Genomic DNA, 57,671 nt, shown 5'->3' with positions numbered 1-57,671 from the left:
GGGCCTGACGGCATGGCAGCCCCGGGCCGCGCCCCGTCCACCGCCGAGAAGGCGGTCCGCTATCTGCTCCTGCTCGGCGTCCTGCTGCTCACCATCGGGCCCTTCCTGTGGCAGCTGTCCACCTCGCTCAAGGGCCCCGCCGAGGACGTCTACTCCCGCACTCCGGGCTTCCTGCCCGACGCCCCGACCCTCGCCAACTACGCCAAGGTCGCCGACACGATCCCGGTGTGGACCTACGCCGCCAACTCCCTGGTCGTGGCCGGCATCGCGGTCCTCGGGAACGCCGTCGGCGCCACCCTGGCCGGCTACGCGCTCGCTCGCCTTCGCTTCCGCGGCGCCCGGCTCGCGCTCGGCCTCTTCCTCGCCACCCTCGTACTGCCCGGCGAGGTCACCCTCGTCTCCCAGTACGTGACCGTGCGCAGCCTCGGCCTCACCGACACCCTCCTCGGGGTCGCCCTGCCCGGCGCCATCGCCATGCTCAACGTGCTCCTCATGTACACGGCCTTCCGGTCCGTGCCGCCCGAGCTCGACTCCGCCGCGCTCGTGGACGGCGCCAACGCCTGGCAGCGCCTCGTGCACGTGAGTCTGCCGAACGTACGGGGCATGCTGAGCGTCGTGGTGATCTTCACCTTCATCGGCGCCTGGGACGACTTCCTGTGGCCGCTCATCGTGCTCAACGACCCCGGCCGCTACACCCTCACGGTCGGCCTGCAGTACCTCGACGGCACCTTCACCGCCAACCCCCGGCTGATCGCCGCCGGCACCATGATCGCCTTCCTGCCGATCGTGGCCGTGTTCGCGGCGCTCCAGCGCTTCTTCTTCAAGGGGGTCGAGGAGGGAGCGCTCAAGGGCTGACCGGGGCTGACCGACCTGACCGCTGCCCGTCTCACGAAGGACACCGCACCGCACATGACGCACCCTCCTTCCGCCGCCCCGCGTTTCGGCGTCAACTACACGCCCAGCGAGGGCTGGTTCCACCACTGGCTCGACTTCGACCTCGACGCCGTACGCGCCGACCTGGACTCGATCGCCACCCTCGGCCTCGACCACGTCCGGGTCTTCCCGCTGTGGCCGCTCTTCCAGCCCAATCGCACCCTGATCCGGCCGCGCGCCGTCGAGCAGCTCGCCGCGCTCGTCGACGCCGCCGCCGAACGCGGCCTCGACGTCGCCGTCGACGGCCTCCAGGGCCATCTGTCCAGCTTCGACTTCCTGCCCGCCTGGACCCAGACCTGGCACCGGCGCAACCTCTTCACCGACCCGGACGTCCTCGACGGCCAGGCCGCCTATCTGCGCACCCTCGCCGCCGCCCTCGCCGACCGGCCGAACTTCCTCGGCATGACCCTCGGCAACGAGATCGACCAGTTCTCCGGCGCCCCCCACCCCGACCCCGACCGGATCACCCCCGACCAGGCCGCGCACTGGCTGCGCCGCATGCTCGCCGCCTGCGAGGACGGCGCGCCCGGCCGGTTCCATCTGCACGCCGCCTACGACGCCGCCTGGTACCTCGACGACCACCCCTTCACCCCCGGTCACGCCGCCCGCATCGGCGCGGCCACCGCCGTCCACTCCTGGGTGTTCAACGGCACCGCCCAGCGCTACGGCCCCGACTCCGTCGCCGTCGGCCGGCACGCCGCCTACCTCGTCGAACTCTCCAAGGCCTGGGCCGACGACCCGCACCGCCCGGTCTGGCTCCAGGAGGTCGGCGCGCCCGCCCCGCACATCCCCGCCGACCGGGCGGCCGAATTCACCCGGACGACCGTCGCCGCCGCGCTCGACTGCCCCGATCTGTGGGGTATCACGTGGTGGTGCTCCCACGACGTCGACCGCGCGCTCGCCGACTTCCCCGAACTGGAATACAGCCTGGGCCTGTTGACCAACGACCGGAAGGTCAAGCCGGCCGGCCGGGCTCTCGCGGACGCCGTCGCCGCGGCCCGTACGGCAGGGGTCAGGCCCGCGCCGAGGAGCACCGCGCTCGTCGTCGACCTCCCGGAGGAGGTCACCGCGCGCTCGTCCTGCGGCCCCGGCGGCGCGCACTACGAGGCGTTCATGCGGCTCGCCGCGGACGGGGCCCGCCCGGCCGTCGTCCTCGCGGCCCGCGCCGCCGACCCCGCGCACCTGGCCGCCCGCGGCATCACCGAGCTGGTCACGCCGGACGACCTCGGCGGCGCCCGGCGCCGCTGACCCCGCCTCGTAACCCCGACCCGGATTCGTACCCCCGCCCCTGCCCTTGGAGCGCTCCGCATGCATGACGACCGCAGCCTCGTCGAGTCCCGGCTCAAGCGGGTCCTCGAAGAACGCATCCGCCCCGCCGTCCACCCCGTCTCCGTGCCCCTCACCGCGGGCATCTGGACCGCCCCCGGCGAACCCGTCCCGGTCGCCGAGGGCCTCGCCGCGCCCCGTACCCCCATCGCCGCCGGCGAGGTGTGGGGCGCGCCCTGGTCCACCAGTTGGCTCACCGTGACCGGCACCGTCCCCGAGGAGTGGGCCGGCCGGACCGTCGAGGCGCTGATCGACCTCGGCTTCGACGCCAACATGCCCGGCTTCCAGTGCGAAGGCCTGGTCTACCGCCCGGACGGCAGCCCGGTGAAGGGCCTCCACCCGCGCAACCAGTGGGTGCGGATCGCCGCTCCGGCGGCCGGCGGCGAGGAGGTGCTGCTGCACGTCGAGGCCGCGGCCAACCCGGTTATCCTCGACTACCACCCCTTCCTGCCCACCGAGCTCGGCGAGAAGGAGACGGCCGGCGACCGGCCGCAGTACCGGCTCGCCCGGCTCGATCTCGCCGTCTTCGACGAGACCGTCTGGGAACTCGTCATCGACCTGGAGGTGCTCGGCGAGCTGATGGCCGAGCTGCCCGTCGAGGGCGCCCGCCGCTGGGACGTCCTGCGCGCCGTCGAACGCGCCCTGGACGCCCTCGACCTCCAGGACGTGGGCGGCACCGCCGCCGCGGCCCGCGCCGAACTGGCCGGCGTCCTCGCCTCGCCCGCCGAGCCCTCCGCCCACCGCATCAGCGCCGTCGGGCACGCCCACATCGACTCCGCCTGGCTCTGGCCGCTGCGCGAGACGGTCCGGAAGGTGGCCCGTACCACCGCCAACATGACCGCGCTCCTGGAGGACCAGCCCGACTTCGTCTACACCATGTCCCAGGCCCAGCAGTACGCCTGGATCAAGGAGCACCGGCCCGAGGTGTACGCCCGGGTGAAGAAGGCCGTCGCCGAGGGCCGCTTCGTCCCGGCCGGCGGCATGTGGGTCGAGTCCGACACCAACATGCCCTCCTCGGAGGCGATGGCCCGTCAGTTCGTGCACGGCAAGCGCTTCTTCCTCGACGAGTTCGGCGTCGAGAACCACGAGGCCTGGCTCCCCGACACCTTCGGCTTCGCCGGCGGACTCCCGCAGATCATCCGGCAGGCCGGCTCGAAGTGGCTGCTCACCCAGAAGATCTCCTGGAGTCAGGTCAACTCCTTCCCGCACCACACCTTCTGGTGGGAGGGCATCGACGGCACCCGGATCTTCACCCACTTCCCGCCCATCGACACCTACAACTGCTCCATGCAGGGCAAGGAGATCGCCCACGCCGTCCGCAACTTCAAGGACAAGGGCCGCGCCCGGCACTCCCTCGCCCCCACCGGCTGGGGCGACGGAGGCGGCGGCACGACCCGCGAGATGATCGCCAAGGCGGCCCGGATGCGCGATCTGGAGGGCTCCGCGACCGTACGCTGGGAGCGGCCCGCCGAGTTCTTCGCCAAGGCCCAGGCGGAGTACCCCGAACCACCGGTGTGGGTAGGAGAGTTGTACCTCGAACTGCACCGCGCCACGCTCACCAGCCAGGCCCGTACGAAGCAGGGCAACCGGGCGAGCGAGAACCTGCTGCGCGAGGCCGAGCTGTGGGCCGCCACCGCCGCCGTACGGACCGGATTGCCGTATCCGTACGCGGAGTTGGACCGCATCTGGAAGACGGTCCTGCTCCACCAGTTCCACGACATCCTGCCCGGCTCTTCCATCGCCTGGGTGCACCGCGAGGCGGAGGCCACGTACGCCCGCGTCGCCGAGGAGCTCACCGCGATCGTCGACCGCGCCCAGCGCGCCCTGGCGGGGGAGGGGGACGCGGAGGTCGTCTTCAACTCCGCCCCGCACCCGCGCGGCGGCATCCCGGCGGGCGGCGCCCGGCCCCTCTCGGCCCTGCCCGCCGCACCCGGCCGCTGCACCGCCGCGCCGCACGCCGACGGCGGCTTCGTCCTCGACAACGGGCTGCTCCGCGTCACCGTCGACGCCCGCGGTCTCGTCGTCTCGCTCGTCGACCTCGACACCGGACGCGAGACCGTCGCCCCCGGCGCCGCCGCCAACCTGCTCCAGCTCCACCCCGACTTCCCCAACATGTGGGACGCCTGGGACGTCGACCGCTTCTACCGCAACACCGTCACCGACCTGACGGACGTCGACGGACTCGCCCTGGCCGAGGACGCGTCGGGCGCCGTGGCCGTCCGCGTCACCCGCTCCTTCGGCTCCTCCACCGCCGTCCAGACGCTCACCCTCCGGGCGGGAGAGAAGCGCCTCGACCTCGACACCGAGGTCGACTGGCACGAGACGGAGAAGTTCCTCAAGGCGGCCTTCCCGCTCGACGTGCACACCGACCGCTACGCCGCCGAGACCCAGTTCGGGCACCTCCACCGGCCCACCCACACCAACACCAGTTGGGAGGCGGCCAAGTTCGAGGCCTGCAACCACCGCTTCGTGCACTTCGAGGAGCCGGGCTGGGGCGTCGCCCTCGTCACCGCCTCCACCTACGGACACGACGTCACCCGTGCCGTCCGGCCGGAGGATCGCGGCACGACCACCACGGTCCGCGCCTCCCTGCTGCGCGCACCCCGCTTCCCCGACCCCCACACCGACCAGGGCGTGCACCGCTTCCGGCACGCCCTCGTGCCCGGCGCGCGGATCGGCGACGCCGTCCGCGAAGGCCACCGGATCAACCAGCCCGAGCGGCAGGTGCGGGGCGGCGTGCCGGCCGAGGTGGCTCCGCTGGTGAGCGTGGCCGACGAGGCCGTGGTCGTCAGCGCGGTCAAGCTGGCCGACGACGGCAGCGGCGATGTCGTGGTCCGCGTCTACGAGTCGCGCGGCGCCCGCGCCCGCACCCGCCTCACCACCGGGTTCCCGCTCGCCGGCGCCCGGGCCTGCGACCTGCTCGAACGCCCTTGGCCCGGCGGGGAGGGCGAGGCGGAGACCGACGGCGACGACGTCCTGATCAGCCTGCGCCCCTTCCAGCTGCTCACCCTCCGGCTCGCCAGGGCGTGAGCCGATCGTGACCGAGACGGGCGCCCCCGGCCCTGGGCAGCGGCCGGAGGCGCCCCTACTCTTGCCCTACTGGTGAGTAGGACAAGGGGGCGGGGAGATGACCGTGCTGCCGGACGGGCTCGCGGAGGCGATACGCGACACCGCGCGGGACATCGCCGAGGTGATACGGGCCGCCCCCGACACCTCCGCACCCGTGCCCCGCTCCACCTGGAGCATCGGCGAGGCCGCCGCCCACCTCGCCCAGGCCAACGAGCTGATGGCCGACCTCGCGGCCGGCCGCCCCCGCCCGTACGGCGACGGCACACCGCAGAGCCTCGCCGCCGCCAACGAAGAAGCCCTCGCCGCCTTCCCGGAGCGCGCCGCCGGCCCCCTCGCCGACCTCGTCCACGACCAGGCGCTCGCCTTCCTCGACGCCGTCGAACAGGGCGACCCCGCCGAACTCCTCGACACCCCGCTCGGCCCGCTCGACCGCCCGACCCTCGGCTCCTACCTGCTCACCCACATGCTCGGCCACGGCTACGACCTGGCCCGCGCCCTCGGCCGCCCGCACATGGTGGACCGCACCCGGGTCGAGCTGACCCTCCCCTTCATGCTCGCCGCGATGCCCCGGGTCACCGCCCCGGACGCCGTCGCCGGACTCACCGCCCGCTACCGGGTACGCCTCTGGGGCGGCGCCCGGTTCGGCGTGGCCGTCGCCGACGGCCGGGTGACCACCGGCCCCGACACCGCCGCCCGCCCCGACTGCACGGTCCTCACCGAACCGGTCGCCTTCCTCCTGATGGCCCTCGGCCGCATCGACCCCCGCCCCGTGATGGCCACCGGCCGCGCCCTCGCCTGGGGCCGCAAGCCCTGGCTCGGCCCCCGCTTCCCGAGCCTCTTCGTGGCACCCTAGGACGTCTTCTCCACGCGCGCCTGGTGCACCCGCAGGTTCAGCGTCGCCAGGTCCATCAGCGGCGTCGGCACGCCGAGCCGGCGGGCCCGGGCCACCAGGTCGCCGAAGAGGTGCTCCACCTCGGTGGGCGCGCCGGAGGCCAGGTCCCGGTAGAGCGAGGGCACCAGCGGCGAGCCCGTCGCCGTCACCACGTCCAGGTTCTCCTGCCGCTCCGCGTCCGGCACCGGATGCCCGGCGGCCGCCGCCACCGCGCACGCCTCGTCCAGGAGCGCCGTCGCCAGTTCCGTACCGCCCGGCACCGCGTTGATCTCGCCGACCGTGCCGCGCATCAGGCTGGTCAGCGCACCGATCGTGGTGATGAAGACCCACTTGTGCCACATCGCCGTCACCGCGTTCTCCGGCACCCGCGCGTCGATGCCCGCGCCGGCCAGCACCGCGCGGACCGCCTCCACCCGGGGCGTCACCGTGCCGTCCTGTTCACCGAGGAGCAGCTGCGCGAGCGGCGCGAGCCGCAGGATGTCGCCGGTGTCCTGGTCCAGCGTGGTGACCATCTTCGTCACCGCGCCCAGCACCCGGTCCGCCCCGAACCGCTCGTTCAGGGCCTCCAGATGGGCCAGCCCGTTGAGCTGCGGCACGATCACCGTGTCCGGGCCGACGGCCGGCCCGAGATCCTCCGCCGCGCGTGCCAGCCCGGCGGCCTTCACCGAGAGCAGCACCAGGTCGTACGCGACGGGCGCGGCCGCCAGCTCGTCGGCGGTGACGAGGACCGGGTCGATCCGCCACTCCTCCTCCCGCCCCACCACCCGCAGGCCCCGCTCGCGCAGCGCCGCGGCCCGCGCGGGCCGCACCAGGAAGGTGACGTCCTGTCCGGCCCGGGCGAGCATCGCCCCGAAACAGCCACCGGTGGCACCGGCGCCGACGACCAGAATCTTCATGGTGGTTCAGCCTCTCTTGGATACGGAGGTACGAGGGAGGAGCGGGGTCAGCAGCCGGTGCGGGCGGGCCAGCGCCGCCGTCACCGGATCGGCGTCCGGCCCGGCCGGCGCGGCGCCCGGGCCCGGGGCGACGACCAGGTCGCCGACCGGCACCTCGGCGCCGCAGCCCGTACAGCACCCGTCCTCGCCGACGCGCGTGTCGTCGCCGGCATGCAGATAGACGCGGCGCGGACCACCGCCCTGGGACGGGTAGAAACGGTCGCCCCAGTCGCTCAGGGCGCGCACCGCCGGCCACAGCGCGCGGCCCTTGTCGGTGAGCACGTACACCTCGCGCCGGCCGCCGTCGGGCCGCCGCTGGAGCACCCCGGCCGCGGTGAGCGTGGCGAGCCGGTCGGTGAGCACGGCCCGCGGCACCGCGAGGTGCGCGGCGAACTCGCCGAAACGGCGCACACCGAGGAACGCGTCGCGCAGGATCAGCAGCGTCCAGCGCTCGCCCACGACCTCCATGGCGCGGGACAGGGCGCAGCTCTGCCCGCGGTAGTCACGCGGAAGTGTCATGCTCACACCCTAGCCCAAAGAGTTCGGTCACCGAACTGAAGTGCGCGGGCCGGGCCGTTCCACCGCCCGCCGGTTAGGCTCTGCGCACGATGAACAGGCGCAAGGACACACCGGAGCCCAAGGCCGACAAGGCGGGCGTACGCCGGCACAACCTCAGCCTCGTGCTGCGCACCGTGCACGAGAGCGGCGAGACCACGCGCGCGGCCGTCGCCGCCCGGGTCGGCCTCACCCGCGCCGCGGTGTCCTCGCTCGTCGAACAGCTCCTGGAACGCGGCCTGCTCGTCGAGTCCGGCAAGACCTTCAGCGGCCAGGCCGGCCGCCCCGGCACCGTCCTCAAACCGGCCGCCACCGGCCCCGCCGGGCTCGGCGTCGAGCTCAACGTCGACTACGTCAGCGTCTGCGTCGCCGACCTCGGCGGCGCCGGCCGGGTCCGCCGCACCGTCCCGCTCGACAACCGTGCCCTCGCCCCCGTCGAGGTGCTGCGCCGGGCCGCCGGCGTCGCCGCCGACGTGCTCGCCGAGGCCGCCGCCCGGGACCTGCGGCCCACCGGCGTCCGGCTCGCCCTGCCCGGCCTGGTCTCCGGCGGCACCGTCCAACAGGCCCCCAACCTCGGCTGGAACCGGGTCGACGCGGACGCCCTGTTCACCCGCGCCCTCGCCGCCGCCCGCCCGCCCGGCGCCCCCGTGCTGCCGGTCGCCTCCGACAACGAGGCCAATGTCGCGGCCCTCGCCGAGCTGTGGTTCGGCGACCTCGGGGCCGTACGCACCTTCCTGCACGTCACCGGCGAGATCGGGGTCGGCGGCGCGATCGTCCTCGACGGCGAACTACTGCGCGGCGCCCACGGCTTCGCCGGCGAGATCGGCCACCTCACCGTGCTGCCCGACGGCCCGCGCTGCCGCTGCGGCTCGCACGGCTGCCTGGAGCGGTACGCCGGCCAGGCGGCCCTGCTGCGCGCCGCCGGGGTCCGCGGCGTCGACACCCTGGTACGGCGCGCCGAGGACGCCGAACCCCGCGCCCTCGCCGCCCTGGAGGAGGCCGGCCGGATGCTCGGCGTCGCCGTCTCCGGCGCCGTCAACCTCCTCGACCCGCAGGCCGTCGTCCTCGGCGGCATCTACCCGCGCCTGATGCCCTGGCTGGCCCCCGCCGCCGAGGCCGAACTCGCCCGCCGCGTCGTCTCCGGCCTCTGGACCCCCGCCAAGGGCCGCCTCCGCGCCGCCACCACCACCGCCGACGCCGCCCGCGGCGCCGCCGCCCTCGTCATCCAGGACATCCTGGCCGACCCCCTGGCGTACGACGGCTGAACGGCCGTCCCGGCGCAGACTCTCATCCCGCTCTCACGCGGGCCTTATCCCGCCATCACCAGGCGCCCCTAGCTTCGCGCCCATGTTCTTCACCTACCTCCGGCGCGAACTGCGCCGCCGCAGAAAGGCGGCGCTCGTCGTCGCCTCCGGGCTCGCGCTGGGCATCGCGCTGGTCATCGTCGTCAACTCCGTGTCCTCCGGCATGAAGCAGGCCCAGGGCAAGGTCCTGGAATCGCTCTACGGCCTCGGCACGGACCTCACGGTCACCAAGGCGCAGGAGCAGCCCGAGGCGGGCGGGCAGGCGCAGCGGCCGCGGTTCGAGTTCCAGGGGCGGGACGAGGGGGAGGAGCAGAGCAGCGACCGGCTGATGGTGCAGGGGTTCCAGACGCTGCCGGACACCACGGTCGGCACCGTCGCGAAGCAGGACGGCGTGGCCAAGGCGGTCGGCGGCCTGAGCCTGGTCGACCTGAAGATCAACGGCGAGTTCAAGCGCGGCGCCATCCAGCGCGGCCAGGGCGGCCAGAAGACCGAGGGCGTCGGCCCCGGCGGCGCGGGCGGTTCCGGCTCCGGCGACACCGTGGTCGGCGGCGGCGCCGCCTTCGACGTCAACTCCTTCACCCTCTACGGCACCGACGTCACCACCCCCGACCTCGGCCCCCTCACCACCTCCACCGTCACCTCGGGCCGCGGCTTCAAGACCACCGAGACGGACGCCGCCGTCGCCGTCCTCGACAGCGCCTACGCCCAAAAAGAGGGCCTCACCGTCGGCAAGACCCTCACCGTCAAGGGCGTGAAGCTCACTGTCATCGGCATCGCGACGGCCGACAGCGGCCAGGCCGCCGCCCAGGTCTATCTGCCGCTCCAGCGCGCCCAGACCCTCGCCGACGCCAAGGGCAAGATCACCACCGTCTACGTCCAGGCCACCGACTCCAAGGAGATCGACGCGGTCAAGACCGCCATCCAGAAGAACGTCACCGGCACCACCGTCACCACCTCCGCCGACCTCGCGCAGACCGTCTCCGGCTCCCTCGACACCGCCGCCGGCCTCGCCACGACCGTCGGCCGCTGGCTCTCCTACGCGGTGCTCGTCGCCGCCGTCCTGGTCGCCGGACTGCTCACCTCCGCGGCCGTCAGCCGCCGGGTCCGCGAGTTCGGCACCCTCAAGGCGCTCGGCTGGAAGAGCGGCCGGGTCACCCGGCAGGTCGTCGGCGAGGCCCTGGTCAACGGCCTCATCGGCGGCGCCCTCGGCATCGCCGTCGGCCTCGGCGGCGCCTGGCTCGTCACGACCGTCAGCCCCACCCTCACCGCCCAGCTCGGCGGCGGCACGGGCGGCGGCGGCCTCGGCGGACCCGGCGGCGGCCGGATGCTCATGGGCGGCGGACCCGGTGCGGCCGCCGGCGGCGCCGGACGGTCCCTCGACATCGCCCTGACCGCCCCGGTCAGCCTGACCACCGTCGGCCTCGCCGTGCTGCTCGCCCTCGGCGGCGGGCTCGTCGCGGGCGGCTTCGGCGCCTGGCGCGCCGCCCGCCTCCGTCCGGCGGACGCGCTGCGCCGCGTCGAGTAGTCCGCGCCCCGCGCCCCCACCCCCGTACCGCGCACAGGAGAACACCATGTACGAACTCACCGGCGTCACCAAGCAGTACCGGCGCGGCCAGGAGAGGGTGGACGCCCTCGCCGGCGTCGACCTGACCGTCCGGGAGGGCGACCGCCTCGTCATCCAGGGCCCCACCGGCGGCGGCAAGTCCACCCTCCTCCAGATGCTCGGCGGCCTCGACCGCCCCACCTCGGGCAGCGTCCTGCTCGACGGCACCGACCTGGCGACGGTCTCCGAGCGCCGGCTCACCGACCTGCGCAGCCGGCTCATCGGCTTCGTCTTCCAGAGCTTCAACCTGATCCCCACGCTCACCGCGCAGGAGAACGTGGAGACCGCGCTCGTCCCGCTCGGCGTCCGCACCGCCGAACGCCGCCGGCGCGCCGCCGAGGCCCTGGACTCCGTCGGCCTCGGCGAGCGCGCCGGGCACCTGCCCTCCGAACTGTCCGGCGGCCAGCAGCAGCGCGTGGCCATCGCCCGGGCCCTGGTGAAGCAGCCGAAAGTGCTGCTCGCCGACGAACCGACCGGCAACCTCGACGAGTCGATGCGCGACGAGATCGTCGACCTGCTCGAAGGGCTCTGGAAGGAACACGGGCTGACCTTCGTGATGGTCACCCACGACAGCGCCGTCGCCCGCCGCGCCCCGCGCCTGGCGACGCTCCGCAAGGGCCGGATCACCCTCAAGGAGAACCACCGGGCGGCGGAGGCGGTCCGAGCCCGGACCGCATAGGCCTCAGACGCGTACGCCGTGGGCGCGCAGATACGTCAGCGGGTCGACGTCCGAGCCGAAGGACGCCCCGGTCCGCACCTCGAAGTGGAGGTGCGGACCGGTCACCCGGCCCGTGGCGCCGGAGCGGGCGATCCGCCGTCCCGCCGACACGCTGTCGCCCACCGACACCTCGATACGGGAGAGATGGGCGTACTGCGTGTAGCGGCCGTCGGCGTGCCGGATCACCACCTCGTAGCCGTAGCTCCGGCCGTAGCCCGCGCGCACCACCCGGCCGGGACCGACCGCGCGCACCGCCGTGCCCGTGGGCACCGCGAAGTCCTGGCCGGTGTGATAGCCCCTCGACCAGGAGCCGCGCTCGCCGTAGGAGGCGGTGAAGCGGTACGAGGAGACCGGCGTCGTCCAGCCACGGGGCGCCGCGGTCCCCGTCCCCGTCCCCGTCCCCGTTCCCGTCCCGGAACCGCCGCCGGTCCGGAGCTCGTACTTCTCCCGGTGGCTGGTCCAGTACCAGTGACCGCCGCTCCTGAACCAGTAGACGCGGTCCCGGGCGTCCCAGCCCTGACGGCCCCGGAAGACCGGCTCGCCGTGGGGACGGCCCGACTGCGTCTTCGGCTGGGCGCCGGTGCGCTGGGCGTACACGTCCCGGTGGCTGGTCCAGCGCCACTCGCCGGCGGCGTTGCGGAACCAGTACCGGGAGCCGTCCCAACCCGCGTGGGAGGGAGCGGGTTCGGCCGCGGCCGGAGTCGCGCCGGTGCCCGCGAGGACCGCCGCGCCCAGCGTCGCCAGCACCGCGCACCGCACCCCGCGCAGGGCGGCCGGGCCACCGCCGCGCCCCGCGCGGGCGGCGGCCCGGGCCGCCGCGCAGGCCGCGCAGTCGCAGTCCTCGGCCGGCTCGTCGGTGAAGCCGGGCGCGCGCAGCTCCAGGGCGTCGGCCACGCGCCGGTCCGTTCGCACGGCCTCGTTCCTCAGTTCTGCCACGTCTGCCACCTCTGTCACTCCTGTCACTCCTGTCCCCGCTCGGGCCCGCCGCCCTGCCGCGTGTAGAAGGCCACGGTCAAGTCCTTGACCAGGGCCTGGCGTTCGAAGTCGTCCAGCTCGACGAGCCCCCGGGTGGTCAGCCGGGTCACCGTGTCGTCCACGGCATCGATCACGCTGGTCAGCACGGTGTCCCGGTGCTTGGCGTCGAGCGCCGCGACCTGCCGGCGGTGCATCGCCGCGGCCACCTCCGGCGCGTACTCGATCCGGGTCGGCTGCGCCGAGAACACCGCGATCCCGACCGGCCGGCACTCCGCCGCGAGCAGCCGGGTCAGCCGGGCGCCCACCGCCTCCGCGTCCCGCAGGGTGGGCCCGTCGCCGCGGAAGGCGTCGGCGGGCAGCTGCGAGAGGACCCGCGCGGTCGCCGCCTCCACCTGCTCGCGCAGATAGCCGAGATGGTCGTCCACGGCGAGCAGGGCCCGCGCCGTGTCCCGTACCGACCACACCACCAGGACCACGACCCGCAGCGCCGCGCCCTCCGCGTCCACGACGGCGATCGGCTCGCTGCGCCAGTGCCGCAGCCGTACGTCGACCCGGCGGCGCAGCACGAACGGGCTGATCCAGACCAGGCCGGTGCGCCGTACGCTGCCCCGGTAGCGGCCGAACAGCGCCAGCACCCAGGCGGTGCCGGTGCGGCCGCGGGTGAGCCCGCCGAGCGCGAGCACGGTGACGACGGCGCAGCCGGCCAGGGCCGCCCACTCCCAGGGCAGCAGAGCCGCGGCGCGCGGTGGCCGGGCCCGCCACAGCAGCGTGGCCGCCGCGCCGAGTGAGGTCAGCGCGACGAGCACGGCGCACCATCCGGGGAGGGCGGCGCCGGCGCGTTCGGCGAGGTCGGGTTCGTCCGGCGGCGGCCGCAGCGGCGTCGGTTCGGGCACGGGGGCGGGCACGGCGGCGGGCACGGCCGCCGGTTTCGCGGCGCCCCGGAACAGGTCGTTCATCGGTATGCCGTCCGGATGCCGGCGCACCACCCGCACGGGCAGGGGCCGCTTCTGTGGCTCGGTCATGGGGCCCTTCCGGCCGCCTCCTCGGGGAGGTGACGAGGTGTCGGATGATCTTCAGAAACCATCGTCACAGCGGTCGCTGTCCGGAATGCCGCGGCGAAAGTCCTGAATCGGGCGGACTTTGGTCCCGGTCGTCCCGCTCGTCGAGGGCGTTGTCAGTGGCAGCCCGTAGCGTTCTGGGCATGACGACGAAGACCTATCTGGAGCTGTCGCAGGACGGCGGCGGCGCGCACAAGTTCTATGAAGTGACGGTCGACGGCACCGTGGTGTCGGTCCGTTACGGACGGATCGGCGCGGCCGGCCAGACGCAGACCTCGACCTTCGCCACGCCCCAGAAGGCGCAGGCCGCCGCGGCGAAGAAGATAGGGGAGAAGGTGCGCAAGGGGTATGCGCCTGCCGTGCAGGGGCAGCGGGCGCCGCGCTCGGTGACCCGCCGCGCCGTGTCCTCCGCGCCGTCCACGGCCCGCGCGGTCGCGCCCGTCCTGTGGCGCTTCCGCACCGGCTCCGCCGCCTTCGGCATCCATGTCGACGACGAGCGCCTGTGGGTGGGCAACCAGGCGGGCGAGGTCTTCACCCTCGGCCACACCGGCGAGGTCCTGGCCCGCTACAGCCTGCCCGACGGCGTGAAGTGCCTGGTCGCCGACGACTTCTGGATCTACGCGGGCTGCGACGACGGCCGGGTCTACGACCTGTCGTCCAAACTGCCCTTCGCCGCCTACGACATCGCCGCCGACGTCGACATCTTCTGGCTGGACATCCACGAGGGCGTGCTCAACGTGGCCGACCGCTCGGGCCGGCTGACCGTCATCGACCACGAGGACGAGTACCAGTGGGCGCAGGGCGGGCGCGGCGAGCACGCCTGGATGGTGCGCGCCGACGGTGACGCGGTCTACTACGGCGACAGCCGCGGCGTCGCGGCCCACGCCCCCGAGGGCGGGCGCGAGCTGTGGCACACGCCCCTGGAGGGCGGGGTGCTCTTCGGCTGGCAGGAGGACACCTCGGTGTACGCGGGCACCGGCCGCCGCAAGGTGCACCGTCTGGCGAAGCGGGACGGCCGGACGGAGGCGGTCTACAGCTGCGACAGCGTGGTGTATTCGTGCGCCACGTCGCCCGGCGGGCGGTTCGTCTTCGCCGGTGACAGCGCCTCGTCTGTCTACTGCTTCGCGGAGGACGGCACCCGGCTGTGGAAGCTGGGCACCGGCGGCGGTTCGGCGCTCTCGATGCAGTACCGCGACGAGCGGCTGTATCTGGTGACCACGGACGGCTCGCTGCTCTGCGTGGACGCGAGCGAGGCGGCCATCGCCGCCGCCCAGGAGGGCGACGTCCCGGTCGCCCAGGACGTGAAGCTCGCCGCCGCCCTGCCCACCTACGCGCCGGCCACCACGGTCGCCGCCGTCGACGCGGTGAGCAGCGCCCCGGCCGGCTCGATCGTCGTGGAGTGCGTCCAGGAGGGCGGCCGGACCCGGGTCCGGGTGCTGACCGAGGGCTACGACCGCGGGTGGAACGTGCAGTTCCCGCGCGCCATCCGCGAGCCCGGCGCCCGTTACGTGGTCGACGCGCTGCACTCCGCGTCCGGTGGCTTCTACCGGGTGCGCGGCGACATCCGGCGGCTGCTGTGAGCGGCGCCTTCGCCGCGGCCACCGGGGACGGGCCGCCGCTGCCGGAGTCCGACGCGGAGCAGCGCTCCCGCGAGGTGCGGGCGGCGTTCGAAGGGCTGCTGCAGATCCGGCGGATGACCGACCGCCGGGGCGGCGACCCGGCTGCCCGGCCCGCCGCGTGGGAGCTGCACCAGCCCGTACGGGCGGTGGCGCTGGCCCTGGAGGCGGCGAGGCAGCCGCCGTCGGCGGTCGACGCGACGGGCGCCCGCGTGGCGACCGGCTACCGGGTCACGCCGGGCGAGCGCCCCGGCACCGCCGTCGTGGAGTGGCTGGGCCCGCCGGGATCCGGCGCGGCCCAGGGGGAGGAGGCGGCCCTGACCGCCTGCGCGGCCGCCCTCGACCGCCTCGGCTGGGACGCCCTCCTCTACCGGGGCCCGCGCCGCCACCGCCACCTGGAGGTGGAGCCGGCGGACCGGCACCCGGGATCGTAGGGAGTGGTGCGTCAGGCGATCGAGGCCGAGACGATCGCGGCCACGGCGAGGTTGCAGGAGGCCGTCACCCACACCGCCGGGTGCGGCTCCGGGTCGACCAGGGTCGCGCCGAGCTTGCCGGGGGTGACCAGGTCGACGACGAGGAAGGCGACGCCCATCAGGACGAGCCCGAGCAGACCGAACACGGCCGTGGAGACCAGGCCCTTGGCGAAGTCGTCGTAGGTGGTCCAGATGGCGGTGAAGACGATGCCGCCTATGCCGAGCAGTGCGGAGCTGAGCAGGATCGACGCGTTGCGGTTGCGGTCCTCCCAGATCTGCCGGCCGAGCTTGCCGGGGGTCAGGATGTCGACCAGGACGATGCCGAGGATCAGCAGGACGACGCCGAGGGCGCCGTAGGCGGCGGTCCGGCCGAGGCCGTTGACGATGTCGCTCATGGAAAGCCGGGCTCCGGAGGGAAGTGATCGTGAACGATCGCGGTCAAGGACCGGCAAAATGTAGCGCAGGCCCACCCGGCGGGGGCCGGGTGGGCCTGTTCCCTCAGGGATTCCGGGGCCGGCGCGTGCCCTGCGGAAGGTCTCTAGAGGCCCGGCGGAAGGAGCTTGGCCCGCGACCGCACCATGAAGGCCGTCACGATCTCGATCACGCCGACGGCGACCAGCCAGATGCCGGCGAGCAGGATCAGGACCTCCGCCGAGTCCAGCGGCGAGACGATCAGAACCACCCCGGCCAGCGCGCTGATGACGCCCAGGAAGATCTGCCAGCCGCGGGCCGGCATCGTCGGATCGGACGCCGCCGCCACAGTCTGCGTGATGCCGTGGAACAGCCAGCCGATCCCGATCCACAGGGCGAGCAGCAGCACCGACTGCATCGCTCCCCGGAAGCAGAACAGACCGAGCAGGATCGACAGGGCGCCGCTGATGAAGGCCATCACCCGCAGCGCCGTCCGCAGATGGGTGCCGAAGGCGGCGACCAGGTGCAGCACACCGCTGATCAGCAGATACAGACCGAACAGCACACCGGCGACGCGCAGCGACTGCCCCGGCCACACCAGGACGAGCACGCCGACGACGAGGGCGACGAGGCCGGAGATCAGCAGCGCCTGCCAGGCCATGCCGGCCAGCAGGCCGAGCGGCCCGGGCGGCACGTCCTCCGGCGACGACCGTCCGTACGGCGATTCTTCGTGTGTCTGTGTCATGGCGGAACTCCCTTTCCTTCCCGCCCGCTTCTTCGCGCTTCCTGGCGCTTCGTCCCGCGCCCGCTCAGAGCGGGGTCGCGTACGAGCCCAGGAACAGCGCCTCCGTGAGCGCCATGTGCTCGATCTCGGCCGGATCCACGCTCTCGTTGGGCGCGTGGATGAGGCAGCCGGGTTCCTCCACCCCGATCAGGGCGATCTCCGCCGCCGGGAACTGCGAGGCCAGGACGTTGCACAGCGGGATCGAACCGCCCTGCCCCGACTCGACCATCTCCTTCCCGTACGCCGCGCGGAAGGCGGTGGCCAGCGCCCGGTAGGCGGGCCCGTCGGTGCGCGCCCGGAACGGCTGCCCGGCGCTCTCCGGCTCCACCTCCACCCGCGCGCCCCACGGCGCCGCGGCAAGCAGATGGTCGGTGAGCGCCGCCCGCGCCTGTTCGGCGTCCATGCCCGGCGGGACGCGCAGGCTGACCCGGGCCCGTACCTTCGCCTGCACGGCCGCCGAGGAACCCACCACCGGCGGGCAGTCGATGCCGAGCACCGTCACCGCGGGCCGCGCCCACAGCTCGTCGGCCACCGCACCCGAACCGAGCAGCGACACCCCGTCGAGGGCGCCCACATCGGCCCGAAACCGGTCGGCCGGATAGGCGACGCCGTCCCAGGACCCGTCCGCCGGCAGGCCCTTGATCGTGGTGTTGCCGGCCTCGTCGCGCAGGCTGTCGAGGATGCGTACGAGCGCGGCCAGCGCGTCCGGGGCCGGGCCGCCGAACATGCCCGAGTGCATCTCGCCCTTGAGCGTCGTGACGGTCACGACCACGTTGGCGAGACCGCGCAGCGAGGTCGTGGCCGTCGGCAGACCCAGCGCGAAGTTGCCCGTGTCGCACACCAGCAGGCAGTCCGCGTCGAAGAGTTCGGGCTGTCGCGGCACCAGCTGTTCCAGGCCGCCCGTGCCCTGCTCCTCCGAACCCTCGGCCACGAACTTGAGGTTGACCGGGAAGCCCTTGCCGTCCTCGCCGCCGAGCGCCCGCAGCGCCGTCAGATGCATGGCGATGTTGCCCTTGCAGTCCGCGGTGCCCCGCCCGTACCAGCGTCCGTCCCGCTCCGTGAGCTCGAACGGCGGTGTGCGCCAGGCGGCGTCGTCGAGCGGCGGCTGCACGTCGTAGTGGCAGTAGAGCAGCACCGTCGGCGCGCCCTCCGGGCCGGGCGCGTGCCCGACCACCGCGTCCGTGCCGTCCGGGGTGGTCATCCGGCGCATGTCGCGCAGCCCGGCCTCCGAGAACGCCCGCACCAGGTAGTCCGCCGTCGCGGCGCACTCCTCGGGCGGGAACTGCCGGGGGTCGGCGACCGAACGCAGCGCGACCAGGCGCGTCAGGTCCTCCTTGGCCCGCGGCATCAGCGCCCGCACCCTGGCGCGCAGCGCCTCGGTCTCGGCGGCATCGGAGCTCATGCGTCGTCCCCACTCTCGTCGGGCCGGCCCGACGACGGGCCGTCACAGCGCTCTCACTCAAGCACCGGAGGGCGAACACGGCAAAAGATGACCTGTATGGACGAGTAGGGCATCCGGCCCACCGGCGGTACGGGGCGGATCGGCGCACAGTGGAGGGCGAGAGTGCAGGGCGCGCGCACCCGCCGCACCCGTGTCCCACCGGGAGACGACATGACCGCTTTCAACCGACGCGACCTCGGGCTGCTCGTGCTGCGGGTCGGCACCGGTGCCGTCCTCGCCGCGCACGGCACCCAGAAGCTGCTCGGCTGGTTCGGCGGCGGCGGGATCGAGGGCACCACCAAGGCCATGGAGGCGATGGGCTTCCATCCCGGCCGGGAGAGCGCCGTCGCCGCCGGGCTCGGCGAGGCCGGCGGCGGCCTCATGCTCGCCCTCGGCCTGGCCACCCCGGCGGCCGGCGCCGCCGCGGCGGGCGCCATGGCCGGTGCCGTCGCCGTGCACTACCCGGCCGGCTTCTTCGCCATGGGCGGCGGGTACGAGTACCCCGCCTTCCTCGGCTTCACCGCGGCCGCCCTCGGCGTCACCGGCGCCGGCCGGCTCTCCCTCGACCACGCCACCGGCCACGTCCTGGACCGCCCGTGGGTGGTCGTCACCGCCTTCCTCGGCACCGCGATCGCCGCCGCGGCCGTCGTCAACCGCCGGGCCGACGCCCTCGCCGCCCCCGTGCCGGACGAGGCCGCGTCCGGTGAGGCCGCTCCGGCCGCCGCGGGCTCGGCGGCCGAGGAACCCGAACCCGAGCACGGCACCGCCCGCGAGACGGAGAACTGACCCATGAAGGCCATGGCCATGCCCGAGTACGGCGGCGTCGACGCGCTCACCCTGATGGAGCTGCCCGACCCCAAGGTCGCCCCCGGCGAGGTCCTGGTCCAGGTCCGCGCCGCCGGCGTCAACCCGGTCGACTGGAAACTCGCCGCCGGCGGCCTCGACCCGATCATGGTCGGCCACTTCCCGATGATCCCCGGCTGGGACGTCGCCGGAGTCGTCGCGCGCAACGGGCTCGACGCCACGGAGTTCGCCCCCGGCGACGAGGTCATCGGCTACATCCGCAAGGACAGCGCCGAGCACGGCGCCTACGCCGAACAGGTCGCCGTCCCCGTCCGCATGCTCGCCCGCAAGCCCCGCGCCCTGAGCTGGGCCCAGGCCGGCGGTCTGCCGCTCGCCGGCCTCACCGCCCTCCAGGCCGCCGACCGGGTCGGCTGCGCCGCCGGCGACACCGTCCTCGTACACGCCGCCGCCGGCGGAGTGGGCTCGCTCGCCGTGCAGATCCTGACCGCCCGCGGCGCCCGCGTCATCGGCACCGCGAGCCCCGCCAACCACCGCTTCCTGCTCGACCTGGGCGCCGAACCCGTCGCGTACGGCCCCGGACTCGCCGACCGGGTCCGCGAGGCGGCCCCCGACGGCATCGACGCCGCCCTCGACTTCGTCGGCGGCGAGTCCGTCGACGTCTCCGCCGCACTCCTGCGCGACCCCGCCCGGCTCGCCTCCATCACCGACCACCGGGCCGCCGAACTCGGCGGACACTACGTCTGGGTACGGCCCGACGGCGCCGGACTCGCCACCCTGGCCGACCTCGCCGACGAGGGCCGGCTCACCGTCTTCGTGGAGAAGGAACTGCCCCTGCGCGAGGCCGCGGAGGCCTGGCGGCTCAGCAGCGAGGGCCACACCCGGGGCAAACTGGTCCTGACGGTCTGAGGACGCCATGGACATGGACTCCGAGGCCCGTCTCCCGGGAAGATCCGGAGCCGGTCCGGTGCTACGGGGAGAGAGCAGGGGGAGAACCGCGCATGCGGGCACGTGACGGAAGGGACCGGTGGCGGTCATGAAGATCGATCTCACGGACACCAACGCCAGCAGCATCAACAAGGCGATCCTGGAGGCCCGGCGCGCCGTCGGCACCCCGGCCGTCGGCATGGTCCTCACCCTCGTCATCGTCACCGACGAGGAACACGCCTACGACTCCGTGAAGGCCGCCAACGAGGCCTCCCGCGAACACCCCTCGCGCACCCTGGCCGTCATCAAGCGGCGCACCCGCGGCCCGCGCACGCGCAACGAGCCCCGGCTCGACGCCGAGATCCGCGTCGGCACCGACGCCGGGGCCGGCGAGACGGTGCTCCTCCGGATGCACGGCGAGGTCGCCCGACGCGCCGACTCCGTCGTCCTGCCCCTGCTCCTGCCGGACGCGCCGGTCGTCGTCTGGTGGCCGGTCGACGCCCCCGAGGTCCCCTCCCGCGACCCGCTCGGCGTCCTCGCGCAGCGCCGCATCACCGACACCTACGCCGTCGAGGACCCGCTGGCCGCGCTCGCCGCCCGCGCCGCCTCGTACGCCCCGGGCGACACCGACCTCGCCTGGACCCGGCTCACCCCCTGGCGTTCCCTCCTCGCCGCCGCCCTCGACCAGGCCCGTACGACGGTGACCTCGGCCGCCGTGGAGAGCGAGGCGGAGAACCCCAGCGCCGAACTCCTCGCCCGCTGGTTCGGCGACCGCCTGAACGTCCCGGTCGAGCGCGTCGTCACCGACGGCCCCGTGGTCACCGCCGTCCGCCTGGGCACCCCCGACGGCGAGATCGTCATCGACCGCCCCGACGGCCCGGTCGCCCACCTCGCGATCCCCGGCCAGCCCGACCGCGTCATGGCCCTCAAGGTCCGCACCACCGCCGAACTCATCGCCGAGGAACTCCGCCGCCTGGACCCCGACGAGGCCTACGCCTCGGCCCTCCGCCACGGCGAGTGACCGCCGGGCCGGGCCCGCGCACGTACGCCGCGCGCGGGGCCCGGGCCCTCCTGGCGTCACGCCTTGCGGAAGACCATCACGAAGTCGGCCATCTCCCGGACCCGGGGACGCCAGGGTTCCGGCAGGGCCCGGAGGCGGGTGCAGGCGTCGGTGACCAGGGGCATGCCGGGGGACAGGTCGACGCCGTACACCCGGTGGCCGCGCGTGGCCAGTTCGGCCGCCACGATCCCCGGGCCCACCCCGATGTCGAGCACCGGCGCGGCCGGGTCGAGCAGCGGGGCCAGCTGTCCGGCGAAGCCCGCCGCCCGGGCGGTGCCGCCGCGCGAGGCGTCGTACGTCGGCGCGATGGCGTCGAAGGCGGCCGTCCCGCCCCCCGCCGGAGCCCCGGCCGGGGCCGCACCGTTCACGCCCGCCCACCCGTCGCCGCCTCCGCCGCCACCGTCGGCACCGGCGTGAAACTGACCGGCAGCGTCGCCATCCCGCGCAGGATCCCCTCGCGCCGCGTCAGGTCGTGGCGCGCACGGAGATGCTGTGACGCACCTGAGCATCGCATGACCCGCGGCCCCCACGCCCCCCCGCGCCGCGGTGGCTACCCCGGGAGCAGCCGCACCCGCCCGGCCGGCAGCTTCGCCCACCAGTGGCCGTACCGCCGCGCGTACAGCTCCGGATCGCGCCCGGCGAGCAGCGCGCGCAGCGACCGCGCCTCCTCGGCCAGCTCCTCCCACGCCCGCGCGGGCAGCTCCTCGAAGGCCGTCGCCTCGATCCCGCCCTCGGCCGGCCGCCACACCCCCGCCACCCGCCCGTCGACCAGCAGCGTCGGCAGCACGTCGCCGTTCACCCGGATCACCGTCCGCCGCAGCTCCGGCGGCACCAGCCGGCTCCGGTCCGCGTACGCCAGGAGCACGCTGTCCCACATCCCGAGCAGCCGCGCCGGCGCCGGCGTCGCCCCGTCCGGCCGCACCGCCCCCACCAGGTCGAACAACTCCTCCCCGGCGGGACCTTCGAGCCGCTCCACCGCATCACCCAGCTCGCCGAGCGCCCGCCGCACCGGCGCCCGCTTGACCATGCCGAACTGCGCCACGTCCGCCACCGACGCCGGACCGAAGCCCTCCAGATAGCGCACGACCAGCCGGCGCAGCGCCTCCGGCGCCCCCTCCGGGCCCTCCGGCAGCGGACCGCTCCCGGCCGCCACGTACGAGGGCCGGTCGTTGAACGACCAGGGGCCGCCGGTCGGATGGTGATGCAGCGGCGCGTACCCCTTCAGCCCCCACCACGCCCCGTCCCGTGCCGCCGCCCCGACCCGCTCCTCCACCCAGGCCTTCATCTCCGCGCTGCCCCGCGGCACGCTCGCGAACTCGACAAGCCCCGGCACCAGCGCCCGCACCTCCGCCGGCGGCAACCCCGTCCGGCTGCCCAGCTTGGCGGCGTACAGCGTCGGCTGCAGCGCCTCCCGGAAGACCGGATAGTCCTCGGCGTGCACCGCGTGCAGCGTGATCCGCATCAGGGTCGCCTTCACCACCGCACGCTCCGCGAACGCCGCGTCGAGCTCCGCCGGATCGAACCCCACGAGCCGGTTCCACAAGGCCACATACGGCGACCCCGGCAGCTGCGCCTGCAGTGCCACCACCCGCCGCACCCCCTCCGCCACATCCAACCGGGCGCGTTCCAGGAGCAGTTGGCGATGCAGGGTGGACCGGTTGAGTTCCCGCGCGGTGATCTTCACGACGCCCATTCTCCCCGGTGCGCCGCCCGGCCGGATGAAAGAGTGGCGAGGTCGGCACAGGCACGAGGCGGGGGGGTACGGAATGGAGCTCGACGAGTTCGTCAAGGAGGAGCTGGCCCGGCACGACTGGGCGGCGCTGGGCTGCGGCTGCGGCGACAACGCCGAGCACATCCCGCTGCTCTTCGAGACGATACTGACGGCCGAGACGGAGCAGGAGCTGCGGGGGTACTCCATCGACGGGCACGTAGTATGGGACGGCGACGTGTTCGCGTGCACCCCGCCGGCCGTCGGTGTCGTCATGGCCGCGCTCTCCGGCGAGCCGTCGGCCCTCGCGAGGGACAGGCTCGTGTACGCCTTGTGGAGAATCGCCACGGCCGAATTCGCCCCGGCGGAGATCATCGAGCAGGTCCGGACCGCCGTCACCGAAGGGCTCTGGCCGCTCGTACGGATCGGGCTCACGGGGCGTCCACCCGTCGCCGAGACCGTCGCCGAGGTGTTCGAGTGCCTCGACGTCGACGGAGAACGCGCCGCCCACTACCGCCGGCTGCTCGCCGAACGCGCCGCTTCCAGGGGCCGGCGCTGGAAGTCCCCCACTCCTGCCCGTACCCGCACCTGACCTGGCCGACGCGCCGCGTCCCGCCAACCCTTCGCCACCATGTTTCCGCAGTTCGTACGCTCGCTCCGCGCGTCATCCCGTCGCACGCGCACCACACCCAGGGGGATCCGCCACCATGACCAAGGTTCTCGTCGCCGCCACACCCGTCTCCGGGCACCACGGCCCGCTGCTCCGCATCGCGAGCCACCTCGCCGCCGCCGGACACGAGGTGGTCTTCCTCGGCGGCGCCCGCTTCGCCGAGCAAGTGCGGGCCGCCGGACCGGAGTTCCGCGCCCTGCCGGAGGAAGCCGACTACGACGACCGGGACTTCTCCGCCCGATTCCCCGAGCGGGCCCACGTGCCCGCCGGCCCGGCGCAGACCATGTGGGACGTCATGCACGTCTTCGGCGACCCGACACCCCATCAGCACCGTGCCCTGCAAGAGATCCTGGCCGACTTCCCGGCCACCGCCGTCCTCTACGACAACCTCTTCTTCGGCGGCGTCGCGCTCTCCCTGGCAGACGCGCCGGACCGCCGCCCCACCACGTACAGCGTCGGCATCTCCCCGCTCGGCGTGGAGAGCCGGGACACCGCGCCCCACGTGCTCGGACTGCTGCCGCCCGTCGACGACGCCCAGCGCGCCGAGTACGCGGCCGTCGCCGCCCGCATGGCCGAGCAGCGCGCCCCGCTCCTCACCCATCTGCGGGCCTGCTTCGACGCGGCCGGGGCGCCGCTGCCCGAGGGGCCGCTCGGGCGGACGCTGACCGACTCGGCCGACGTCTTCCTGCAGCTGACCGTGCCCGGCTTCGAGTATCCGCGCAGCGACCAGCCCGCCGGCGTCCGCTTCGTCGGCGCGATCCCGATCCCCGCTGCCGACGGGCAGCGCCGGCCCGCCTGGTGGCCCGAGCTCGAACGGGCCCGCGCGGCGGGCAGGCGGATCGTCGTCACCACCCAGGGCACCCTCGCCAACACCGAGTTGAACCGGCTCGTCGTCCCCACCGTGCGCGCCCTCGCCGACCGCCCGGACGTCCTCGTCGTGGCCGCCACCGGCCGCCCCGACGCGGCCGAGCAGTGCGCCGCCGCTCTCGCGCCCGCACCCGTGCCCGGCAACGCGATCGTCGCCGGCTTCGTCCCCTTCGCCGAACTCCTCCCGCTCGCCGACCTGTTGGTAACCAACGGCGGCTACGGCGGCACCCAGGCCGCCCTCGCCCACGGCGTCCCGCTGGTCGTCGCCGGCGACACCGAGGACAAGCCGGAGGTCGCCGCCCGCGTCGAATGGACCGGCACCGGCGTCAACCTGCGCACCGCCGACCCCTCCGACCCCGTCCTGCGCGAGGCCGTCGACACCGTCCTCGACACGCCGACCTACCGGGAGCGGGCCACCGCCCTCGCCAAGGAGTACGCGGCCCACGACGCCCTCGCCCTCATCGACGAGCTGGTCAGCGCCCCCGACCGGAGCCGAGGACCCCGCGGCCGGACCCTTCCGGCCAAGCTGCCCGGGGGAGTTGGCCGAGATCGTACGGTCGGCCCCCGGGCGGCTTGCTCCCGCCCGCCGCACCGGACAGGATCACCCGGAACACCATGTCGAACGGGGGAGCAATGAAGCCTCGCCTGGTCTTCGTCCACGGCATCGGCGGGCCCCGCGACGCCGCCGCCGAGCTGGACGAATGGCTGCGCGCGGTCGCCGCGGGCGCCCGCGCCGCCGGCCACTCCGCGCAGGTCTCGGGCCTCACCGGCGGCTGGGCGGCGGACGCCCGGTTCGCGTACTACGGCGACCTGTTCCGTACCGCCGGAGCGCAGGGCGGCGGCGCCCCAGCCCCCGCCCCCGCGCCGGCCGCCGGTCCGGCGGACTCCCCGGACGACGAGCTGCTCGCCGCCCTGCTCCTCGAAGCCGTCGACGAACGCCTCGCCGAGCCGGCCGCGCTCGCCCCCGCCGAGACCGCCGCGCTGCGCGCCGCCCGCACCCGGCTCGCCCCGCCCGCCGGAGCCCAGGGCGCCGGGGCGCCCGCCCGGCGCGTCGTCAACGCCGTCACCAGCCTGCTCGCCGTCCCCGGACTGCGCGCCCTCGGCGGCTGGCTCAGCGCCCGCGCCACCGCGGGCATGCTCGGCCAGGTCGCCCGCTACCTCAACCGCGCCGAGTCCGATGGCACCACCACCCTCGACCAGCGGATCCGCGCCCGCGTCGCCGACTGCCTCGACCCGCACGGCCCGAACGTCGTCGTCGCCCACTCCCTCGGCACCGTCGTCGCCCTGGAGACCCTGCACGAACAGGCCCTGGACCAGCAGGCTCCGGGCGAACACCCCGTGGACGTACCGCTGTTCCTCACCCTCGGCTCACCGCTCGGCATCCGCACCGCCGTCGGCCCGCGGGTCCGCCCGCACCTCGGCACCCCCGACAACGTCGGCCGCTGGCTCAACTTCTGGGACCGCGACGACCTCGTCGCCGCCCGCCCCCGCCTGGAGGACTTCGTCAAGCCGAACGCCGCCGCCGTCGCCCCCACCAGCCACCGGGTCGACTCCGACGGCGCCTGGGTGCACCCCGCCGCCAAGTACCTGGCACAGCCCGCCGTCGCCGGCCCGCTCGTCGAGGCGCTCACGACGCTCGCGGAGCGATGACCGGACCGCGCCATGTGCTGGTGATCGGGGCCCAGTGCCCCGGCCTCGGCCTGCTCGACGGCCTTGAGACGGCCGCCCGCTCCCTGCACGACACCCTCGTCAGCCCGTGGGCGGGCGCCTGCGCCGAGACCCCGGAGCACGGGACGACCCTGCTGTACGGCCCCGGGCTCACCCGCGAGACCGTCGAGAAGGAGGTACGGCGGGCGGGGCGCGCCGCCGCCGAGGCGGGCGCCGTCCTCGTCCTCGCCCTCCTCGGCCACGGCATGGCCGCCGGCACCCGGCTCCACTACATGGCCGAGGACTCACGCGACGAGGACCCGCTGAGCGCCGTCGACGTCGGCTCGCTGCTCGGCGACCTCCTCGACACCACCGGACTCGACGGACTCGTCGCCCTCGTCGACACCTGTCACGCCGGCAACGCCGTGCCCGACCTGGACTCCCTCGTCGGCGGCATCCGCCGCGGCGACACCCGCCTCTCCCTCCTCATGGCCGCCGGCGCCGACGAGGAGGCGTACGGGCTGCGTTTCAGCAGCACCGTCGTCAAGGTGCTGAGGGAGGGGATCGCCGAGGCCGGGGAGATCCTGACCGCCGAGGACGTCGTGCTCGCCGTCCGCAAGGACGGCGGCGCGCTCGGCCAGCGGGCCCAGTGGACCGGCTACGACGGCGCGGAGCTCGTCACCACCCGGCTGTGGCTCGCCCGCAACGCCCGCCATGCCGTCCACGCCCGTCACGCAGGCCACGGCGGCTCCCTGCTCGGCCCGCTCGCCCGCGCCGAACTCGCCCTCGCGTTGGGGCCGTTGAAGCCGGACGTCGGCGGCGATACGGGGGAGGGGTGCGGCGCTCCCGTCGACCTGGTCGACACGGTGCGCCACCCGCGCGACCTCGCGGCCCTGCGGGACCGGCTCCCGGAACTTCCCGGGGCCGCACGCCAATGGGCCACCGGCGTCCTCGACGCCCTGCGGAACGCCGGCCGCACCCTCGCCCTCCTGGAGGCCTGGCCCGGCAGCGACCTCACCACCGCGCTCCTGCGCCGTACCCTCGCCGCCGTCAGGACCGGCCCCGGCCCCGGCGACGGCGCCGGGCCCGGGCCCGCCGAGCCGCTGCCGGACTCCACCGGCACCGAACTGCTCCGCGACGCCGTCGAGCACCTCCTGCTGCGCGCCCCGCGCGCCGGCCGGAGCCGCACCGCACCCCTCGCCGCGTTCCTCGCCGGGCTCGCCCGCGACACCGGCGTCGACCCGCAGGACGCGGCCCTGCGCGCCTGGGCCAAGGACACCAGCGCCGTCATCGACCTCAACGACGCCTTCGCCCGGCTCGCCGACACCACCGCCGAGCTGCGCCTCCGGCTCGTCGTCAGCCTCCACTCCGCCATCGGCGACGAATGGCCGGAAACCCTGGAGACGTGGCTCCTCGACGGCGGCACCGTCCGCCACCGCGAGGAGTTCCCCTGCGCCGCCCAGGACCGCACCGGCACCGAACGCGCCCTCTTCCGAGCCCTGCGCTGGGCCACCCGGCAGGCCAAGCTCCTCGAAGCGCCGCTGCGCCGCGTCGAGATCGCCGCCCCCGCCCCGCTGCTCGCCACCTGGCGCCCCGAGGAGGCCGAGATCGGCCGCCGCCTCGGCACCCTCTACGACGTCGTCCTGCGCTGGAGCGACCGGATCCAGCCACCCGACCACCTGTTCTGGATCAACGACCACGCCCGCGGCATCCTCAAGACCCTCGACGAGAGCCCCGACGGGCGCCGCGTCGACTGGCTCGGCGAGGGCGACACCCGCCGCGCCCCCGACCTGCGCGCCCGCCTCATGGACGCGCCGCCCACCCGCGCCGTCGCCCTCGCCCACCGCCCCGCCCAGCTCAGCGGCCTGATGGAGACCCTGCTCGCGTCCTCGCCCATCCTCCTGTGGCCCGACGAGGACCCCGAGGCGCCGCCGGCACCCCCTGCCGTACGCCGCTCCGTCGACGCCCACTGGCACCAGCTGCCCGGCGCGTTCAGCCACGCCTACCGCGCGAAGTGGAGCGCCCGCACGAACGGGACGGAAGCACCGCCGCCCGCACCCGACGGACCCGGCGGCCTGCACCACCTCGCCGGTCTGCGCACCGTCTGGGACGGCACCGAATGGCTCGACTTCTGCGACTGGTTCGAGCAGTACGCCTACCGCAGTGACCCGCACGACACGTACGCCCCGCACGCCCCGCACGACGATCGCGACTGGGGTCGGACCGCGGCGGCCCCGCCGGGGCCGCGGCACCCGACCGACCGGGAGGAACACGCATGACCTGGCAGCCCTTCTACGCGGGCCACGGCACCCCGCCCGCCCGCGCCGAGGACCGGGTCGCCCTGCCGCCCGCCCCGCCCTGGCGCGAGTTCCCGCGCCGCTCCCTGCACCGGCAGTTCGTGCCGCCGGCCGGTCTCGTCGAGGCCGTCAACGCCGCGCTGGCGCTGCGCCGCCCGCTGCTCGTCACCGGACCCGCCGGCTCCGGCAAGTCCACCGTCATCGAACAGGTCGCCGCCGAGCTCGACCTCGGCACCGTGCTGCGCTGGCACATCACCTCCCGCAGCGCCCTGACCGACGCCCTCTACCGCTACGACGCCCTCGGCCGCATCCACGCCCAGCGCCTCCAGGCCCCCGACGGCGCGACCTCCGGCGGCGACGACATCGCCCCCTTCCTGCGCATGGGCCCTCTCGGCACCGCCCTGCTCCCCGCCGAACGCCCCCGCGCCCTCCTCATCGACGAGATCGACAAGAGCGACCTCGACCTGCCCAGCGACCTCCTCGACGTCCTGGAGCGCGGCGAGTTCGAGATCCCCGAACTCGCCCGCTACGGCACCGACGTCGTCGCCGTGCGCGAGTGGCAGGGCGACACCCACCACGAGGTCCGGCGCGGCCGGGTCCAGTGCACCGAGTTCCCCTTCATCGTCATGACCAGCAACGGCGAACGCGACTTCCCCGCCGCCTTCCTGCGCCGCTGCGTCCGCTACACCATGCCCCTGCCCACCCCCGAGACCCTGCTGCGCATCGTCGAGGCCCACATGGGCACCGAGCAGGCCGGCACCGCCGAGGCCGGCCGGCTCGTCAGCGCCTTCCTGGAACGGCTCGGCGCCGGCGAGAGCCTCGCCGTCGACCAACTCCTCAACGCCGTCCACCTCCTGGCCGGCACCGCCGCCCCCGACGAGGCCCGCCGCCAGGCCGTCGAGGACCTCATCCTGCGCGAGCTCTCCCATGCCTGATCCCCTGCCACGGCTGCTCGCCGCCCTGCGCACCGCCGCCCCCGAACTGGACGGCACCGCGCTCGCGGAAGCGCTGTGGCTGGCCGCCCAACGGGCCGCCGCCGAGGACGCGGGCGCCGGCCCCCGGCCCGTACGCGATCCCTCCACCGACGACGAAGACGGCGACGGCGACAGGGGTACGGGCCGGGCCGGGCGGCAGCGCCCCGTACCGCCCGCCACCGACCCCGACCGCACCCACGGCCGTCCCGGCGGCACCACCCCGTCGCCCCGTACCGCCCCCGACGACGCCCGGCCCGACGGGACCACCGCCCGCCCCTTGCACGAGCGGCTCCCCGGCAGCGCCACCGCCGTCCACGGCCAGGCCGTCGCCGCACCCCACTCCGGCGGCCTGCCCCGCGCCCTGGAACTCACCCGCTCCCTGCGCCCCTGGAAGCGGCGCTGGCCCGAAGGCCGCGGCAGCGCCCTCGACATCGACGCCACCGTCGACGGCTACGCCCGCAGCGGCGAACTGATCCCGGTCCTGAAGGCCGCGCCCGAGCGCTGGTTCGACCTCGTCCTCGTCGTCGACCGCTCGCCCGGCATGCGGGTCTGGACCGAGACCGTCGCCGAGTTCACCGCCGTCCTCGACCGCCTCGGCGCCTTCCGCACCCTCCAGGTCACCGACCTCACCTTCGACGAGAGCGGCGCGCCTCGCGCCCCCGGCCCGCTGCGCGCCGCCGACGGCCGGCGCGTGGTCATGGTCGTCTCCGACTGCATGGCCGAGGCCTGGCGCCGCCCCGAGGTCTGGCACCTCCTGCGGGACTGGGCCGGGGCCCATCCCACCGCCCTGCTCAACCCGCTCCCCACCAAACTCTGGCGACGCGGCGGCCTCAACCTCCCCACCACCCGCTTCACCCCCGCCGCCCCCGGCAGCCACCGCAGCCGCGTCCCCGTCGAACCACCCGCCCTCGCCCTCGCGCCCGGCGGCGCCGACGACGGCGAGGGCGCGGGCGAGTGGCTGCCCGTCCCCGTCCTCTCCCTCACCCCGCACTCCCTCGGCCGCTGGTCCCACACCCTCATGCGCGCCGACCCGGACGGCTGCACCGCCGTCCTCGTCCCCCCGACCGGCCGCCCCACCGCCCTCGGCCCCGCCCGGCCCCCGGCGACCCCGCTCCCGCCCGCCGAACGCACCCGCCGCTTCCTCCGCACCGCCTCCCCGCGCGCCGCCCGACTCGCCGTCCTCTGTTCCTCGTTCGACCGGTTCAGCCTGCGCCTGCTGCACCTCGTGCGCGCCCGACTGGTGCCGGACGCGGCGCTCGCGGACGTGGCCGAGGTCGTCACCAGCGGCGTCTTCGACGTCGTCGACGAGGGCGGCGACCTCGTCGAACTCGTCCTCCCACCCGACGCCCAGGCCGTCCTGCGCGAACACCTCCCGGCCCACGAGGTCTGGGCCCTCCACCAGGCCCTCGACCAGCACCTCGCCGACCGCGGGACCGGCCGCACCCGGCTGCCGTCCGTCGCCCGGGGCGGCGGCGAGGGCGCGCGGTCGCTCGCGGCGGAACGGGCCGCGTTCGCCCGGGCGTCGCGGCGGACGCTGGAGTTGCTGGGGTTGGCGGAGCCGGAGGTGAGCGCTGCTGGTGCGGCCGTGGTGGATCTGCCGCCTGCGCCGGAGCCGTACGTGGGGCACGGAGTGCTCTTGGAGCGGCTCGCCAGGGATGTCTTCACCGACGGCCGACGCCGCATCGTGTGGATCACCGCGCAAGAGAGGGTCCCCGGCGCCGGACGGACCGGGCTCGCCCTCGCCGTGGCCCACCGCGTGGCCGCCGACTTCCCCGACGGCGTGCACTTCGTGTCGCTACGGGCCTCCGGCCGCCGCCCCGTGGACCCACTGGCAGCGCTCCTCGGGCTGCTCGCCGACCTGGGCGGTGATGCGAGGGAGGGCTCCTTCGCGACGGTCAGAGAGAGCGTGGACGCCGTCCTCGATCTGCTGCGCGGCCGCCGAATCCTCCTGGTCCTGGACGACGTCGGCGACGATCACTTCCTCGGCATGCTCGCGACCGAACTGCCGGAGGGCTGCGCCGTCCTGGTGACCTCGCGCGGGCTGCCGACCGCCGGGTGGTCCGACCGGTTCGTGGTGGAACTGCCGCCGCTGACGGGCGAGTACGCGGGCCGGCTGCTGGCGGCGGGGCCCGTGGAGGGCGACTGGTGGCCCTTCAGTCTCCGCGTGCTGCGTGCGGCACTCGACTCCTCCGACCGCAACGTCGTCCTGCGCGCCCGCCATCTGGTCGCCGACGCCATGGCCGACGGCACAGCGGTCGACCCCGAGACCGCCGTCCGCAACACGCTCGACGACTCGGTCAGCGGCCGCGTCCTGGTGCGCCTCGCGGGGATCACGGCGGACGAGTTCACCACCGAGGAGGCCGCCGCCGCCCTGAACATCGGTCCCGACCGCATCACCCGGCACCTCGACGAGCTCGTGGCCGAGGGACTGCTCGAACCCGCCCGGCGGGGACGCTACGCCTTTTCCTCCCTCGTGCACGAGGAAATCGCCCGGCAATCGGGATACGAAGAACGGCGCGAGTTGTCGCGGGCCCGCATCCGTGAGTTCCACCGCCGTGCCGCCGCGGGGTTCTATCGCGAACACCACCCTGACAGCATCCTCCCGGAACTCCTCGGCATCGAGCCCCTGGCCGCCCCCCACCCCGCGGTCTGGGTGTCCAACGCCCTCGCGTTCCCGGCGGTCGACGCCGACACGCTGCTCCTGCTCCAGGACGTGGGCTCCACGCCCGTGTACCGCGTCCGCTTCGCCCATGCCGCCCTGCGTCATGTCGACGGCAACCGCCCAGGCCCGGCCACCGCGCGCGCCCTGCTCGCCCTGGCGAGCTCCCTGGACCGGGTCGGACAGCACGAGGAGGCATGGGAGACGCTGCACCAGGTCAGTTCCACCGTGCTCCGGGCCGACGCCGAGACCTACGGCCACACCGCACTCCTCCAGGCCCAACTCGCCCTCGCCATCAGGCCGAACCGGGCCCAGGACGCGCCGACCAAGGCCCGGGCCGCATTTGCCCGCTTCGAGCGGACCACCTCCTCGGAGCTCCTCGACGCCCTCCGCTGCCTCGAACATGCCCTGGCCCTGACGGGCGAGGACCACGAACGCCTCGCCGTCCAGTGGAAGTTGATCAGTCGGCTGCAGGACCGCGGACACCGTGCCGAGGAGGCCCAGGTCCTCGTCCGGATCGCCGACACCCAACTGCGCCTCGGGCGCCCCGCCGAGGTCGAGGCGGCGGTCGACCGCGCGCTCGTGCTGCTCGACGCTGTCGAAGGGCCCGACGACGCGGCGACCCGAGAGGCCGCCCTCCGCCTGCGCCATGAGGCAAGCGCCCCGCCGCGCGAGCCGATCGTGATCGCCCTGCGGGCCGCCACCCCCACCCGCCTGCTCGCCCCCGCCGTCCGCGCCCTGCTCGCCGACCTCTCCTTCCTCGGTCCGCTCGGCGCCCAGGCCTACACCCTCGACGACGACCTCGTCCTGCTCGTCGACGGCGCCACACCCGTCGCCCGCCTCCTCCTCGCCCTCGTCGAGCGCCTGCCGCTCCGGCTCGACCGCGCCGCCGTGCGCCTCGCGGTCCACAAGGGGCCGGTGCTCGGCGACCCGGGGGACGACGTGGGCGTCGAGTACACCCGTACGATGCTGCGCTCGGCCGAGTTCGGGCGGGTCCGCGCCAACTACCCGGACGACGTGGTGCTGTGCGTCTCCCCGGAGGCGTACGAGACGCTGTCCGGCGAGGAGGCGGCCGGTGACGGATCGCTGGCGGGGGCCTACAGCCCGCGCGAGGTGCGCAGCTCGTCCGGCGACGTGGTGTGCGTGATCCTGATCCCGCGCGTGGACCTCTCCGCCTACGACGCCCAACTCATGGAACTGGCCCGGGTGTTCAACGAGCTCGACCGGGACGGCTCGATGCTGGCCGGGCTTGTCAGGGACGCCCTCGACACCGTGCTCGATCCGCGCACCACGGGCAGATTCGATCCGGAGCTGCTGACGGACGCCGAACGCGAGCGGGTGGCGGGGGAGTTGGCGCGGGCCCTCGACCGGGGGGTGTTCCCGTTCCGGGCCGGCGGACCGGGCGGGCTGCTGTGGGAGCGGCCGCAGGAAACGGTACGGCTCGGCGTGCGGGTGCGGACGTACGCGCCGCCACGCGTCGCCGAGGCGCTGCCGGCCCTGAGCGAGGACGGCACGCCGTACCTCCTCGTGTACGCGGAAGACGCGCGCGCCCGCTGGTCGGCCGGGCTCGTCCGGGCCCGCGACGGGCGGGTGAACCCGGGTACCACCCTGTGGCTGCACCGCGACGCGTCCTTCCCCGAGAACGTCCTGCTCTCCCTGCCCGAGCGGATCCGCGAGGCGATCCTCCGGCCGTCCGACGACGTGGCCCGGGTCGCCGAGCTGTTCGGCCGGGTCCGTTTCCGTACCGTCCCCGGTACCGCGCTCCGCCCCCTCGTCGCCGACCAGGAGCGCGACCGGGACAGAGACCGCTCCCTGGAGCGTGTCGTGCGCCTCGCCGGGCGGGCGTTGCGCGACGTGGGCGTGCTGCTGCTCGCCGGAAACCCGCGCGGCCGGGCCATGGCCGAGGCCCTGAAGCTCCCCGTACCGCCGCCCGGCAGCTACCTCAGCGCACCCCTCACCCGTCGTCTCCCCGCCCACGAGGGCCGGCCCGCGGTCGTCGTCGACGGTGTGTCATGGGTCGTCGCCCAGGACGGGGACATCCTCGCTTCCCTGCCACCGGGCTTCCCCGGCCTCCGGCTGCGCTGACCCCGGCAGTACCCCGCGTGAGGCACCTCACCTGCGCAAACGTTCCTCGGGCAAATCTTCACCAGAACCGCGCGCCCTTGCCGCGCGTCCTGCTCTACGGTGCAATCAGGCCATCGCAGGGCGACCGGAGGACCAGGGAGGAACCGTGGAGCGGACCGGAGCCGCGCTCGCGGAGCGCATCGCGGAGCGCAGAAGGGGCGGCGACGACCCCCGCGCGCTGGTCGGCGAGATGCGCCGCTCGGTGCTGCTCGTGCCGGTGGCCGACGGAGGACTCTGGTCGGTGCGGGCGGGCGGTGTGCGGTGGATTTGCGGATTCACCGACGAGGCGGCGCTCGCCCGGTTCGCCCTCCACCACGGGCGCGGCGACGAGCCGATGGACTACGCGGCGCTGCTGGGCGCGCGCATCGTGGACGAGGTCGTGCCGGCCCTGGGCGAGCCGGCCGGACTGGCCGTGGACATCGCGACCGAGGACGGGTCGATGTTCTTCCCGCCGGTCACCGGCATCGTCCCGGACGAGGTGGCGGTGGACACCGCCGAGGGGACAGGGGAGGAGCACGGCGATGAGCGGCGGTGACGGAGCGGATCTCCACCTCGACAAGGCGTCGGTCGCGAAGTTCACCAAGGGCGTGGGCACGACGATCGACGAGCTCGGCGACCTGGGCGGCGCGACCGGCTCGGTCATGGGCAAGGGCTTCTCCGAGCTGTCGATGACCGGCATGGAGGCCGGCCACCACGGCCTGTCCGTGGACTTCGAGGACTTCTGCGAGCGCTGGGAGTGGGGCGTGCGCGCCCTGGTGCGCGACGCGAGCCAGCTGGCGAACCGGCTGGGCCTGGCGGCGGGCACGCAGTGGGAGCACGACCAGTACATCGCGGGCACGCTCAAGGTGGGCGCCAACTCGCTCATGGGCGGCAATCCGCACGCGAGCGAGGAGGAGATCGCCCAGCAGGGCTGGGGCGACATCTTCACCCCGGACTATCTGAACCCGGACTACAGCGCCGAGTCCTTCCAGAAGGCCGGCGACGAGATGGCGCAGACCTGGAAGGACACCGGGCGCACGGTGCTCACCGAGGGCCAGGGCGGGCAGCGCTCGCGCATCCTCAACGAGCTGCTCGGCGTGGACGAGAACGAGTGGAACCAGGCGCTCGACGACACCTTCGGCCCCTCGCCGGAGGAACGCGCCAAGCAGCAGGAGCAGTAGGGCCAGTGGGACCAGTAGGACGTCATCGGGGGTAATTGACGGTGGGCATCGGGGACTTCATCAGCGACATCACCCCGGACGTGGTCGAGGACGCGGTCGAGGACGGCGTCGAGTGGGTCGGCAACCGGGTCGAGGACGCGGGCAACTGGACCGCCGACCGGCTCGAGGACGTGGGCTGGGAGTCCGGCGCGGACTGGGTGCGCGAGCAGTCCCGCTCGGTCGCCAACCGGCTGGGCGCCGAGGTCGACGAGATGGACCTCGGGCAGACCGACGACAAGACGAAACTGATCTACGGCAGCGCCGACAAGATCAACGCGACGGCGACCAGGCTGCGGGCCTTCCAGAAGGCCTTCGACGACGCCGGCGGCGGTCTGAAGGGCCTGGACGCGGGGGAGATGAAGGGCGCGACGGCCGACGCGCTGCGCACCGCCGTCGGCACCCAGCCGCCGAAGTGGTTCACCGCCTCCGACGCGTGCGAGAAGGCCGCCGGCGCGGTGGAGTCGTTCGCGGACACCGTGACCTGGGCGCAGGGCCAGGCCCAGACCGCGATCGACAAGTGGAAGGAGGGCACCAAGGCTTCGGAGGACGCGGCGAACGCGCACAAGAAGAAGGTCGAGGACTACAACAACGCCGTCGAGCGGTTCAACAACACGCCCGCCGACAAGCAGGACCGGTCCACCCTCCCGCCCAAGCCCGGCGAGACCTTCGACGACCCGGGCAAGAAGCTGATGAAGGACGCGCAGGACATCCTCGCCGAAGCCCGCAAGCAGCGGAACTCGGCCGCCGAGACCGCCCGTTCGGCGGTCCGGGCGGCGCGTGACATGGCGCCGGAGAAGCCCTCGTACTCCGAGCAGCTGCGCGACGGGGCCGAAGAGCTGCAGATCATGGGCGACCATGTCGGCGGCGGCATCATCAAGGGCACCGCGGGCATCGTGAACTTCGTCCGCTCGGTCAACCCGATGGACCCGTACAACCTCACCCATCCCGCCGAGTACGCGATGTCCCTGAACAGCCTCGCCGCCGGTCTCGTCGTCGCCGCGAACGACCCGGTCGGCACCGGCACGCAGATGGTCAAGGACTTCATGAAGGACCCGGCCGAGGGCTTCGGCCGGCTGATCCCCGACCTGGCGCTGACCGCCGCCACCGGAGGCGGCGGCGCGGCCGTGAAGGGCATCCGGCTCGCCGAGGACGCGGCCGACGCCGCCCGCCTGCGCAAGCTCGTCGACGACGCCCCCGACGGCACCCACAAGCGCCCCGACGACGATCGCTGCACCGACGGCACCGACCCGGTCGACCTCGCCACCGGCCGCATGTTCCTGCCGCAGACCGATGTGGAGATCCCCGGCATCCTGCCGCTGGTGTTCTCCCGGCGCACCGAGTCCGGCACGGCGACCGGCCGCTTCCTCGGCGCCGCCTGGTCGTCCACGGTCGACGAACGCCTGGAGATCGACGCCGTCGGCGTCCTGCACGTCACCGCCGACGGCCTGCTCGTCTCGTATCCGCACCCCGTCCCGGGCGTCCCGACCCACCCCGGCCGGGGCCGGATCCGCCGCGTCCTCGCCCGCGAGGCCGACGGCGACTACACGCTCGCCGACCCCGACACCGGCCTCGTGCGCCGCTTCGCCGCCCCGGCGGGCGCCGAACCCGGCGGCGACGGCACCGCCTGGCTGTCCGGCCTCACCGAGCGCAACGGCCACACCGTCACCGTCGACCGCGCCGACGACGGTCTGCCCCTGGCCCTCGCCCACTCCGCCGGCCACCGCGTGACCGTCACCACCGCCGACGGCCGGATCACCGCACTCGCGCTCGCCGGTGCGGGCCCGGGTGGCACGGACCTGCCCCTCATGGCGTACGGCTACGAGGACGGCGAACTGACCACCGTCACCCGCCCGTCCGGCGCCGCCACCGCCTTCCAGTACGACGAACGCCGCCGGGTCATCGCCTGGACCGACTCCAACGGGCACCGCTACGACTACGTCTACGACGACCGGGACCGCGTCGTCGCCGAGGGCGGCGCCGCCGGACACGTCCAGCTCACCCTCGCGTACACCGAGCCCGACGCCGCCACCGGCCACCGCACCACCACCCTGACCACCGCGGGCGGCGCCGTCACCCGGCATCTCGTCGGCCCCGGCTGCGAGATCCTCGCCACCGTCGACGCCCTCGGCCACACCACCCGCTACCGCCACGACCCCGACGGCAACGTCCTCTCCCGGACCGACCCGCTGGGCGCCACCACCGCCTTCGGTTACGACGACGAGGGCCGGCTCGTCTCCGCGGTGCGCGCCGACGGGGCCGAACTGCGCTTCGTACGCGGCCCGTTCGGGCTGCCCGTCGAGGTCGTCGCCGCCGACGGGGCCCGGACGACCTACGCGTACGACGAGCGCGGCAACCGTACGGCCGTCACCGACCCGACCGGCAACACCACCCGCTCCGCCTACGACGAGGCCGGCCGGCTCACCTCCGTCACCGACGCCCTCGGCCGCACCACCCGAGTGGTCTGCGACGCGGCCGGCCGGGTCGTGGCCGTGACCGAACCGACCGGCGCGACCACCCGCACCGAACGGGACGCCCTGGGACGCCAGTCGCGCGTCACCGACCCGGCGGGCGGTGTCACCGAGCTGGCGTGGACCGCCGACGGACAGCTCGCCCGGCGCACCGACCCCGGCGGCGCCACCCGGACCTGGAGCTACGACGGCGAGGGCAACTGCCTCACCGAGACCGACCCGTTGGGCGCCGTCACCCGCTACGAGTACGGCCCCATGGACCTCCCGGTCGCCACCACTCGCCCGGACGGCACCCGCCACACCTTCGAGCACGACCGCGACATGCGACTCACGCAGGTCACCAACCCCCAGGGGCTGACCTGGAGTTACTCATACGACGCGGTCGGCAACGTGCAGTCCGAGACCGACTTCGACGGCCGCACCCTCACCTACCGGACCGACGCCGCCGGCCGCCTCGCCGAGCGCGTCGACGCGCTCGGCGGCACCATCGCCTTCACCCGCGACCCGCTCGGCCGGGTGCTGCGCAAGGACGTCGACGGCCGGACGACCACATACGCGTACGACCGGGCCGGACGTCTCCTCGAAGCGGCCGGCCCGGACACCGAGCTGCGCTACCAGTACGACCGCGCCGGCCGGGTCAAGACCGAACTCGTCGACGGCCGCCCCGTCGTCTACGCCTACGACGACCTGGGCCGCCGCATCCGCCGCACCACCCCGACCGGCCACGTCACCTCGTACGCCTTCGACGAGGACGGGCTCCCGCAGCGCCTCACCACCGGCGGCCGGTCGGTCGCCTTCGCCCACGACGCCGACGGACGGGAACTGGCCCGGGTCTTCGACGGCAGCCTCACCCTGGCCTCCGCCTGGGACGAGCACGGCCGCCTCGCCGCCCAGCACATCACCGCGGGCCCCCGCGCCGTCAACAGCCGCGCCTACGCCTACCGCGCCGACGGACGGCTGGTCGGCATCACCGACGGCCTGTCGGGCAACCGCCGCTTCGACCTCGACCCGCTCGGCCGGATCACCGCCGTGCACGCCGCGGGCTGGACCGAGCGGTACGCGTACGACGAGGCCGGCAACCAGACGGCCGCCGACTGGCCGGAAACCCACCCCGGCCACGAGGCGACCGGCCCGCGCGCCTACTCCGGCACCTCCGTGACCCGGGCCGGCGGGGTCCGCTTCGAGCACGACGCCCTCGGCCGGATCACCCTGCGCCAGAAGACCCGCCTCTCCCGCAAGCCCGACACCTGGCGCTACACCTGGGACACCGAGAACCGCCTCACCGCCGTCACCACCCCCGACGGCACTCGCTGGCGCTACCGCTACGACCCGCTGGGCCGTCGCACCGCCAAGCAGCGCCTCGCCACCGGCGGCGACACCGGCACCGGCACCGGCACCGACACGGTCGTCGAGGAGGTCCGCTTCACCTGGGACGGCCTCACCCTCTGCGAACAGACCACCCACCGGCCCGACAGCCCCCACACCGTCGCGCTGACCTGGGACCACCGGGACGTCGTCCCGCTCGCCCAGACCGAACGCATCCTCACCGCCGACGAGCGGCAGGACGAGATCGACCGCCGCTTCTTCGCCATCGCCACCGACCTGGTGGGCACCCCCACCGAACTCGTCGACGAGACCGGCACCGTCGCCTGGCACACCCGCAGCACCCTCTGGGGCACCACCGCCTGGTCCCGCGACAGCGGCGCCTACACCCCGCTGCGCTTCCCCGGCCAGTACTACGACCCCGAGACCGGCCTCCACTACAACCTCTTCCGCCACTACGACCCCGAGACCGCCCGCTACGCCTCCCCGGACCCCCTCGGCCTCGCCCCGGCCCCCAACCCCGTCGGCTACGTCGACAACCCGTACGCGGGCTGCGACCCGCTGGGCCTGGCGCCCGACTGCAAGGAGGAGAAGGCCAAGAAGCGGGCGATCAAGGCCGCCGACGGCGTCATCGAACGGGCCGAGGACGGCAAGCTCCGCAAGCACCCGGACTACCACGGCGACACCATGCACGGCTTCACCGACGAACGGGTCCTGGAGATCCTCAAGAAGCCGGACGCCGTGTACCAGTCGACGGGCGGCTCCGGAAACCTGATCTTCCGGCAGGGCGAGGACGTCGTCGTCACCAAGGGCGTCGGCTCGCAGGCCGGCCAGGCCATCACGGCCTACGGACCCTCCGGCGTCCTCGGCGAATCCGGCGCGACGGCCGTCGGCAACGGCGCCAAGGCCACCGACGTCGGCCGGCCCATCACCCACGAGGACATCGTGGAGGGCAGGATTCCCGGCAAGAACGGCAACATGCCCCCGGCGGTACAGATCAAATGACGAGGCACCAGATGCACGTGACCCTGAACGACGGCTGGACCGCGACGGTGACGGACACCCCGCTGTCTCCCACCCCGCGCCTGGGGATCGACTCCGTGGTCGTCGGCCCTTACACGGACCGGGAGGAACGCGAGCGGTTCTTCTTCTCGGCCACGTTCGGCAGCATGCACTTCCTCTGGGACACCCCCGACATCCTCCGCTTCGACCAGGACAGCCGGGACCTGGTCGCGGTGGAGCTCCAACTCCCGTACACCTCGGCGGACGCGGAGACCACCACGCGGCTCCCCGTCCTGCCCGAGATCCGCCCCGGCGGACTGCGCGCGGACGAGGCCGAGGACTGCCATCTGGAGATGTGCACGGCCCTGTGCCGCACCCCCGGAGACGCCGAACTGATCTGCCTGCGGGACCTCGACGTCCTGGACACCCCGCTGGACGCCCGGATCGGCATCGCCCCCGACCTGACGCTCCTCCTCAAGGACGGCACCGTCGTCGGCTGGACCCTGACCGACCCCGCCCGCCACCTGACCACCGGCTACGCCGCCCCCGACCCGGCCCCGCCGGCCGAATCCACCCGCCGCCTCTACAGCGACTGCGTCGACCTGATCACCCAGCCCCTCTTCGACGCCATCACCGACAGCGACCCGGCCGCCCTCGCCCGCCTCCGAGCCGCCGACGAGGCCCTGCGCGCCCAGACCGAGGACCGCTCCCGGGCCGACGCCCTCCTGGAGCTGATCTCGAACACGGTGGAGGACTACGGAGACTGGCACGACGAGCCGCAGTGACCTTGCGTACGCGACACAGCGCTGTTGGCAAGCAGTGTCGACCGCGGATCACCGTCCCCACCGGCACGTTGTGGCAGGCTGCCGACGACGGACGTCGCAGGTGCGGGGCGAGGTGGACGTGAGCAGACCGGCGGGCATGCGGCCGTGGCGGTTCGTGCTGTGGTTCGGGACGGTGAGCCTGCTCGCGGACTTCGTGTACGAGGGCGCCCGGTCCGTCACCGGGCCGCTGCTCGCCTCGTTGGGGGCGTCCGCGCTGGTCGTCGGTGTGGTCACGGGTGCCGGTGAGGCGGCGGCGCTGGGGCTGCGGCTGGTGTCCGGCCCGCTGGCCGACCGCACCCGCCGATTCTGGGGGCTGGCGATCGCCGGCTATGCCCTGACGGTCGTGTCGGTACCCCTCCTTGGCGTGACCGGAACTCTGTGGGTGGCGTGTGCCCTGGTGATCGCCGAGCGGGTCGGCAAGGCCGTCCGCTCTCCGGCGAAGGACACCCTGCTCTCCCACGCCACGGCGGCGACGGGGCGAGGCCGGGGCTTCGCCGTGCACGAGGCGATGGACCAGGTCGGCGCCCTGGTCGGCCCGCTGATCGTGGCCGGCATGCTGGCGCTGACCGGCGGCGACTACGCACCCGCGCTCGGCGTGCTCGCCGTACCCGGCCTCGCGGTCCTCGGACTCCTGTTCTGGCTGCGGGCCCGGGTGCCGGATCCGGAAGCCTACGAGCGTGAGGCGACGGCAGCCGACCCACCGGAGCCGCAGGGCGGGAGGCTGCCGAGGGCGTTCTGGACGTACGCCGCCTTCACCGCCGCCACCACGACCGGCCTCGCCACCTTCGGTGTCCTCTCCTTCCACCTGGTCGAACGCCGGCTCCTGTCCGCCGCGTGGGTGCCGGTGCTGTACGCGGCGGCGATGGCGGTGGACGCCGTCGCGGCGCTGGCCACCGGGTGGCTGTACGACCGCCACGGCGCCCGCGTCCTGATCGCCCTGCCGGTGCTGACCGCGGGCGTCGTGACGCTGGGGTTCACCGACACGGTCGCCGTCGCGGTGGCCGGGTCGCTGGTGTGGGGCGCGGCCATGGGCATCCAGGAGTCCACGCTGCGCGCGGTCGTCGCGGACCTGGTGCCGAGCGGTCGGCGGGCGACGGCGTACGGGCTGTTCGCCGGTGTGCTCGGTGTCGCGAGCCTGGCCGGCGGCGCGCTGGTCGGCGGGCTGTACGGCTACTCGATCCCCGTGCTGATCACCGTGGTCGTCGCCGTACAGGTCCTCGCCGTGGTGCTGCTTGCCGCGCTGCGGATCGCCGCCCCGAGGAGGTGAGGACCGAACGGCGGTCACCGCGCCGCTCGGTGGCCTCCCTCCGGGATGACGAGCGGGGTACCGGCCACGGGGCAGTCGATGACGGCCGCGCGCAGGCCGAAGACGTCCTGGACGAGGCTCGGGGTGACGACGTCGGAGGGAGTGCCGGCGGCGATGACCTGCCCTTCGCGCATGGCGATGAGGTGGTCCGCGTAGCGGCAAGCGAGGTTCAGTTCGTGGAGGACCATCACGACCGTCCGTCCGTCGGCGCGGTTGAGTCCGGCGACGAGTTCGAGGACGTCGACCTGGTGGGCCAGGTCGAGATAGGTCGTCGGCTCGTCGAGGAGCAGGACGGGGGTGTCCTGGGCGAGGGCCATGGCGATCCAGACGCGCTGGCGCTGGCCGCCGGAGAGTTCGTCGATGGAGCGGGTCGCCAGCTCCGCCACCCCGGTCGCCGCCAGGGCGGCGTCGACGGCGGCCTCGTCGGTGGAGGACCACTGGCGCCACCAGCGCTGGTGCGGGGTGCGGCCGCGGGCCACCAGGTCGCGGACGGTGATGCCGTCGGGCGCGCTGGGGGTCTGGGGGAGCAGGGCGAGGCGCAGCGCGAAGTCGCGGGCGGACAGGCCCGCGATGTCCTCGCCGTCCAGGTGGACGGTGCCGCCGGCCGGCTTCAGGAGGCGGGCGAGGGCGCGCAGGGCGGTGGACTTGCCGCAGGCGTTGGGGCCGACGAGCGCGGTGACCTTCCCCGCCGGGATGCTCAGGTCGAGGTCCTCGGCGACGACGCGGTCCCCGTAGCCGAGGCGCAGGCCGGTCCCTGTCAGGGCGGAGGACGTGGCTTCGGTGAGCTGTGAGGTCATGTCAGCCTCCCTTTCCGGCCCGGTTGGTACGGGCGAGGAGCAGCAGCAGGTACGGGGCGCCGACGGCGCCGGTGAGCACGCCGACGGGCAGTTCCGTCGGGGCGAGGACGGTCCGGGCGGCGAGGTCGGCCAGGATGAGCAGGACGGCCCCGGTGAGCGCGCTGCACACCATCGGGATGCCGGGGGTGCCCGCGATCCGGCGGGCGATCTGCGGCGCGCCGAGGGCGACGAAGGCGATCGGGCCGGCCGCCGAGGTGGCCAGGGCGGTCAGGCAGGTGGCGAGGACGAGCAGCGCGATGCGGGCGTACCGCAGCGGGATGCCGAGGCTGCGCGCGGTGTCGTCGTCGTACTGGAGCAGTTGGTACGGGCGGGCCAGCGCCACGGTCAGCGGCAGCAGCAGCGCGAGGGCGAGCCCGGCCCACTGGACGTGCTCGTAGCCGCGTCCGTTGAGGCTGCCGGTGAGCCACACCATGGCCCGGGACGCCTGGTCGATGTCGGCGCGGGCGAGCATCCAGCGGGTGAGGGCGACCAGTGCGCCGTTGGCGGCGATGCCGACGAGGACGAAGCGGTAGCCGGTGATGGTGCCGTCCCGGAAGGCCAGCAGGTAGATGGCGGCGGAGGTGAGCAGCGCGCCGGCCAGGGCGCCGAAGGGCACGGCCACGAACGTTCCGGCACCGGCGGCGGTGACGCCGCCGACGAGGATGGCGCCGACCGCGCCGACGCCGGATCCCGCCGCGATGCCGATGAGGTCGGGGCTGGCGAGCGGGTTGCGCGTGACGGCCTGGTAGACGGCCCCGGCCAGGCCGAACGCGGCCCCGACCATGAGGGCCGTCAGCGCACGCGGCAGGCGCAGCTCGTGGATGATCAGGTCGGCGGCGCCTTCGCCGGTGCCGAGGACGGCGTTCAGGGCGTCGCCGACGGGGATGGCGTACGTGCCGAGCGACACCGAGGCGACAAGCCCCGCGAAGCCGATCAGGACGAGGGCGACGACGGTGAGGGCCACCCGGAGGCGCAGGGCCGCACCGAAGGGGCCGAACTCCAGGCGCAGCGTGGTGGCCATGCGCGGAGTGGTCGTACGAGGCAGGCTCATCGGGTGTGCTCCTTGAGCTTGCCGCGCTTGACCAGCAGGGCGAGGAACGGGGCGCCGAGCATCGCGGTGACCACGCCCGCCTCCAGCTCGCCGGGGCGGGCGACCATGCGCCCGACGACATCGGCGCCGAGCATCAGCGTGGCGCCGCCGAGCGCCGAACAGGGCACCAGCCAGCGGGCGTCGGGCCCGGTGAACGCCCGGACGACATGGGGGACGACCAGGCCGACGAAGGTGACGGGCCCGGCCGCGGCGACGGCGGCGCCGGTCAGCAGGATCACCGCGACGGCGCCGAGGAGCCGGGTGGTGCGGACCTTGGTGCCGAGGGTGGTGGCGAGGTCGTCGCCGAGGGCGAGGGCGTTGAGCCGGCCGCTCAGCCCGATCGCGAGCAGGAGGCCGACGACGACGAACGGCAGGAGTTCCAGGCCGAGATGGGCGTCACGTCCGGCGAGCGATCCGACGGCCCAGAAGCGGTACTGGTCCAGGGTCCGGACGTCGAGGAGGACCAGGGTGTTGGTGCCGGCGTCGAGGAGCACGGTCACCGCCGCGCCGGCCAGGGCGAGTTTGGCGGGGGTCGCGCCGCCGTACCCGGTGCCGCCGACCGCGTAGGCGAGCAGCCCGGCCAGCGCCCCGCCGAGGAAGGCGAACCAGATGTACTGGTACGAACTGGTCAGCCCGAACGCTCCGATACCGGCCGCGACGGCGAACGAGCCGCCCGCGCTGATTCCGATGAGACCGGGGTCGCCCAGCGGATTGCGGGTGATGTCCTGGGCGACCGCACCGGCCGCGCCGAGCGCGAGACCGACGAGCAGGCCCAGGAAGGTGCGGGGCATGCGCAGTTCGCGGACGATGACCGCGTCGCCGTCCGTCCCGCCGCCGATCGCGTGCAGGACGTCGGAGAGCGGCACGGACTTGGTGCCGATGGCGAGCGAGGCGCAGACCGCCGCGATCAGCGCGGCGACGAGCAGGGCCGCGACGACGGCGCGCGCCGCAACTCGTGGGGGCTGGGGGCGTGGTGGGGCAGGTGGGGGCGCGGTGGCCGCCCCTTCGGCGACGGGCTTCACAGACACCTGCATAAGGTAAGGCATGCCTAACGGTTGAGTGTACGACTATCCCACCGTATGGATCCGGTCACGGAGAGACGCTATCCTCACAGCGCCCGCTCAGGTAAGCCTTACCTAAGCGACAGTCCGTGTATGGGAGACCCATGAACACCCTCACCCAGCGCCGCCGGCCCGGCCGGCTCGCCGCCGCCCTGCTCACCGCGGCCCTGGCCTTCTCCGTCGCCGCCTGCGGGAGCGGAAGCGGTGACGAGAAGTCCGCCGCCGACAAGCCGGCCGCCGCCTCCGAGGCGGGCTTCCCCCGGACCGTCACCCACGACAAGGGCAAGACCGAGATCACGACGAAGCCCAAGCGCGTCGTGGCGCTGGACAACAGCCTCGTCGAGGCCGTCGTCGCCCTCGACGCCCCGCTCGTGGGCGGCATCGGCTCGTACCGCGACCAGAAGGGCTTCCCCCCGTACCTCGGTGACGCGGTGAAGGACACCAAGGACGTCGGCCCGCTCGACAGCCCGAACCTGGAGGCGATCGCCGCCCTCAAGCCGGACCTCATCGTGTCGGCGACGGTCCGTCACGAGGACCTCTACGACCAGTTGAGCAAGATCGCGCCGACGGTCTTCGTGAAGACCACCGGCCCGATCTGGAAGGAGAACATCACCTTCCTGGGCACGGCTCTCGGTGAGGAGAAGAAGGCCGCCGACAAGCTCACGGCGTACCAGACGCGCGCGAAGAAGATCGGCGACGCGATCAACGCCAAGAACCCCGGGCAGACGTACTCGCTGACGCGCTTCCTCGACGGGCCGACGCGCATCTACCTGCCCAAGACCTTCAGCGGCATCATCCTGACCGACATGGGGCTCGCGCGGCCTGCCAACCAGCAGGACCAGGAGAAGTTCAACATCGAGATCAGCGAGGAGCAGATCGGGCAGGCGGACGCCGACCACATCTTCATGACGACCTTCTCGGGTGGTGAGGAGCGCAAGAAGAAGTTCCTCGCCAACCCGCTGTGGAAGCGCCTGAACGCGGTGCAGAAGGGCAACGTCCACGAGGTCGAGGACGCCGTCTGGATGACCTCCGTCTCGCTCCAGGGCGCCGACCTGGTGCTCGACGACATGGCGAAGATCTTCAAGGTCGACCCGGCGAAGTAGTCGCGGGGCCGTTCCTGACGGGCCGGTTGCCGGCGGACGTACGAGACCGTACGGCCGCGGGCGCCGGCCCGTCGCCGTACCCCGGGTGCGCTGCGGCGCTCAGTCCTCGCCCTCGATCCGGCGCAGCCGCTCGGCGTCGCAGGTCCTCGGGCAGGTCAGGCAGGCCCGGTCCGGCTCGATCGTGTAGTACAGGCAGCAGCCGGCGCGTGTGCGGGTCGGGTGGCGGCGACCGTCGCGGCCGCCGAGGCGCCGGAAGTCGGCCCCTCCCGGAAAAGGCGGGATCGCCGTCGGAAGCAGCTCGGTCGCCTCGCGCACCGCGCGCTCCTCCTGGCCCAGCATCCGGCCGAGGTACCAGACGCCCGAGAGCAGATCGTCGGCCACCATCCCCCACAGGGCGCGCGGTCCGCGCCGGATCGTCGGGCCGATCGCGGCGAGCAGCGGACGCACGTGATCGACGACTGCGGCCCGCAACTCGGCCCGCAGTTCGTTCTCGTGGTCCACGAGCCGGGCCGCGGCCGTGCCCGCCGCCGGGTCGTCCGGCAGGCACGCGAAGTCCTGCCCGGGGACGATGCCGATCGCGCCCGTCGTCAGGTCCACGCGGATGTCACGCGGTGCGATGCGCGGCACGCGGCGATCCAGGTACCAGGCCCCGCTCATCAGGAGGCTGACGGACCACAGGTAGTCGTGCAGCGCCCGGGAGGCGGCGACGTCTCTGCGCGGAGCGTGGCCGTGGCGTGCGCGGATACGGGCCGCCGAGGCGTCGAGGAACGCGTCGAGGACGCCGGGGGCGCAGGCCAGGTCCGCCCCGTCGGGCAGGAAGGCGGCGGGGTCGTCCATCGCCCCCGGGGCGACGATCCGGACGTCGAGCGCGTCGCAGGCCGCGATGGTTCGCCGGTAGGTGACGGTGAGGGGAGACGCCTCGACGAGGGCATGGCGCCCGACCGTGCCCGCGGTGGTGGTCCACGGCCCCGGATCCCTGCTCATCGAAGCTCCTTCTCGCGAGTAAGTGAGGTCAGGCTTACCTTAGTGGAGATCAGGGTAAGCGTAGATCGGCGCACCCCATCGGCCGTACGCGCATGGGCCGTTGGGGTGAGGGGCTGTTGATAGCTTAGGGTTGCCTAACCTAAACTCGTCGTCGCGGTGCCGTGCGGGGCGTGCCTCCCCGCCACCGCACCACACGTCCCCTCCCCGGAAGGCCCCGGCATTCCCATGCGGCTGTATCTGCTCGCCCTGAATCCCACCGACTCGGTCACCGAGGGGTTCCTCCCCGCAGCGGCCCGCCTCGGTCTCGACGTCACCGTTCTGACGGACCAGCCGGATTCCCATCGCCGGACCTACCCGGACATCGAGATCCTGGAGTGCGACGTACGCGACTTCCGCGCCGTCATCACCCGGATCTCCACCCACCACCGGCCCGACGCGGTCTTCACCAACAGCGACCACCTCCAGACCCAGGCCGCGCTGGCCGCCGAGTACTTCGGCCTGCCCGCCAAGGACTGGCGAGCCGCGCTGCGAGCCAAGGACAAGGCACACCTGCGCCGCCATCTCGCCCTGACCGGCGCCGACACCGTCTGGTCCACCGAACTCCCCGCCGGGCAGGACCCGTCCTCGCTCACCGCACTCGACGTGCCCTACCCCTGCGTGGTCAAGCCGCGCGAGGGGGTCGCCAGCGAGGACGTCGTCCTGGTCGCGAGCGGCGAGGAACTCCCGTTGCGCTGCAAGGAGATACAGACCCGGCGGCCCGAGGCCGCGCTGGTCGTGGAGGAGTTCCTGGCCGGTGAGCTGTGCACCCTGGAGACGCTGGGCGACGGAAGGATCCGGCACGTCCTCGGCGGATTCCACACCGAACTGTCGCCGCCGCCGTACTTCATCGAGGAGCGGCTGACCTTCGTCCCGGCCCACCCCGAGCCGGTCGTCGAGCAGGTCCTCGCCCAACTCGACGCCCTCGGCGTCGGCTTCGGCGCCTGCCACACCGAGTTCGTCGTCCACGACGGCCGGGCCCGCATCATCGAGGTGAACTACCGGGCCATCGGCGACCAGTGCGACCTGCTGCTCGCCCAGCTCCTCGACATCCCGCTCTTCGAACACATCCTGCGCGCCCACCTCGGCGAACCGCTGCCCGCGGACCTCGGGGCCCGCACCGACGGCGCGGCCCGCCTGGACTACCCCTGCGCCGAGACCGCCGGAACGCTCGTGTCCGCCCCCGGCCCCGTCGACCTCGACACCGGCGGAGTGCGACTGACGTACCGGCCGCTGCGCGAGACCGGTGAGCGGCACGAGCTCTACCGCACCAACCGCGACTACCTCGGCGTGCTGCGGGCCACCGGCACCGACCAGGCGACCGTCGACCGGGTCGTCACGGACTTCCTGGCCGCGCAGCGCTGGGAGATCGCGCCGTGACGACACTCGTCGAAGAGACACGCGCCCCGGGCAGCGAAGGAGCTGAACGGGACCTGCTCCTGCGGGTGCTGTCCGCGCTGCTGCGCGAGGACGTCGCCGGGCTGCGCAGCCGCAGCGCCCTCGTCCGGCGGACGGACGGCCCATGGCTGCGCCGGGCCACCGAAGACGGCGGCGCTCTGCTGCTGCCGGTCGCGGAGGACGGCTTCCAGAGCACGTACGCGGCCCGGCTGCCGCTGCTCGTACGAGAGCCGGACGGCGGCACGCTGACCACGTACGACGAGATCCTCGCCGCCCTCAAGGCCCTGGCCGAGCCGGTCGACCACCCCGGCTTCGACGCGTACACCGAGGAATGCCGGCAGACCCTCGCCACCATGCGGCTGCACGAGCGGACCCGCGAGGAGACCGTCGCCCGACTCGCCGACCTCCACGGGGACGACCCGGCCCGCTGGACCGGGTACGCCGGAGGTCTCGCGCACGACACGCTCGCCGCCCGCCTCGACCACCCGGTGTACCCCACCGCCCGGGGCCGCTCGGGCCTGGACGACGATCAGGTGCGCGTGTACGCCCCCGAGTTCCACCCGCGCTTCGCCCTGCGCTGGGTCGCCGTGCCCCGCGAGGCCGTCACCGTGCCGGGCGGCGCCGACCGCCTGCCCGCCTTCTGGCCGTCGCCGTCCGAGCTGGGGCTGCCGGCGCTCTCGCGTACTCATCTCGCGCTGCCCGCCCATCCGCTGACGGCGGGCGCGCCGCTGGAGGAGGCCCTGCGGGCGACCGGCCTGCACGAGCGGGCGGTGCCTGCTCCGCGCCCCCACCTTGAGGTCGTACCGACCCTCTCCATGCGGACGGTCGCCCTGGCCGACGACCCCTCCCTGCACCTCAAGCTGCCGCTGGCCACCGCGACCCTGGGACTGCGCAACCGGCGCACCATCAAGCCGGGAACGCTCGTCGACGGCGTGGCGGGTCAGCGGCTCCTGGAGACCGTGATCGCCCGGGAGCCGCGGTTCCGCGAAACGATTCTGCACGCCGATGAGACGGTGTACGCCCACGCCGGGCACGAGCTCCTCGCCGTCCTGTGCCGCCGCTACCCGGCCGGCCTCGACGACTCCGTCGTCGTCCCCATGGCGGCGCTGCTCAGCGAGGCCCCCGGAGGCCGGCTGGTGATCGACCACCTCGCGGACCGGTTCCACGGCGGGGACCCGGTGGCCCTGCTCGACGCCGTCCTCGCCCTGCTGCTCGACTGGCAGACCACCCTGTTCGGGTACGGCATCGCCCTGGAGTCCCACCAGCAGAACATCTCGCTCGTCCTCGACCGGGCGGCGGACGGCGCCGCCCGGCTCCGGCTGCTGCTGAAGGACAACGACGGCCCGCGCATCCACACCGGGCGGCTGCGGGACACCCTGGGCGCCGACGCCCCCGACCCGGCCGCCTTCGACGACCCCCGGATCTTCGGCGACGACGACCGGGCCGTCACCGACCTGTTCACCACCATCACCGTGCACCTGTGCGCGGGCGCCTACGCCTTCGGCCTCGCCCACCACGGCCGCGCCCCGCTCACGACGCTGCTCGCGCTGATACGGGACCGCCTCGCCGAGGGCGTCGAGCGGCTCGGCACCGGTCCGGGCGAGCCCGGCGCCGTGCTGCGCGCGCACGTCCTGGACGCGGCGGAACTCCCGGTCAAGGCCATGGTCACCGCCGGCACGCTGCTGTCCAAGGAGCGGTCGGGCGCGGCGGACATCAACAAGCACTACACCACTGGCCCCAACTACCTGAGGACGGTCGAAGGATGAGTGCAACCGCCGCCCCGCCGAACCACGCCACCGCGGCAGCGGCCGTCGCGCCCGCGGCGGGCCCCGTCCTCGCCCGCCGGCAGGTGCACGCCGTGGCCGGGTGCTACTTCGTGGCATCCTTCGCCGCGCTCGGCCTGCCGCCCTTCCTGACCCGGATCCTGCCCGAACTCGGCGATCCCACCGCCCGCTGGGCCGGCGTCCTCTACATCGTCCCGACCGTCTTCGGCGCCGTCGGCGCGCCCTTCTGGGGCCGGCTCGCGGACCGCTACGGCCGCAAGCGGCTGCTGCTGCGCGCCCAACTCGGGCTGGCCGTGGCGTTCCTGCTCGCCGGCTGGGCCGACTCGATCGCGCCCTTCACCGCCGCCCTCGTCCTCCAGGGCATCCTCGGCGGCACGTTCGCCGCGTCCAACGGCTACCTCGGCGCGGCCCTGGAGGGACCGGCCCTGTCGAAGGCCCTCACCCTCATGCAGGGCGCGGCGCGCGCCGCCCTCGTCTTCGCGCCGATCGTCGTCGGCTCCCTGTCGCCCTGGCTCTCGCCGCACCGGCAGTACGCCCTGCTGGCCGTGCTGCCGCTCACCGCGGCCCTGCTGATCGGGGCGCTGCCGGAGTCGCGGGGCGGGCACGCCCAGACGCCGACGGCACAGGACGCTCCGGAGGATGTACCGGAGGCCGCAAAACCGCAGGCAGGGGCTGAGGCGACCTCCCTGCGGGCGCTGTACGCCCTGGAGTTCGCCTTCGTCTTCTCCACCGTCATCTCCTTCCCCTACCTCGTCTCGCTCATCGAGCACCGGCTCCCCGGCACCTCCCCGGCCGTCTCCGGTGTGCTGTTCGCCCTGCCTCACCTGTGCTACCTGGCCACGGCGATGGCGGTGCACAAGTCCTTCCACCACCGCCCCCGGTTCGGCCTCGCCCTCGGCTTCCTCTGCATAGCGCTCGGCCTCGCCGGTCACGGCGCGGCCGACTCGCTGCCCGCCCTCACCGCCGTACGTCTCGTGCTCGGGGCCGGCCTCACCCTCGGCCTCGTCTGCCTGTCCGCGCTGGCCGCCGACTGCGCCAAGGGCCGGGCCCCCGGCGGCATGTTCGGCTCGCTCGAGTTCTTCTCGAAGGGCGGCGCCGTCGCGGCAGGTGTCGCCGCCGCCGTCGGCAACGGCTTCTTCGGACCGGCCGCCCCGGTCCTCACGGGCACCGCCGTGGCCCTGGCCACCGTCGTGCCCACCGTTCTGCCCCTCCTGAACCCCCTCCGCACCCGCTGGAGCCGATGATGTCGCCGACCCGAACGCAGGGCACCGCCCACCCCACCCCAGCCGCCGCCGAACTGCCGGACGCGGACACGGTCGTGGCGCACACCCTCCTCAACTGCCTGCTGCGCGAGGTCTCCGGACCGGAGCACCAGACAGCCGCCAGCGACGGCCACCTCCTGCTGCGCCTGCCCCGCCGTGGCGTGGTGCTGCGCGTGGCGCTGCGGCGTACGTCGCTGCTCGGCGCGCACCGCTTCACCGGACCGGTCCACGAGCAGCGCGACGGGACCTGGGAGCGCATCGAATGGCGGCGCCTCGCGGGATACGTCCAGGACGAGCTGTCCGCGCGTACCGGCGTGCGCAACGACGAGTTCCTCGACCAGATCGCCTCCAGCCACCAGGCCGTCACGGCGGCGCTCGCCGCCCGCACGACCGGCACGGGCGACCAGGACGCGGGCGACCAGGACACGGCCGGCCAGGACACCTACCTCGCCTCCGAGCAGTCCCTGCTCTTCGGCCACCGTTTCCACCCCACCCCCAAGGCCCGTACCGGCGACGCCGCCTCCTGGCTCGCGTACGCCCCGGAGATCGGCGCCGCCTTCCCGCTGCGCCACCTCGCCGTCCGCGAGGACCTGATCATCGAGGAGACCGCCGAGCCGACGGCGACCGCGCCGCTCGACCGGCTCGCCGACGCCAGGGCCGGCGACGTACCGGACGGCTACCGGCTGCTGCCCGCGCACCCCTGGCAGTACGAGATGCTCGCCGGCCACCCCGCACTGCGTGCCGCCCTCGATCGCGGCGACATCCTGGACCTCGGGCCCGGCGGCACCCCCTTCGCCGCCACGGCCTCCGTCCGCACCCTCTACGACCGCGAGACCTTCCTCAAGTTCAGCCTGAACGTCCGGATCACCAACTGCCTGCGGAAGAACGCCAGTTACGAGCTGAGCGGCGCCGTCGCCCTGACCCGGCTCCTCGGGCCCGCACTCGACGAGCTCACCGTCCGGTTCCCCGGCAGCGCCATGCTCCGCGAACCCGCCTACCGCAGCCTCGCCCTCCCCGGCCCCGACGGAGACCCCGACCGCGGTCTGCTCGAAGGCTTCGGCGTGATCGTCCGCGAGGGCCTCGCCACCCGGATCCTCCCCGGCACCACGCCACTGCTCGCCGCCGCCGTCGCCGACGAGTACCTCAGCGGCCCCGGTCACCTCTCGCGCCTGCTCGGGGGCGCGGGCCCCGGCACCGCGCTCGACTGGTGGAGCGCGTACCTCAGGCTCCTCGTCCCGCCCGTCCTGGCCGCCTACTTCGACCACGGCCTGGTCCTGGAACCCCACCTGCAGAACGTGGTCGTCTGCGTCGACGACGACTCCATGCCCGCCCAGGTGCTCTTCCGGGACCTGGAGGGCACCAAGCTGCTGCCCGAGCACCACGCCGACACCCTCGCCGCGCTGCCCGCCGAGGTGGCCGGGCCCATGACGTACGACGCGGAGCGCGGCTGGGACCGCGTCGTGTACTGCCTGTTCGTCAACCACATCGCCGAGATGCTGGCCGCCGTCGCCGACCTGCACCCCGAGACCGAGCCCGCCCTGTGGGCCCAGGTCCGCTCGACCCTTCAGACGTACGCCGACCGCCACGGCTGCCCGCCCCGGCTCGCCGCGCTCCTCGCCGGCGTCCCGCTGCCCGCCAAGGCCAACCTGCTCACCCGCTGGGAGCGCAAGGCCGACCGCGAAGCCGGGTACGTCCGCCTTCCCTCCCCTTTCGCCGAGGACGTGCTGTCCGGAGCGTCCGACGACTCGTGGAGCCACGCCCGATGACCGCCCCCACCCGCGCCGTGCGCGACCTCGTCCTCGACCTGCCCTCCGACGGCCTGCCCGCCTACGTCTACGACCTGACGGCACTGCGCGAGCACGCCGCCGGGGTTCGGGCCGCGCTGCCCGAGCGCGTCGAGCTGTACTACGCCGCCAAGGCCAACCCCGAACCGGAACTGCTCTCCGCGCTCTCGCCGTACGTCGACGGGTACGAGGTCTCGTCGGGCGGCGAACTGGCCCACGTGGGCCGGGCCGTGCCCGGCCGCCCCCTCGCGTTCGGCGGTCCCGGCAAGACCCCGGCGGAGATCGCCGCGGCCCTGGACCTCGGGGTGGAGCGCTTCCACCTGGAGAGCCTCCACGAGCTGCGCGTCCTCGCCGACCTGGCCGCCGACCGGGCCCCGGACACCCCGGTTGGCGTCCTGCTCCGCTTCAACCTTCCCCTGTCCGCCGCGTCCCTGGAGGGCAGCTCCCTCGCCATGGGCGGCCGGCCGACCCCGTTCGGCCTCGACCCCGCCGACGCCGACACCGCCGTCGCCCTCCTGACCGGCGGCACCCTCCCACAGCTGCGGCTCCTGGGCGTCCACGCCCACCTCGCCAGCGGCCTGGAGGCCGAGGAACAGATCGGCGTCGCCGAATCCGTGGTCACCTGGGCCACCCGACTCGCCGCCCGGCACCGCGTCCGCCTCACCGAGGTCGACGTCGGCGGCGGCATGCACGTCGACTACACGACCCCCGAGCGCCGCTACGACTGGTCCACCTACGGCAAGGGCCTCACCCGACTCCTGGACGACCACCCGGACCTCACCCTGCGCATCGAGCCGGGCCGCGCCCTCACCGCTTACTGCGGCTGGTACGCCACCGAGGTCCTGGACGTGAAGCGCAGCCGCGGCGAGGACTTCGCCGTCGTCCGCGGCGGCACCCACCACCTGCGCACCCCCGCGACCAAGGGCCACGACCAGCCCTGCTCGGTACTTCCCGTGCCCTCCTGGCCCCACCCCTGGCCCCGCCCCGCCGCCGGATCCGACACGGTCACCCTGACCGGCCAGCTCTGCACCCCCAAGGACCTCCTCGCCCGGCACGTCCCGGCACCGGGCCTGCGAGCCGGGGACCGGGTGGCCTTCGGCCTCGCGGGCGCGTACGCCTGGAACATCTCGCACCACGACTTCCTCATGCACCCCCGGCCGGGCTTCCACTTCCTCGGGTGAGATCGGGCCCGGGTACCTCGGGCTGTCGGTCCGTGGTGTTCGGCACAAGCGGGGCGCGCAGCGCCGTGGTGCCCTTTCCCCATGCGTGGGTGACGTGCGTGGCGAATGCCTCTTCGAGAAAGGTCGTGGCCTCGGCGCCGAAGGCTACGTCGGGGGCGAGCGCCGGTTCGTCGGCGAGCAGTCCGCCGACCACCTCGCGTCGTACGAGCTGCTCGTGGACGGCGTCGGCTTCCACGTGTTCGTCGTAGAAACGCACAGCGGCTTCGTCGGCGCCGGTCCGGCGCAGCGCGGCGACCATCCGGGACGCGGCGGGCGACGAGGCGATCTCCAGAGCGGCGAAGTGTCCGACGAGGGCGCCCCGGCGGGCTCGGTGGAGGCCGAGCAGCGACATCAGGTTGGCGTTGGCGAGGGCCGGAGCGCCGACGAACGGGAGGTAGTGGCCGTATGCCGGATCGAGACCCAGGGCTTGCATGAGGTCGGCGTACAGACGAGCGTGCATGTGCTCGGCCCGACCGCAGCCGTATTCGTCGTACTGGATCGTGATCATGCCGGCCTTGGCGCGGCCCTGGAGTCGCGGCACCACCCAGAGGTGCGGGTCGGCCTCGCGGAGCTGGTGCACGGAGCGCAGGACGGCGTGTTCCCGCACGTAGTGCGCGGTCCCACGGCGGATCAGGTAGTGGGAGACGCCGTCGCCGTTGCCGTCGGACGGTTCGGTCAGCAGCCGTCCGAACACCTCGTCGGGGTCGTCCGGCCGACCGCACGCCGCACGCAGCGCGTCCTCGAAGCGCCGTTCCAGCAAGGAGCGCATCCGGAGCGGACCGGGATCCCACTCGGCATCGTCGGGGACGCCCGCGAAGCCCTGATAGTGGAGTTCGTAGCCGAGGTGCAGGGCCAGCTGGAGGTCTTCCCCGTACGGATCGGCTGCCTCGGCGGCACGGCGGCCGGGCAGGGGGCCTGCCCCTTCGCGCAGGTGGGCGATGAGGGCCTCGGACAGCTCGCCGCGCGGAGGAGGCAGCTCGGGGCCGCCGCCCGGGGTCGTGGGTCCCCCGTGCTCCCGCAGGGGTGTGGTGGTCATGGCACGGTCTCCTCACGTTCCTCGCCCGGATCCGGATGCGTGCGCCGTTCGGAGGGCGGGGCCCGCACTCAGGCCGGCACGCGGCTGCCTGTGCTCAGCCCGATCGCTCCGGGCTGCGCCGGCCGGGCCGCATGCGGCGGCGGTGGCTGGCGTCGCAGAACGGCCCCCTGAGGCTGCGGCGGCACATGCACAAGGCGACGACGGGCCGGTCGCTGCGCCGGACGGTTCCGTCGGCCAGCACGATCTCCGCGGGACCCTCGACCAACAGAGGCCCGTCGACCACGGGCGCGATCCGCGTGGAGGGCCTCCGGGGCGCGGGGTCCGGGTTCTCGGCGGTCTGCTTCACAGCACTCACGGCGACCTCCCCTCGCGGGCTCACGCGAGTGACGGGTCGGCGACTGCCCCGTTGCGGCGCCGGTATGCCCCGGGTGGCGCGTGCGTGACACGGGACGGGGTAGCCGCCGACAGCAGGCGACCGCGACGCCCCGGGGCGCCCCAGGGCGAAGGGAGTCGGACCATGAGCCTCTCCTACCACGACAGCTCGAACCCCGACGGCGCGGCGGTGCCGCGTTCCGGCGTCGACCGCACGCTCGCGCTGCTTCTGAAGGGGTACGGATGGTTGCCCGGGCTGCGACGGGACCACCCTGGCGAGGATCCGGTAGCGACCCGGCTGTTCGGGCGTCCGACACGGGTGCTGCGGGGCCCCGAGGCAGTCGCGTTCTTCTACGACGAACACCACGCGCAACGTTCCGGCGCGCTGCCCGGTCCCGTCCTCGACACGCTCTTCGGCCGGGGCGCGGTGCACACCCTCGACGGCCTGGAACACCAGGTCCGCAAGGCGATGTTCCTGTCCTGGCTCACCGGTCCCGAGGAGGTCGGCGCGCTGGCCCGCGGAGCGGCCGAGGGGCTGCGTGAGCGTCTCGCCGAACGGGAGGGCGAGGAAGTCACGCTCTTCGACGAGGGCGGGCTCGTCCTCGCCCGCGCCGTGCGCGACTGGGCGGGGCTGCCCGGGTACGACGCCGGCGGCACCGTACGACTGGGCCGGGACTGCGTGGCCATGGTCGACGGCTTCGCCACACCGGGACCGCGCCATCTGCGGGCCCGGCGGGCCCGGAAGAGGCAGGAGCGGCTGCTGGCCGCCGAGGTCGTACGAGCCCGGGCTGCGCCGCCCGCCGAGCTGCCGCGCACGCCCTTCGAGGCGGTGGTGGCCCACCGCGACGCCGACGGATCGCTGCTGGACCCGGCGACCGCAGCCGTGGAACTGCTGAACATCGCGCGACCCACGGTGGCGATCACCTGGTTCCTGACCTTCGCCACCCACGCCATGAGCCTGCGGCCCCGTCTGCGGCGGCGGCTCGCGGCGGAGGAACCGGCCGGGCTCGCCCGGTCCTTCGCGCACGAGGTGCGCCGCTTCTATCCGTTCGTCCCGTTCATCGGCGCCCTCGCGCCCGACGGGCTCGTGCTGAACGGGGAGCGGGTGCCGCGCGGCACCCTGCTGCTGCTCGACGTGTACGGGCGGAACCACGACCCCGCTCTGTGGGAGGACCCGTATCGCTTCGTCCCGGACCGGTTCCTGACCGCCTCACCGCACACCGACGCGCTGATCCCGCAGGGCGGTGGTCCGCGCGAGGGGCACCGCTGCCCGGGCGAGGACATCACCGTCGCGGTGCTCGCCGAACTGACCCCGATGCTGGCCCGGCTCGACTTCACCGTTCCCGAGCAGGACCTGCGCATCCCGCTCAACCGGATCCCGACGCGACCGCGAGACGGTCTCCGGATCGTCGTCGGCGCCGGGGCCGGGGCTGTGCACGGCTGATGGCCCCGGCGGTCACCGCGGGGGCCGGGACAGCGGGCTGGTGTCGATCCGCCGCAGCAGGGTCATGGCGTCCTCGCAGACGAGTACCGCGCCCGCGTCCTCCAGCTCGGCGCGCGAGGTTCCGCCCGTCAGCAGGCCGATGCACGGCAGTCCGGCACGCCCGGCGGCCTCTACGTCCCAGACGGTGTCACCGACGAAGACGGCGTCCTCGGGCTCGGCGCCCACCGCTTCCAGGGCCGTCTCCACGAGGTCGGGTGCGGGTTTGGTGGCGTCCACGTCTCCGCCCGAGGTGGCCGCCTCGATCACCTCGTC

The 57,671-nt window shown here is 74.2% G+C and carries 47 protein-coding genes (2 of these 47 running past the window's edge); 31 read left to right on the top strand and 16 right to left on the bottom strand.

What is annotated here, in order from left to right; all coding sequences use genetic code 11:
• From KV205_RS06455 to KV205_RS06435, 5 genes are all read left to right on the top strand, one after another.
• Positions 1–8: the end of a carbohydrate ABC transporter permease gene (locus KV205_RS06455; protein WP_265862895.1), read on the top strand. The gene continues 865 nt to the left of window position 1, outside the view; only the last 8 of its 873 coding nucleotides appear in the window; the start codon falls outside the window, past its left edge; its stop codon occupies positions 6–8.
• 4 nt (positions 9–12) lie between these two features.
• Positions 13–855, top strand: coding sequence for a carbohydrate ABC transporter permease (locus tag KV205_RS06450; protein ID WP_265862893.1), 843 nt, complete (start codon positions 13–15; stop codon positions 853–855).
• Positions 856–909: 54 nt separating this feature from the next.
• Positions 910–2,181 (top strand): glycosyl hydrolase, encoded by a 1,272-nt coding sequence (locus tag KV205_RS06445; protein ID WP_265862891.1) that lies wholly within the window; start codon positions 910–912, stop codon positions 2,179–2,181.
• Between the two features lie 60 nt (positions 2,182–2,241).
• Positions 2,242–5,289 (top strand): glycoside hydrolase family 38 C-terminal domain-containing protein, encoded by a 3,048-nt coding sequence (locus KV205_RS06440; RefSeq protein ID WP_265862890.1) that lies wholly within the window; start codon positions 2,242–2,244, stop codon positions 5,287–5,289.
• A gap of 97 nt (positions 5,290–5,386) precedes the next feature.
• Entirely contained in the window at positions 5,387–6,181 is a 795-nt protein-coding gene (locus tag KV205_RS06435) for a maleylpyruvate isomerase family mycothiol-dependent enzyme (protein WP_265862889.1), read from the top strand.
• Here the strand turns inward: KV205_RS06435 and KV205_RS06430 are convergent.
• Both KV205_RS06430 and KV205_RS06425 read right to left on the bottom strand, forming a co-directional pair.
• Positions 6,178–7,116, bottom strand: coding sequence for a ketopantoate reductase family protein (locus KV205_RS06430; protein ID WP_265862888.1), 939 nt, complete (start codon positions 7,114–7,116; stop codon positions 6,178–6,180). The genes KV205_RS06435 and KV205_RS06430 overlap by 4 nt on opposite strands.
• 6 nt (positions 7,117–7,122) lie before the next feature.
• A complete protein-coding gene (locus tag KV205_RS06425) occupies positions 7,123–7,674 on the bottom strand; it encodes a helix-turn-helix domain-containing protein (protein ID WP_265862887.1) in 552 nt (183 codons plus the stop codon).
• An 89-nt stretch (positions 7,675–7,763) separates the two neighbouring features.
• Between KV205_RS06425 and KV205_RS06420 the strand changes: the two genes are divergently transcribed.
• The 3 genes from KV205_RS06420 to KV205_RS06410 all read left to right on the top strand — a co-directional run bounded on the left by KV205_RS06420 (position 7,764) and on the right by KV205_RS06410 (position 11,296).
• Positions 7,764–8,975: an ROK family transcriptional regulator gene (locus tag KV205_RS06420; RefSeq protein WP_265862886.1), complete on the top strand. Its 1,212-nt coding sequence runs from the start codon at positions 7,764–7,766 to the stop codon at positions 8,973–8,975.
• 82 nt (positions 8,976–9,057) lie between these two features.
• Positions 9,058–10,539, top strand: a complete 1,482-nt coding sequence (locus KV205_RS06415) for an ABC transporter permease (protein WP_265862885.1) — start codon at positions 9,058–9,060, stop codon at positions 10,537–10,539.
• 46 nt (positions 10,540–10,585) lie between these two features.
• Positions 10,586–11,296, top strand: a complete 711-nt coding sequence (locus tag KV205_RS06410) for an ABC transporter ATP-binding protein (protein ID WP_265862884.1) — start codon at positions 10,586–10,588, stop codon at positions 11,294–11,296.
• A 3-nt stretch (positions 11,297–11,299) separates the two neighbouring features.
• Here KV205_RS06410 and KV205_RS06405 read toward each other — a convergent pair whose 3' ends face one another.
• A complete protein-coding gene (locus KV205_RS06405; RefSeq protein WP_265862883.1) occupies positions 11,300–12,271 on the bottom strand; it encodes a M23 family metallopeptidase in 972 nt (323 codons plus the stop codon).
• 23 nt (positions 12,272–12,294) lie between these two features.
• Entirely contained in the window at positions 12,295–13,332 is a 1,038-nt protein-coding gene (locus KV205_RS06400; protein ID WP_265862882.1) for an SPFH domain-containing protein, read from the bottom strand.
• 179 nt (positions 13,333–13,511) lie between these two features.
• Between KV205_RS06400 and KV205_RS06395 the strand changes: the two genes are divergently transcribed.
• Positions 13,512–14,948 carry a WGR domain-containing protein gene (locus KV205_RS06395; RefSeq protein WP_265862881.1) on the top strand — a complete coding sequence of 479 codons (1,437 nt, stop codon included), beginning with the start codon at positions 13,512–13,514 and terminating at the stop codon, positions 14,946–14,948.
• Positions 14,945–15,418 (top strand): hypothetical protein, encoded by a 474-nt coding sequence (locus KV205_RS06390; protein ID WP_265862880.1) that lies wholly within the window; start codon positions 14,945–14,947, stop codon positions 15,416–15,418. The genes KV205_RS06395 and KV205_RS06390 overlap by 4 nt, the downstream gene beginning before the upstream one ends.
• An 11-nt stretch (positions 15,419–15,429) precedes the next feature.
• On the opposite strand, the gene KV205_RS06385 is transcribed toward KV205_RS06390, so the two are convergent.
• The 3 genes from KV205_RS06385 to KV205_RS06375 all read right to left on the bottom strand — a co-directional run bounded on the left by KV205_RS06385 (position 15,430) and on the right by KV205_RS06375 (position 18,054).
• Positions 15,430–15,852: a DUF350 domain-containing protein gene (locus KV205_RS06385; RefSeq protein ID WP_265862878.1), complete on the bottom strand. Its 423-nt coding sequence runs from the start codon at positions 15,850–15,852 to the stop codon at positions 15,430–15,432.
• Between the two features lie 143 nt (positions 15,853–15,995).
• Complete coding sequence (locus KV205_RS06380; protein WP_265862876.1) at positions 15,996–16,613, bottom strand: HdeD family acid-resistance protein; 618 nt, start codon at positions 16,611–16,613, stop codon at positions 15,996–15,998.
• A 64-nt stretch (positions 16,614–16,677) separates the two neighbouring features.
• Positions 16,678–18,054: a dipeptidase gene (locus tag KV205_RS06375; protein WP_265862875.1), complete on the bottom strand. Its 1,377-nt coding sequence runs from the start codon at positions 18,052–18,054 to the stop codon at positions 16,678–16,680.
• Between the two features lie 210 nt (positions 18,055–18,264).
• Between KV205_RS06375 and KV205_RS06370 the strand changes: the two genes are divergently transcribed.
• The 3 genes from KV205_RS06370 to opcA all read left to right on the top strand — a co-directional run bounded on the left by KV205_RS06370 (position 18,265) and on the right by opcA (position 20,842).
• Positions 18,265–18,879: a DoxX family protein gene (locus tag KV205_RS06370; RefSeq protein WP_265862872.1), complete on the top strand. Its 615-nt coding sequence runs from the start codon at positions 18,265–18,267 to the stop codon at positions 18,877–18,879.
• Positions 18,880–18,882: 3 nt separating this feature from the next.
• Positions 18,883–19,803 (top strand): NADP-dependent oxidoreductase, encoded by a 921-nt coding sequence (locus tag KV205_RS06365; RefSeq protein ID WP_265862871.1) that lies wholly within the window; start codon positions 18,883–18,885, stop codon positions 19,801–19,803.
• A 127-nt stretch (positions 19,804–19,930) separates the two neighbouring features.
• Positions 19,931–20,842, top strand: coding sequence for a glucose-6-phosphate dehydrogenase assembly protein OpcA (opcA, locus tag KV205_RS06360; RefSeq protein ID WP_265862870.1), 912 nt, complete (start codon positions 19,931–19,933; stop codon positions 20,840–20,842).
• Between the two features lie 56 nt (positions 20,843–20,898).
• Here opcA and KV205_RS06355 read toward each other — a convergent pair whose 3' ends face one another.
• Both KV205_RS06355 and KV205_RS06350 read right to left on the bottom strand, forming a co-directional pair.
• Positions 20,899–21,249 (bottom strand): class I SAM-dependent methyltransferase, encoded by a 351-nt coding sequence (locus KV205_RS06355; protein WP_265862869.1) that lies wholly within the window; start codon positions 21,247–21,249, stop codon positions 20,899–20,901.
• Between the two features lie 182 nt (positions 21,250–21,431).
• Complete coding sequence (locus KV205_RS06350; protein ID WP_265862867.1) at positions 21,432–22,565, bottom strand: winged helix DNA-binding domain-containing protein; 1,134 nt, start codon at positions 22,563–22,565, stop codon at positions 21,432–21,434.
• A gap of 82 nt (positions 22,566–22,647) precedes the next feature.
• Between KV205_RS06350 and KV205_RS06345 the strand changes: the two genes are divergently transcribed.
• The 11 genes from KV205_RS06345 (at position 22,648) to KV205_RS06295 (ending at position 41,910) form a co-directional block, all read left to right on the top strand.
• Complete coding sequence (locus KV205_RS06345) at positions 22,648–23,181, top strand: hypothetical protein (protein ID WP_265862866.1); 534 nt, start codon at positions 22,648–22,650, stop codon at positions 23,179–23,181.
• A gap of 115 nt (positions 23,182–23,296) precedes the next feature.
• The gene (locus tag KV205_RS06340) at positions 23,297–24,763 is read left to right on the top strand and encodes a glycosyltransferase (RefSeq protein ID WP_265862864.1); all 1,467 of its coding nucleotides are present in this window, start codon (positions 23,297–23,299) and stop codon (positions 24,761–24,763) included.
• Entirely contained in the window at positions 24,760–25,776 is a 1,017-nt protein-coding gene (locus KV205_RS06335) for an alpha/beta hydrolase (protein WP_265862863.1), read from the top strand. The genes KV205_RS06340 and KV205_RS06335 overlap by 4 nt, the downstream gene beginning before the upstream one ends.
• Positions 25,773–28,052 carry a hypothetical protein gene (locus tag KV205_RS06330; RefSeq protein ID WP_265862860.1) on the top strand — a complete coding sequence of 760 codons (2,280 nt, stop codon included), beginning with the start codon at positions 25,773–25,775 and terminating at the stop codon, positions 28,050–28,052. Before KV205_RS06335 ends, KV205_RS06330 begins: the two co-directional genes overlap by 4 nt.
• A complete protein-coding gene (locus KV205_RS06325) occupies positions 28,049–29,005 on the top strand; it encodes a MoxR family ATPase (protein WP_265862859.1) in 957 nt (318 codons plus the stop codon). Before KV205_RS06330 ends, KV205_RS06325 begins: the two co-directional genes overlap by 4 nt.
• Entirely contained in the window at positions 28,998–33,788 is a 4,791-nt protein-coding gene (locus KV205_RS06320) for a NaeI family type II restriction endonuclease (RefSeq protein WP_265862858.1), read from the top strand. Before KV205_RS06325 ends, KV205_RS06320 begins: the two co-directional genes overlap by 8 nt.
• Before the next feature lie 145 nt (positions 33,789–33,933).
• A complete protein-coding gene (locus tag KV205_RS06315) occupies positions 33,934–34,362 on the top strand; it encodes an SseB family protein (RefSeq protein WP_265862857.1) in 429 nt (142 codons plus the stop codon).
• Complete coding sequence (locus KV205_RS06310; protein ID WP_265862856.1) at positions 34,349–34,987, top strand: hypothetical protein; 639 nt, start codon at positions 34,349–34,351, stop codon at positions 34,985–34,987. Before KV205_RS06315 ends, KV205_RS06310 begins: the two co-directional genes overlap by 14 nt.
• A gap of 41 nt (positions 34,988–35,028) precedes the next feature.
• Entirely contained in the window at positions 35,029–39,822 is a 4,794-nt protein-coding gene (locus KV205_RS06305) for a putative T7SS-secreted protein (protein ID WP_265862855.1), read from the top strand.
• Positions 39,819–40,604, top strand: a complete 786-nt coding sequence (locus KV205_RS06300) for a hypothetical protein (protein WP_265862853.1) — start codon at positions 39,819–39,821, stop codon at positions 40,602–40,604. The genes KV205_RS06305 and KV205_RS06300 overlap by 4 nt, the downstream gene beginning before the upstream one ends.
• Positions 40,605–40,716: 112 nt before the next feature.
• A complete protein-coding gene (locus KV205_RS06295; protein WP_265862852.1) occupies positions 40,717–41,910 on the top strand; it encodes an MFS transporter in 1,194 nt (397 codons plus the stop codon).
• Positions 41,911–41,924: 14 nt separating this feature from the next.
• Here KV205_RS06295 and KV205_RS06290 read toward each other — a convergent pair whose 3' ends face one another.
• From KV205_RS06290 to KV205_RS06280, 3 genes are read right to left on the bottom strand one after another with little or no spacing between them, the layout of a single operon-like run.
• Positions 41,925–42,746, bottom strand: a complete 822-nt coding sequence (locus KV205_RS06290) for an ABC transporter ATP-binding protein (RefSeq protein WP_265862850.1) — start codon at positions 42,744–42,746, stop codon at positions 41,925–41,927.
• Position 42,747: 1 nt separating this feature from the next.
• Complete coding sequence (locus tag KV205_RS06285) at positions 42,748–43,836, bottom strand: iron chelate uptake ABC transporter family permease subunit (protein WP_265862848.1); 1,089 nt, start codon at positions 43,834–43,836, stop codon at positions 42,748–42,750.
• Positions 43,833–44,909: a FecCD family ABC transporter permease gene (locus KV205_RS06280; protein WP_374214636.1), complete on the bottom strand. Its 1,077-nt coding sequence runs from the start codon at positions 44,907–44,909 to the stop codon at positions 43,833–43,835. Before KV205_RS06280 ends, KV205_RS06285 begins: the two co-directional genes overlap by 4 nt.
• A 131-nt stretch (positions 44,910–45,040) precedes the next feature.
• Between KV205_RS06280 and KV205_RS06275 the strand changes: the two genes are divergently transcribed.
• Complete coding sequence (locus KV205_RS06275) at positions 45,041–46,039, top strand: ABC transporter substrate-binding protein (RefSeq protein WP_265862845.1); 999 nt, start codon at positions 45,041–45,043, stop codon at positions 46,037–46,039.
• Positions 46,040–46,138: 99 nt separating this feature from the next.
• On the opposite strand, the gene KV205_RS06270 is transcribed toward KV205_RS06275, so the two are convergent.
• Positions 46,139–47,023 (bottom strand): (2Fe-2S)-binding protein, encoded by an 885-nt coding sequence (locus KV205_RS06270; protein WP_374214635.1) that lies wholly within the window; start codon positions 47,021–47,023, stop codon positions 46,139–46,141.
• Between the two features lie 225 nt (positions 47,024–47,248).
• Between KV205_RS06270 and KV205_RS06265 the strand changes: the two genes are divergently transcribed.
• From KV205_RS06265 to KV205_RS06245, 5 genes are read left to right on the top strand one after another with little or no spacing between them, the layout of a single operon-like run.
• Positions 47,249–48,439, top strand: coding sequence for an ATP-grasp domain-containing protein (locus KV205_RS06265; RefSeq protein WP_265862844.1), 1,191 nt, complete (start codon positions 47,249–47,251; stop codon positions 48,437–48,439).
• Positions 48,436–50,223, top strand: coding sequence for an IucA/IucC family protein (locus tag KV205_RS06260; protein ID WP_265862842.1), 1,788 nt, complete (start codon positions 48,436–48,438; stop codon positions 50,221–50,223). Before KV205_RS06265 ends, KV205_RS06260 begins: the two co-directional genes overlap by 4 nt.
• Complete coding sequence (locus tag KV205_RS06255; protein WP_265862841.1) at positions 50,220–51,485, top strand: MFS transporter; 1,266 nt, start codon at positions 50,220–50,222, stop codon at positions 51,483–51,485. The genes KV205_RS06260 and KV205_RS06255 overlap by 4 nt, the downstream gene beginning before the upstream one ends.
• Positions 51,482–53,269, top strand: coding sequence for an IucA/IucC family siderophore biosynthesis protein (locus KV205_RS06250; RefSeq protein WP_374214634.1), 1,788 nt, complete (start codon positions 51,482–51,484; stop codon positions 53,267–53,269). The genes KV205_RS06255 and KV205_RS06250 overlap by 4 nt, the downstream gene beginning before the upstream one ends.
• Positions 53,266–54,468, top strand: coding sequence for a type III PLP-dependent enzyme (locus tag KV205_RS06245; RefSeq protein ID WP_265862838.1), 1,203 nt, complete (start codon positions 53,266–53,268; stop codon positions 54,466–54,468). The genes KV205_RS06250 and KV205_RS06245 overlap by 4 nt, the downstream gene beginning before the upstream one ends.
• Here the strand turns inward: KV205_RS06245 and KV205_RS06240 are convergent.
• Both KV205_RS06240 and KV205_RS06235 read right to left on the bottom strand, forming a co-directional pair.
• Positions 54,431–55,543 (bottom strand): iron-containing redox enzyme family protein, encoded by a 1,113-nt coding sequence (locus KV205_RS06240; protein ID WP_265862836.1) that lies wholly within the window; start codon positions 55,541–55,543, stop codon positions 54,431–54,433. The genes KV205_RS06245 and KV205_RS06240 overlap by 38 nt on opposite strands.
• A 94-nt stretch (positions 55,544–55,637) precedes the next feature.
• On the bottom strand, positions 55,638–55,898 hold the full coding sequence (locus tag KV205_RS06235) for a CDGSH iron-sulfur domain-containing protein (RefSeq protein WP_265862835.1): 261 nt from the start codon (positions 55,896–55,898) through the stop codon (positions 55,638–55,640).
• A gap of 162 nt (positions 55,899–56,060) precedes the next feature.
• Here KV205_RS06235 and KV205_RS06230 point away from each other — a divergent pair, with 162 nt between their 5' ends.
• Positions 56,061–57,359, top strand: coding sequence for a cytochrome P450 (locus tag KV205_RS06230; RefSeq protein ID WP_265862834.1), 1,299 nt, complete (start codon positions 56,061–56,063; stop codon positions 57,357–57,359).
• Between the two features lie 12 nt (positions 57,360–57,371).
• On the opposite strand, the gene KV205_RS06225 is transcribed toward KV205_RS06230, so the two are convergent.
• Positions 57,372–57,671, bottom strand: partial view of an HAD family hydrolase gene (locus KV205_RS06225; protein ID WP_265862833.1) — the final stretch only. 393 nt of this gene lie beyond the right edge of the window; 300 of the gene's 693 nt are visible here — the last part of the coding sequence; its start codon lies off the right edge, out of view — the gene reads right to left on this strand; it ends in the stop codon at positions 57,372–57,374.

Origin of the sequence: Streptomyces sp. SKN60 (genome assembly GCF_026236535.1) — a bacterium.
In the GTDB taxonomy this organism is placed as follows: domain Bacteria; phylum Actinomycetota; class Actinomycetes; order Streptomycetales; family Streptomycetaceae; genus Streptomyces.
The sequence above is the reverse complement of the archived record's forward strand: the minus strand, read 5'-3'. Positions and strand labels throughout refer to the sequence as shown.

What these genes read in the sequence shown, in the direction of transcription:
- KV205_RS06450 (WP_265862893.1), top strand. Translation starts at nt 13, where the DNA reads ATGGCAGCCCCGGGCCGCGCCCCGTCCACCGCCGAGAAGGCGGTCCGC.
- KV205_RS06445 (WP_265862891.1), top strand. Translation starts at nt 910, where the DNA reads ATGACGCACCCTCCTTCCGCCGCCCCGCGTTTCGGCGTCAACTACACG.
- KV205_RS06440 (WP_265862890.1), top strand. Translation starts at nt 2,242, where the DNA reads ATGCATGACGACCGCAGCCTCGTCGAGTCCCGGCTCAAGCGGGTCCTC.
- KV205_RS06435 (WP_265862889.1), top strand. Translation starts at nt 5,387, where the DNA reads ATGACCGTGCTGCCGGACGGGCTCGCGGAGGCGATACGCGACACCGCG.
- KV205_RS06430 (WP_265862888.1), bottom strand. Translation starts at nt 7,116, where the DNA reads ATGAAGATTCTGGTCGTCGGCGCCGGTGCCACCGGTGGCTGTTTCGGG.
- KV205_RS06425 (WP_265862887.1), bottom strand. Translation starts at nt 7,674, where the DNA reads ATGACACTTCCGCGTGACTACCGCGGGCAGAGCTGCGCCCTGTCCCGC.
- KV205_RS06420 (WP_265862886.1), top strand. Translation starts at nt 7,764, where the DNA reads ATGAACAGGCGCAAGGACACACCGGAGCCCAAGGCCGACAAGGCGGGC.
- KV205_RS06415 (WP_265862885.1), top strand. Translation starts at nt 9,058, where the DNA reads ATGTTCTTCACCTACCTCCGGCGCGAACTGCGCCGCCGCAGAAAGGCG.
- KV205_RS06410 (WP_265862884.1), top strand. Translation starts at nt 10,586, where the DNA reads ATGTACGAACTCACCGGCGTCACCAAGCAGTACCGGCGCGGCCAGGAG.
- KV205_RS06400 (WP_265862882.1), bottom strand. Translation starts at nt 13,332, where the DNA reads ATGACCGAGCCACAGAAGCGGCCCCTGCCCGTGCGGGTGGTGCGCCGG.
- KV205_RS06395 (WP_265862881.1), top strand. Translation starts at nt 13,512, where the DNA reads ATGACGACGAAGACCTATCTGGAGCTGTCGCAGGACGGCGGCGGCGCG.
- KV205_RS06385 (WP_265862878.1), bottom strand. Translation starts at nt 15,852, where the DNA reads ATGAGCGACATCGTCAACGGCCTCGGCCGGACCGCCGCCTACGGCGCC.
- KV205_RS06380 (WP_265862876.1), bottom strand. Translation starts at nt 16,613, where the DNA reads ATGACACAGACACACGAAGAATCGCCGTACGGACGGTCGTCGCCGGAG.
- KV205_RS06375 (WP_265862875.1), bottom strand. Translation starts at nt 18,054, where the DNA reads ATGAGCTCCGATGCCGCCGAGACCGAGGCGCTGCGCGCCAGGGTGCGG.
- KV205_RS06370 (WP_265862872.1), top strand. Translation starts at nt 18,265, where the DNA reads ATGACCGCTTTCAACCGACGCGACCTCGGGCTGCTCGTGCTGCGGGTC.
- KV205_RS06365 (WP_265862871.1), top strand. Translation starts at nt 18,883, where the DNA reads ATGAAGGCCATGGCCATGCCCGAGTACGGCGGCGTCGACGCGCTCACC.
- opcA (WP_265862870.1), top strand. Translation starts at nt 19,931, where the DNA reads ATGAAGATCGATCTCACGGACACCAACGCCAGCAGCATCAACAAGGCG.
- KV205_RS06345 (WP_265862866.1), top strand. Translation starts at nt 22,648, where the DNA reads ATGGAGCTCGACGAGTTCGTCAAGGAGGAGCTGGCCCGGCACGACTGG.
- KV205_RS06340 (WP_265862864.1), top strand. Translation starts at nt 23,297, where the DNA reads ATGACCAAGGTTCTCGTCGCCGCCACACCCGTCTCCGGGCACCACGGC.
- KV205_RS06335 (WP_265862863.1), top strand. Translation starts at nt 24,760, where the DNA reads ATGAAGCCTCGCCTGGTCTTCGTCCACGGCATCGGCGGGCCCCGCGAC.
- KV205_RS06330 (WP_265862860.1), top strand. Translation starts at nt 25,773, where the DNA reads ATGACCGGACCGCGCCATGTGCTGGTGATCGGGGCCCAGTGCCCCGGC.
- KV205_RS06325 (WP_265862859.1), top strand. Translation starts at nt 28,049, where the DNA reads ATGACCTGGCAGCCCTTCTACGCGGGCCACGGCACCCCGCCCGCCCGC.
- KV205_RS06320 (WP_265862858.1), top strand. Translation starts at nt 28,998, where the DNA reads ATGCCTGATCCCCTGCCACGGCTGCTCGCCGCCCTGCGCACCGCCGCC.
- KV205_RS06310 (WP_265862856.1), top strand. Translation starts at nt 34,349, where the DNA reads ATGAGCGGCGGTGACGGAGCGGATCTCCACCTCGACAAGGCGTCGGTC.
- KV205_RS06300 (WP_265862853.1), top strand. Translation starts at nt 39,819, where the DNA reads ATGACGAGGCACCAGATGCACGTGACCCTGAACGACGGCTGGACCGCG.
- KV205_RS06290 (WP_265862850.1), bottom strand. Translation starts at nt 42,746, where the DNA reads ATGACCTCACAGCTCACCGAAGCCACGTCCTCCGCCCTGACAGGGACC.
- KV205_RS06285 (WP_265862848.1), bottom strand. Translation starts at nt 43,836, where the DNA reads ATGAGCCTGCCTCGTACGACCACTCCGCGCATGGCCACCACGCTGCGC.
- KV205_RS06280 (WP_374214636.1), bottom strand. Translation starts at nt 44,909, where the DNA reads ATGCAGGTGTCTGTGAAGCCCGTCGCCGAAGGGGCGGCCACCGCGCCC.
- KV205_RS06275 (WP_265862845.1), top strand. Translation starts at nt 45,041, where the DNA reads ATGAACACCCTCACCCAGCGCCGCCGGCCCGGCCGGCTCGCCGCCGCC.
- KV205_RS06270 (WP_374214635.1), bottom strand. Translation starts at nt 47,023, where the DNA reads ATGAGCAGGGATCCGGGGCCGTGGACCACCACCGCGGGCACGGTCGGG.
- KV205_RS06265 (WP_265862844.1), top strand. Translation starts at nt 47,249, where the DNA reads ATGCGGCTGTATCTGCTCGCCCTGAATCCCACCGACTCGGTCACCGAG.
- KV205_RS06255 (WP_265862841.1), top strand. Translation starts at nt 50,220, where the DNA reads ATGAGTGCAACCGCCGCCCCGCCGAACCACGCCACCGCGGCAGCGGCC.
- KV205_RS06250 (WP_374214634.1), top strand. Translation starts at nt 51,482, where the DNA reads ATGATGTCGCCGACCCGAACGCAGGGCACCGCCCACCCCACCCCAGCC.
- KV205_RS06245 (WP_265862838.1), top strand. Translation starts at nt 53,266, where the DNA reads ATGACCGCCCCCACCCGCGCCGTGCGCGACCTCGTCCTCGACCTGCCC.
- KV205_RS06240 (WP_265862836.1), bottom strand. Translation starts at nt 55,543, where the DNA reads ATGACCACCACACCCCTGCGGGAGCACGGGGGACCCACGACCCCGGGC.
- KV205_RS06230 (WP_265862834.1), top strand. Translation starts at nt 56,061, where the DNA reads ATGAGCCTCTCCTACCACGACAGCTCGAACCCCGACGGCGCGGCGGTG.